Source organism: Candidatus Tisiphia endosymbiont of Ceraclea dissimilis, assembly GCF_964030735.1.
Taxonomy (GTDB): domain Bacteria; phylum Pseudomonadota; class Alphaproteobacteria; order Rickettsiales; family Rickettsiaceae; genus Tisiphia.
In genome coordinates this window covers 1,153,430-1,211,100 of record NZ_OZ034917.1, presented here as the reverse complement: position 1 = coordinate 1,211,100, position 57,671 = coordinate 1,153,430, and the positions used below count along the sequence as shown (strand labels likewise).

At 33.7% G+C, this 57,671-nt stretch carries 49 protein-coding genes and 2 tRNA genes (2 of these 51 running past the window's edge); 23 read left to right on the top strand and 28 right to left on the bottom strand.

Annotation, left to right across the window (positions count from 1 at the left end; genetic code table 11):
• Positions 1 to 306: the 5' portion of an Rne/Rng family ribonuclease gene (locus ACQH1V_RS05755; RefSeq protein WP_425360143.1), read on the bottom strand. The gene continues 1,854 nt to the left of window position 1, outside the view; the window shows 306 of its 2,160 coding nt (coding positions 1-306); the start codon lies at positions 304 to 306; the stop codon falls past the left edge of the window.
• A gap of 330 nt (positions 307 to 636) precedes the next feature.
• Between ACQH1V_RS05755 and ACQH1V_RS05750 the strand changes: the two genes are divergently transcribed.
• A complete protein-coding gene (locus ACQH1V_RS05750; protein ID WP_094649229.1) occupies positions 637 to 1,794 on the top strand; it encodes a hypothetical protein in 1,158 nt (385 codons plus the stop codon).
• On the opposite strand, the gene ACQH1V_RS05745 is transcribed toward ACQH1V_RS05750, so the two are convergent.
• Positions 1,774 to 2,508, bottom strand: coding sequence for an RlmE family RNA methyltransferase (locus tag ACQH1V_RS05745; protein ID WP_341749054.1), 735 nt, complete (start codon positions 2,506 to 2,508; stop codon positions 1,774 to 1,776). The two genes, ACQH1V_RS05750 and ACQH1V_RS05745, sit on opposite strands and share 21 nt — an antisense overlap.
• Positions 2,498 to 3,019 carry a transcription antitermination factor NusB gene (nusB, locus tag ACQH1V_RS05740; RefSeq protein WP_341749055.1) on the bottom strand — a complete coding sequence of 174 codons (522 nt, stop codon included), beginning with the start codon at positions 3,017 to 3,019 and terminating at the stop codon, positions 2,498 to 2,500. Before nusB ends, ACQH1V_RS05745 begins: the two co-directional genes overlap by 11 nt.
• 92 nt (positions 3,020 to 3,111) lie before the next feature.
• Here nusB and rseP point away from each other — a divergent pair, with 92 nt between their 5' ends.
• The 3 genes from rseP (at position 3,112) to ACQH1V_RS05725 (ending at position 8,271) form a co-directional block, all read left to right on the top strand.
• Complete coding sequence (gene rseP / locus ACQH1V_RS05735) at positions 3,112 to 4,206, top strand: RIP metalloprotease RseP (RefSeq protein ID WP_425360142.1); 1,095 nt, start codon at positions 3,112 to 3,114, stop codon at positions 4,204 to 4,206.
• 63 nt (positions 4,207 to 4,269) lie between these two features.
• The gene (bamA, locus tag ACQH1V_RS05730; protein ID WP_425360891.1) at positions 4,270 to 6,579 is read left to right on the top strand and encodes an outer membrane protein assembly factor BamA; all 2,310 of its coding nucleotides are present in this window, start codon (positions 4,270 to 4,272) and stop codon (positions 6,577 to 6,579) included.
• A gap of 519 nt (positions 6,580 to 7,098) precedes the next feature.
• Positions 7,099 to 8,271, top strand: a complete 1,173-nt coding sequence (locus ACQH1V_RS05725; RefSeq protein WP_425360141.1) for a hypothetical protein — start codon at positions 7,099 to 7,101, stop codon at positions 8,269 to 8,271.
• Between the two features lie 255 nt (positions 8,272 to 8,526).
• On the opposite strand, the gene ACQH1V_RS05720 is transcribed toward ACQH1V_RS05725, so the two are convergent.
• Positions 8,527 to 10,344 (bottom strand): AAA family ATPase, encoded by a 1,818-nt coding sequence (locus ACQH1V_RS05720; protein ID WP_425360140.1) that lies wholly within the window; start codon positions 10,342 to 10,344, stop codon positions 8,527 to 8,529.
• A gap of 309 nt (positions 10,345 to 10,653) precedes the next feature.
• Between ACQH1V_RS05720 and ACQH1V_RS05715 the strand changes: the two genes are divergently transcribed.
• From ACQH1V_RS05715 to ACQH1V_RS05695, 5 genes are all read left to right on the top strand, one after another.
• Complete coding sequence (locus ACQH1V_RS05715; protein WP_341748510.1) at positions 10,654 to 11,157, top strand: helix-turn-helix domain-containing protein; 504 nt, start codon at positions 10,654 to 10,656, stop codon at positions 11,155 to 11,157.
• On the top strand, positions 11,151 to 11,693 hold the full coding sequence (locus ACQH1V_RS05710; protein WP_425360139.1) for an IS630 family transposase: 543 nt from the start codon (positions 11,151 to 11,153) through the stop codon (positions 11,691 to 11,693). The genes ACQH1V_RS05715 and ACQH1V_RS05710 overlap by 7 nt, the downstream gene beginning before the upstream one ends.
• A gap of 228 nt (positions 11,694 to 11,921) precedes the next feature.
• The gene (gene pheS / locus ACQH1V_RS05705) at positions 11,922 to 12,971 is read left to right on the top strand and encodes a phenylalanine--tRNA ligase subunit alpha (RefSeq protein WP_425360138.1); all 1,050 of its coding nucleotides are present in this window, start codon (positions 11,922 to 11,924) and stop codon (positions 12,969 to 12,971) included.
• Positions 12,968 to 15,349: a phenylalanine--tRNA ligase subunit beta gene (pheT, locus tag ACQH1V_RS05700; RefSeq protein WP_425360137.1), complete on the top strand. Its 2,382-nt coding sequence runs from the start codon at positions 12,968 to 12,970 to the stop codon at positions 15,347 to 15,349. Before pheS ends, pheT begins: the two co-directional genes overlap by 4 nt.
• Before the next feature lie 112 nt (positions 15,350 to 15,461).
• Positions 15,462 to 16,832: a hypothetical protein gene (locus tag ACQH1V_RS05695; protein WP_425360136.1), complete on the top strand. Its 1,371-nt coding sequence runs from the start codon at positions 15,462 to 15,464 to the stop codon at positions 16,830 to 16,832.
• Between the two features lie 488 nt (positions 16,833 to 17,320).
• Here ACQH1V_RS05695 and ACQH1V_RS05690 read toward each other — a convergent pair whose 3' ends face one another.
• Genes ACQH1V_RS05690 through ACQH1V_RS05680 form a run of 3 tightly spaced genes read right to left on the bottom strand, consistent with a single transcriptional unit; the run spans position 17,321 to position 22,820 of the window.
• A complete protein-coding gene (locus ACQH1V_RS05690; RefSeq protein ID WP_425360021.1) occupies positions 17,321 to 17,839 on the bottom strand; it encodes an IS630 family transposase in 519 nt (172 codons plus the stop codon).
• The gene (locus ACQH1V_RS05685) at positions 17,824 to 18,174 is read right to left on the bottom strand and encodes an IS630 transposase-related protein (protein ID WP_425360020.1); all 351 of its coding nucleotides are present in this window, start codon (positions 18,172 to 18,174) and stop codon (positions 17,824 to 17,826) included. The genes ACQH1V_RS05690 and ACQH1V_RS05685 overlap by 16 nt, the downstream gene beginning before the upstream one ends.
• An 8-nt stretch (positions 18,175 to 18,182) precedes the next feature.
• Complete coding sequence (locus ACQH1V_RS05680; RefSeq protein WP_425360135.1) at positions 18,183 to 22,820, bottom strand: autotransporter domain-containing protein; 4,638 nt, start codon at positions 22,818 to 22,820, stop codon at positions 18,183 to 18,185.
• A gap of 359 nt (positions 22,821 to 23,179) precedes the next feature.
• Between ACQH1V_RS05680 and rplU the strand changes: the two genes are divergently transcribed.
• From rplU to ACQH1V_RS05655, 5 genes are all read left to right on the top strand, one after another.
• A complete protein-coding gene (gene rplU / locus ACQH1V_RS05675; RefSeq protein WP_094649747.1) occupies positions 23,180 to 23,497 on the top strand; it encodes a 50S ribosomal protein L21 in 318 nt (105 codons plus the stop codon).
• Between the two features lie 22 nt (positions 23,498 to 23,519).
• Positions 23,520 to 23,774 carry a 50S ribosomal protein L27 gene (gene rpmA, locus ACQH1V_RS05670; RefSeq protein WP_341748681.1) on the top strand — a complete coding sequence of 85 codons (255 nt, stop codon included), beginning with the start codon at positions 23,520 to 23,522 and terminating at the stop codon, positions 23,772 to 23,774.
• A 102-nt stretch (positions 23,775 to 23,876) separates the two neighbouring features.
• Positions 23,877 to 24,044, top strand: coding sequence for a hypothetical protein (locus ACQH1V_RS05665; protein WP_341748680.1), 168 nt, complete (start codon positions 23,877 to 23,879; stop codon positions 24,042 to 24,044).
• 50 nt (positions 24,045 to 24,094) lie between these two features.
• Positions 24,095 to 24,247: a palindromic element RPE2 domain-containing protein gene (locus ACQH1V_RS05660; RefSeq protein ID WP_341748679.1), complete on the top strand. Its 153-nt coding sequence runs from the start codon at positions 24,095 to 24,097 to the stop codon at positions 24,245 to 24,247.
• Positions 24,238 to 24,312, top strand: a tRNA-Thr gene (locus ACQH1V_RS05655). The genes ACQH1V_RS05660 and ACQH1V_RS05655 overlap by 10 nt, the downstream gene beginning before the upstream one ends.
• A 100-nt stretch (positions 24,313 to 24,412) precedes the next feature.
• Here the strand turns inward: ACQH1V_RS05655 and ACQH1V_RS05650 are convergent.
• Complete coding sequence (locus ACQH1V_RS05650; RefSeq protein ID WP_094649744.1) at positions 24,413 to 24,811, bottom strand: hypothetical protein; 399 nt, start codon at positions 24,809 to 24,811, stop codon at positions 24,413 to 24,415.
• A 229-nt stretch (positions 24,812 to 25,040) separates the two neighbouring features.
• On the opposite strand from ACQH1V_RS05650, the gene ACQH1V_RS05645 reads away from it, so the two are divergent.
• Entirely contained in the window at positions 25,041 to 26,840 is a 1,800-nt protein-coding gene (locus ACQH1V_RS05645) for an AAA family ATPase (protein WP_425360134.1), read from the top strand.
• Between the two features lie 173 nt (positions 26,841 to 27,013).
• Here ACQH1V_RS05645 and ACQH1V_RS05640 read toward each other — a convergent pair whose 3' ends face one another.
• The gene (locus tag ACQH1V_RS05640; protein ID WP_425360133.1) at positions 27,014 to 28,831 is read right to left on the bottom strand and encodes an AAA family ATPase; all 1,818 of its coding nucleotides are present in this window, start codon (positions 28,829 to 28,831) and stop codon (positions 27,014 to 27,016) included.
• A 406-nt stretch (positions 28,832 to 29,237) separates the two neighbouring features.
• Here ACQH1V_RS05640 and ACQH1V_RS05635 point away from each other — a divergent pair, with 406 nt between their 5' ends.
• Positions 29,238 to 29,873 (top strand): hypothetical protein, encoded by a 636-nt coding sequence (locus ACQH1V_RS05635; RefSeq protein ID WP_425360132.1) that lies wholly within the window; start codon positions 29,238 to 29,240, stop codon positions 29,871 to 29,873.
• Positions 29,874 to 29,884: 11 nt separating this feature from the next.
• Here ACQH1V_RS05635 and ACQH1V_RS05630 read toward each other — a convergent pair whose 3' ends face one another.
• The 6 genes from ACQH1V_RS05630 to ACQH1V_RS05605 all read right to left on the bottom strand — a co-directional run bounded on the left by ACQH1V_RS05630 (position 29,885) and on the right by ACQH1V_RS05605 (position 38,241).
• Complete coding sequence (locus ACQH1V_RS05630; RefSeq protein ID WP_425360131.1) at positions 29,885 to 32,725, bottom strand: DEAD/DEAH box helicase; 2,841 nt, start codon at positions 32,723 to 32,725, stop codon at positions 29,885 to 29,887.
• Between the two features lie 54 nt (positions 32,726 to 32,779).
• Complete coding sequence (locus tag ACQH1V_RS05625) at positions 32,780 to 32,929, bottom strand: hypothetical protein (RefSeq protein ID WP_425360130.1); 150 nt, start codon at positions 32,927 to 32,929, stop codon at positions 32,780 to 32,782.
• Positions 32,930 to 33,160: 231 nt separating this feature from the next.
• Complete coding sequence (locus tag ACQH1V_RS05620; protein ID WP_425360129.1) at positions 33,161 to 34,081, bottom strand: HaeIII family restriction endonuclease; 921 nt, start codon at positions 34,079 to 34,081, stop codon at positions 33,161 to 33,163.
• On the bottom strand, positions 34,081 to 35,100 hold the full coding sequence (locus ACQH1V_RS05615) for a DNA cytosine methyltransferase (protein ID WP_341759483.1): 1,020 nt from the start codon (positions 35,098 to 35,100) through the stop codon (positions 34,081 to 34,083). Before ACQH1V_RS05615 ends, ACQH1V_RS05620 begins: the two co-directional genes overlap by 1 nt.
• A 28-nt stretch (positions 35,101 to 35,128) precedes the next feature.
• Positions 35,129 to 37,672: a leucine--tRNA ligase gene (gene leuS, locus ACQH1V_RS05610; protein WP_425360128.1), complete on the bottom strand. Its 2,544-nt coding sequence runs from the start codon at positions 37,670 to 37,672 to the stop codon at positions 35,129 to 35,131.
• A gap of 47 nt (positions 37,673 to 37,719) precedes the next feature.
• Positions 37,720 to 38,241, bottom strand: a complete 522-nt coding sequence (locus ACQH1V_RS05605; protein WP_425360127.1) for a DUF3576 domain-containing protein — start codon at positions 38,239 to 38,241, stop codon at positions 37,720 to 37,722.
• Between the two features lie 22 nt (positions 38,242 to 38,263).
• Here ACQH1V_RS05605 and ACQH1V_RS05600 point away from each other — a divergent pair, with 22 nt between their 5' ends.
• Positions 38,264 to 38,473: a palindromic element RPE2 domain-containing protein gene (locus ACQH1V_RS05600; protein ID WP_094649277.1), complete on the top strand. Its 210-nt coding sequence runs from the start codon at positions 38,264 to 38,266 to the stop codon at positions 38,471 to 38,473.
• An 84-nt stretch (positions 38,474 to 38,557) separates the two neighbouring features.
• On the opposite strand, the gene ACQH1V_RS05595 is transcribed toward ACQH1V_RS05600, so the two are convergent.
• Together ACQH1V_RS05595 and ACQH1V_RS05590 are read right to left on the bottom strand one after the other, a co-directional pair.
• Positions 38,558 to 38,893, bottom strand: a complete 336-nt coding sequence (locus ACQH1V_RS05595; RefSeq protein WP_094649278.1) for a type II toxin-antitoxin system PemK/MazF family toxin — start codon at positions 38,891 to 38,893, stop codon at positions 38,558 to 38,560.
• Entirely contained in the window at positions 38,883 to 39,107 is a 225-nt protein-coding gene (locus ACQH1V_RS05590) for an AbrB/MazE/SpoVT family DNA-binding domain-containing protein (protein ID WP_094649279.1), read from the bottom strand. The genes ACQH1V_RS05595 and ACQH1V_RS05590 overlap by 11 nt, the downstream gene beginning before the upstream one ends.
• Before the next feature lie 1,098 nt (positions 39,108 to 40,205).
• Between ACQH1V_RS05590 and ACQH1V_RS05585 the strand changes: the two genes are divergently transcribed.
• The 5 genes from ACQH1V_RS05585 (at position 40,206) to ACQH1V_RS05565 (ending at position 44,032) form a co-directional block, all read left to right on the top strand.
• A tRNA-Ile gene (locus tag ACQH1V_RS05585) sits at positions 40,206 to 40,282 on the top strand.
• A 30-nt stretch (positions 40,283 to 40,312) separates the two neighbouring features.
• Positions 40,313 to 41,401 carry an LptF/LptG family permease gene (locus ACQH1V_RS05580; RefSeq protein ID WP_094649280.1) on the top strand — a complete coding sequence of 363 codons (1,089 nt, stop codon included), beginning with the start codon at positions 40,313 to 40,315 and terminating at the stop codon, positions 41,399 to 41,401.
• Positions 41,402 to 41,472: 71 nt separating this feature from the next.
• Positions 41,473 to 42,513: a rod shape-determining protein gene (locus ACQH1V_RS05575; protein ID WP_094649281.1), complete on the top strand. Its 1,041-nt coding sequence runs from the start codon at positions 41,473 to 41,475 to the stop codon at positions 42,511 to 42,513.
• Between the two features lie 3 nt (positions 42,514 to 42,516).
• Positions 42,517 to 43,353: a rod shape-determining protein MreC gene (gene mreC / locus ACQH1V_RS05570; RefSeq protein ID WP_341748699.1), complete on the top strand. Its 837-nt coding sequence runs from the start codon at positions 42,517 to 42,519 to the stop codon at positions 43,351 to 43,353.
• A 19-nt stretch (positions 43,354 to 43,372) separates the two neighbouring features.
• Complete coding sequence (locus ACQH1V_RS05565; RefSeq protein ID WP_425360126.1) at positions 43,373 to 44,032, top strand: 7-carboxy-7-deazaguanine synthase QueE; 660 nt, start codon at positions 43,373 to 43,375, stop codon at positions 44,030 to 44,032.
• 519 nt (positions 44,033 to 44,551) lie between these two features.
• Here the strand turns inward: ACQH1V_RS05565 and ACQH1V_RS05560 are convergent.
• From ACQH1V_RS05560 to ACQH1V_RS05510, 11 genes are all read right to left on the bottom strand, one after another.
• Positions 44,552 to 44,854: a hypothetical protein gene (locus tag ACQH1V_RS05560; protein ID WP_425360125.1), complete on the bottom strand. Its 303-nt coding sequence runs from the start codon at positions 44,852 to 44,854 to the stop codon at positions 44,552 to 44,554.
• 327 nt (positions 44,855 to 45,181) lie between these two features.
• The gene (locus ACQH1V_RS05555; RefSeq protein WP_425360124.1) at positions 45,182 to 45,520 is read right to left on the bottom strand and encodes a hypothetical protein; all 339 of its coding nucleotides are present in this window, start codon (positions 45,518 to 45,520) and stop codon (positions 45,182 to 45,184) included.
• 15 nt (positions 45,521 to 45,535) lie between these two features.
• Positions 45,536 to 46,510 (bottom strand): DNA cytosine methyltransferase, encoded by a 975-nt coding sequence (locus ACQH1V_RS05550; protein ID WP_425360123.1) that lies wholly within the window; start codon positions 46,508 to 46,510, stop codon positions 45,536 to 45,538.
• A 97-nt stretch (positions 46,511 to 46,607) separates the two neighbouring features.
• Positions 46,608 to 48,380, bottom strand: coding sequence for an ABC transporter ATP-binding protein (locus ACQH1V_RS05545; RefSeq protein ID WP_341748694.1), 1,773 nt, complete (start codon positions 48,378 to 48,380; stop codon positions 46,608 to 46,610).
• A 406-nt stretch (positions 48,381 to 48,786) separates the two neighbouring features.
• Positions 48,787 to 49,602 (bottom strand): exodeoxyribonuclease III, encoded by an 816-nt coding sequence (gene xth / locus ACQH1V_RS05540; protein WP_425360122.1) that lies wholly within the window; start codon positions 49,600 to 49,602, stop codon positions 48,787 to 48,789.
• A 49-nt stretch (positions 49,603 to 49,651) separates the two neighbouring features.
• Positions 49,652 to 50,647 carry a GTPase ObgE gene (gene obgE, locus ACQH1V_RS05535; RefSeq protein ID WP_094649319.1) on the bottom strand — a complete coding sequence of 332 codons (996 nt, stop codon included), beginning with the start codon at positions 50,645 to 50,647 and terminating at the stop codon, positions 49,652 to 49,654.
• A 230-nt stretch (positions 50,648 to 50,877) separates the two neighbouring features.
• On the bottom strand, positions 50,878 to 51,018 hold the full coding sequence (locus ACQH1V_RS05530) for a hypothetical protein (protein WP_425360121.1): 141 nt from the start codon (positions 51,016 to 51,018) through the stop codon (positions 50,878 to 50,880).
• Positions 51,019 to 51,033: 15 nt separating this feature from the next.
• Positions 51,034 to 52,512, bottom strand: a complete 1,479-nt coding sequence (locus tag ACQH1V_RS05525; protein ID WP_425360120.1) for an AAA family ATPase — start codon at positions 52,510 to 52,512, stop codon at positions 51,034 to 51,036.
• A gap of 41 nt (positions 52,513 to 52,553) precedes the next feature.
• Positions 52,554 to 52,883: an AAA family ATPase gene (locus ACQH1V_RS05520; RefSeq protein WP_425360119.1), complete on the bottom strand. Its 330-nt coding sequence runs from the start codon at positions 52,881 to 52,883 to the stop codon at positions 52,554 to 52,556.
• An 88-nt stretch (positions 52,884 to 52,971) separates the two neighbouring features.
• Complete coding sequence (locus ACQH1V_RS05515) at positions 52,972 to 53,682, bottom strand: class II aldolase/adducin family protein (RefSeq protein ID WP_425360118.1); 711 nt, start codon at positions 53,680 to 53,682, stop codon at positions 52,972 to 52,974.
• Between the two features lie 14 nt (positions 53,683 to 53,696).
• On the bottom strand, positions 53,697 to 54,866 hold the full coding sequence (locus tag ACQH1V_RS05510; protein ID WP_239832673.1) for a mechanosensitive ion channel family protein: 1,170 nt from the start codon (positions 54,864 to 54,866) through the stop codon (positions 53,697 to 53,699).
• Between the two features lie 892 nt (positions 54,867 to 55,758).
• On the opposite strand from ACQH1V_RS05510, the gene ACQH1V_RS05505 reads away from it, so the two are divergent.
• Positions 55,759 to 57,671, top strand: partial view of an autotransporter domain-containing protein gene (locus ACQH1V_RS05505; RefSeq protein ID WP_425360117.1) — the start only. It continues 4,315 nt past the right edge of the window; the window shows 1,913 of its 6,228 coding nt (coding positions 1-1,913); it begins with the start codon at positions 55,759 to 55,761; the stop codon falls past the right edge of the window.

The window sequence follows — 57,671 nt, the reverse complement described above, 5'->3', positions numbered from 1 at the left end:
TGAAAGAGAGATTTCTTGTAATTTGTTTATAGAAGGCAAAGATTTAAGATCGGATGCTGGTATATTATAATAATATGGGCTAATTTCAGTAAAAGGTAAGAATCCACTCTTATCAGGACCATAATCTATAAAGGCAGCCTGCAAGGCTGGTTCAACTCTTATAACTTTTGCAAGATATATATTACCCTTGTTTTGCTGTTTTATCGCAGTTTCATATTCAATATCTTCAATATTATTATTATGATTTAGTAATACTACCCTTGTTTCATTAGGAAAGTTAGCATCAACTATAATTTTCTTACTCATTAATTTTTTACTCGTAAATTTCTAGGTACATCTCTAATATTTTGCAAACCTAGCAACATTAAACAATATCTATTTATTATGACAAATTTAAAAAACATTCATATCGTTTTAAGTACACTAACCTAATAAATAACTACCATTAGAAATTTCTTAGCCATCTTACGCAAATTCGCTGTTCTATAAACCTAAATTTTATTCATGGTCATAATAAAATTAATTAGACAAATTTTAATGAATAAGCTAATGTACTTTTGATTACACAAACTTCTTAAACGCCTCTCTATTAAGAAATTTATATACGATGTAATCTAGTTTAGCAAACAATTATTTATGACCCAAGATAATCATTTAAAAACAGCTTTGCTATTATTTATTAGTGTATTTCTTTTCGCATGTATTACTTACATCAATGCACTAGTAATACCAGATTTTTTAATAAGTAAAGGCCTATCTGGAGATCAGCTAGATCATATCGAATCAATCGAAATGTTAGGTTATATAATAGCTGGTTTATTCTTAACCCCATTAATTAATAAAATCAGTGACAACAAAACTACCATTATTAGTTTAATCTTACTGATAATAGGTATATTAAACCTAATTATGATCAAGGATTACACCATCCTTAAAATCAATTTTATTATAATGGCATCCGCCTACTACACTTACATAACCACTACTATCATCAAAATAGTGGAATTAACCAATAACTATAAATACTATAAATATTTTGCTCTTATTATCTTTTCTTTGCTATGGATAGCTGGACAATTTACCGTTGATTTACTAGCCGAATTTCTAGAATCAGCGACAAATGGGTTATTATTATGCGTATCACTTTATAGTTTTATTATTATAACTTGCTTACAAAGAGATAATATTAACAAAAATACAATTTTAGTTTCTAGATTTTCATTTTTAATTGAGAACATAGAATTACAGGTTCTAACAGGCTTTATGGTATCTTATATTACTTTCGATATATTGTGGTATTATGAGGAATTTGCTTTAGAAAAACACTTTCCTGTATCAAAGATAGACACTATTTCCCATTATACTCTTATGAGTATATTTTTCTTGATATCACCTGTTATTTTATCATTAAAAATAATCAATAAATATCTTGCTAACTTAATACTGATGATTATCCTCTTAGCCAGCTTTATTCTTTTACCCCACTATGGGGTCACTTTAATAGGCAACATCTATCTCCTTTCTACAATTGGTGTATGTTTATGTGCTATTTTTATTTGTAATATATTAATATTATCCGGTAAATTTGAAGCCCAAGATTTGAGAACCGCACTAGCAATATATTTCACTATGTGTGCTATTGGTATTTATTCTGGAGCTTTATCTTCTTATATAGCACATGGACTTTATGATGGACAAGGTTTTCTATTTTCTACATATACTGTTGTTGGGACTTTTGTACTTTATTATTCTTGGTACTTTTTTAAACGAAAATTATACAGATTTCCTACTTAGAGCGATTAAATAGATCTCTACTGACTCTTTACGGCTAGAAGATGGTTTAAAATGCTTAACCTTATGAAAATTAAGTTTAATTCTGTTCAAGGCACTATTTTCTGTACCACCTCGAAAAATTTTAGCAATAAAATGCCCTCCCGGCTTTAAAACTTTTAAGGCAAAATCAAGGGCATGTTCACATAAGTCAAGAGTTCGAATATGATCTGTTGTTGCATGACCTGTTGTGTTCGCAGCCATATCACTCATTACAATATCAGCCTTACCATCTAGCATTTTTATAATAGTCTCTTCAGTATCTTCGGCATAAAAGTCTTTTTGCAAACAATCTACACCAACAATTGGCTCAATCTCAAGCAAATCAACAGCAATTATCATATTAGTGGGCGTTGCTCCATCACTCCTGCTACCCAATTTTCCTGAATTAACTATACCAGAATCATTAGATTTAATAATTTTGGCAGCAACCTGGCTCCACCCTCCTGGGGCAGCCCCTAAATCAACTAATTTCATCCCTGGTTTTAACAAATTAAACTTCTCATGAATTTCCAGCAATTTATAAGCTGACCTGGATCTGTAACCATCAAGCTTGGCTTTAGCAACGTAAGGATCATTTAATTGGCGTGCAAGCCACTCTTTTGATGAAGTTTTTCGCCTTTTTGCAGTTTTAACGGCAACAAATTTACCTCTAAAACCTGATATGTTAGATGTCATGATCGGCAATCTCTTCAAAGTTTTCGCTAGATATTTTAGCAATTCTATCCAATACAGAATTAACAAAACCAACCTCGCCCTCGCTCAACATATCATTTGTAATGTCGGTGAATTCATTAATTACCACTTTATTCGGTACATTTGGAAAAAATTGTAATTCACAAATTGCCACACGCAGAAGAGCAAGAAGCAGAATAGGTAAGCTAGTAATTTGCCATTCAGCTGTTAAATGCCTTGATATCATCTTATCAATTTGAGGTAGATTTACAACTACAGACTTTACTAACAATTCAAAATGGCTTATACTTAATTTTACTTTTATTGGTTTATTTAAACTAGCTGTTAGATTGGTTGTTAAACTATTAGCCGCTCTCTCATCTTGATAGAATTGAATAATTTGCTGTATGATTTTTTCTATGTTGCACTTAGGATCTTCCGGTTTATACTGATAAATTGCTTGTACCGCAGCAATGCGTGCTATCGTTTTGGTGTTAATTTTGGCTGAGGTCATAAAATTTTTCAACAGTATTGTAACATATTTAATCTATTACCTATAGCAAAAAAGTATAACTTAGTAAACCTCTTAAAAAAATAATGAGTTGTATGTTATCAATATTCGGATTTATTCTGACCATCAGCCTATTAGTATTTGTTCATGAGTTTGGTCATTATTACGTAGCTAAAATGTTTGGAGTAAAAGTCGAGGAATTCTCGATAGGTTTTGGCAAGGAACTATTCTCTAAAATAGACAAAGATGGCGTAAAATGGAAAATTTGTGCCATACCCTTCGGTGGTTACGTTAAAATTTATGGATTTGACCCTGCAACATTGGAAAAACCCAAATCTTGGGAATCCGGTTCTTTAGAGCATCCGAATCCGTCACATTACGCCTTTCTTAGCAAGCCTCTCTATGCCCAATTCTTAATTGTAGCCGCTGGACCTATAGCTAATTACTTGTTAGCCATTGTAATATTCACAACTATTTATTTTTCTCACGGTCAAATAGAGATACCACCAATAATTGGTGAAGTGGTAGCTAATTCCCCTGCAGAACTAGCTGGACTTACAAAAAACGATAAAATTATTATAGTGAATAATAATAAAATTAACAGTATCGCCGATTTACAAAACAACCTATTAACCAATGGAATCAAGCCTCTCCATCTTTTAGTTGACAGAAATGGTGAGGTTATAGACATTTCTATAATTCCGGTAGAGAAAAAACTAGATAATCATCCTAATCTAAAAAGACCTTATATAGGAATTATTGCTAAAAATGAGCCTATTTATATTAAAATGAATATTTTTCAAAGTATCTATCAAGGATCCGTAGACGTTATTTATATCTCAAATTTAATTTTAGGACATTTTGGACAAATGTTAATGGGGACAAGATCATTAAATGAAATTGGTGGACCAATTACCATTGCCCAAGAATCAGGAAAATCTTTAGAACAAGGAGTAGCAAGCTTTGCCCTATTTGTTGCTATGATATCAATTAATCTAGGTTTACTTAATTTGCTACCAATTCCAGTTCTGGATGGTGGACATTTAGTATTTATAATATATCAAATAATTTTTGGTAAAACACTTAGTGGGGCAATAAAAAATGTTATACTAAGATTAGGTATAGGGATAATTATTTTTCTTATTGTAATTTCTCTGTCAAATGATATAAAAAACTTAGTTTTTAAATAATTAAGTTAACCATATCCGTTACTCTAAAATTAAAATATTAAAGAAAAGAAGGTTCTTGTGAAAATAAAAGTCAAACCAACTATTAAAATAGCTATTTTGGCAACAACTATTTTATATAATATCTCCGCTTTATCAGCTGAGTATGTTAAAGAAATAACTATTCAAGGTAACAAAAGGATTGAAACCTCAACTATTGAAAATTATTTAAAGCTTCAAGTTGGAGAAGAATATAATTCGTCAAGAGCAGATGAAGCAATCAAAAATCTTTACGCAACATCTTTATTTGAGAATATAACTATTAGACTAGTAAGTGGTGGCAATTTGATAGTTACTGTTTCAGAAACTCCTTTTATTGCTAAGGTAATATTCAAAGGTAATTCTAAAATCAAAACCTCTGTATTATCGAAGGAAATGCTTACTATGACCGGTGAGTCAATGAGTCGGGCTAAAATCCAACTGGATGTCGAGAAGATTAAGGAGATGTACAAACGTTCCGGTCGTTATTCGACAACTGTCACCCCACAAATCGAAAAGCTTGAGAATGATCGAGTAAGAGTTACTTTTGATATTGCAGAAGGACCTAAAACAACAGTTAAACAAATTTATTTCCAAGGAAATAATAATTATCGTACTAATGAACTGCAATCTGTTATCCTAACCAAACAATCGAAATGGTTTAGTTTTTTAGAAACTAATGATACCTATGATCCAGATCGTTTGGCGTATGATAAAGAATTACTAAAGGAATTTTATCAATCAGTAGGATTTGCCGATTTCCGCGTTATTTCTGCTACAGCAGAGCTAAATCCAACCAAGGAATATTTTACCATCACTTATTCTATTGATGAAGGAGCAAAATATAAATTGGGCAACATTACTATTGACAATAAACTGCCTAATATTGATCTAAATGAAATTAACAAATATATTAATGTTACTTCCGGTGAAACATTCAATATTAATCGTTTAAATAAAATAACTAATAAACTTACTGCATATTTTGCCAGTCAAGGTTATCCAGGAATTAGTGTTTATCCCGATGTAAGTGGTAAAAATCCAGATCATACTGTCGATGTTAAATTTGTGATAGATAAGGCAGATAAAGTATATATTAATCAAATTAATATTACTAATAATCTAAAAACTGAAGATAAAGTTATTAGGCGAGAATTTAAAATTTCTGAAGGAGATATATTTAATCGTTCTTATATTGAGAAAGGTGATCGAAATTTACGTAATTTAGATTATTTTGAAAAAGTACTTATTAGCGTCACGCCCACAGAACGAAAAGATAAATATGATATTAATATTGATGTTGAGGAAAAATCAACGTCATCAATTAGTTTTGATGCTGGCTATAATACAGCAGGCGGACCATTTGGACGTATATCATTCTTAGAACGCAATTTAATTGGTACCGGAAAATTGTTAAATGCTGGAGTGCAAGTAGGGAAAAAAAGTATTAGCTACTATGGCGGCATAACCGAGCCTCATTTTCTTGATAAAGACTTATCGCTAGGTTTCAATGCTTTCAATAATTATAGCGGTCGTGGTACTTCATTCCTTTCACAAGGAGATCAAAATTATACGTTAAAATCTATAGGACTCAAAACCTCTCTTGGTTATGATATTGCCGAAGATTTAAGTCATGAAATTGACCATACTATTAAAAGAGAAGTATTAAGCTCTCCAGGCAATCCGGGTTCTATATTCTTAAATGAACAAATGGGAAAATTCGTAACATCTGCCATTGGGCATACTATCACTTATGATCAACTTGATAGTAGGATTGTTCCTAAAAATGGTTACGTTATAAGTGGTACCCAGGAATTTGCTGGTGTTGGAGGTAATAATAAATATCTAAAACATGAACTAGACGGTAAGTATTTTAAATCTTTTATCAATAATAAATTTACTTTGAAAATTGCTAGTAGTGTCGGTAATATAATGGGTGTTGGAGGTAAAACTGTTAGAATTTCTGATCGCTTTAATTTGGGTGATTATAGTCTTAGAGGATTTGCTGCCAGTGGAATAGGCCCGAGAGAGAAAAGAACAAATGAAGGTCTTGGTGGAGAAAAATATTATACAGTTTCAACAGAACTTAATTTTCCGACTGGTTTACCAGAAGACTTTAATTTGACTGGTGCTGTTTTTATAGATGCTGGTAGTCTGTGGGGGGTAAGATTAAATTCTAAAAGTACCTATAAAGCTGATAGTTTTTATAATGATAAGTCGCTTCGGGCTTCTGTTGGAGTTGGCTTTATCTGGGTCACTCGCTTTGCCCCTATCAGAATGGACTGGGCTTGGCCAATTAAGAAGCGACCTTATGATGAGAAGCAAACTTTCCATCTAAAGTTCTCTACACATTTTTAACATGAAAGGTGTAAAGAACCGGGCTAACATTACACGCAAGGATGTCATTTATGCTCAACTTAGTGTCATTCCTGCTCGACTTAGTGTCACCCCCACAACTGTTGAAAGTTAGAAGAGGAAGCGGTTTTAGACCGGATAGTTTAAAAATCGTATGTGGTCAACGTCATTGCGAGGAGTGCTAAAGCACGACGAAGCAATCTAATGAATGTGGATTGCCACGCTCACATACGTTCGCTCGCAATGACGAGCATTTTTACCAAAACGTCATTACGATGATGACGGGTTGTAGGTTTATACGTCATTGCGAGGAGGCATAAGCCGACGAAGCAATCTAATGAATGTGGATTGCCACGGACCTACTTGCGTGGTCTCGCTAATAGCGGAAAACCTATCTAAAACCCGCTTTACCTTCTAACTTTCAACAGTTGTGGTGTCACCCCTGCGTAAGCAGGGGGCTAGATTCTCGCCATTACTAAGAATGACAACGAGAAGCGGGGAAATCTATTAAGCGGAGATTAAATGCTGAGCAAACTATATAACGATCTTCTTTTACAGATTAAATCCAATAAATATGATTTCTTAAGGTTTGACCTGATTAAGCAAGATCAAATAAAGAATCTTGCCGTTCAGCTTACTGCAAAATATGATACTGTGATTATTATAGGTTTTGGTGCATCTTGCCTAAATATTAGGGCATTGCTAAGTATGAAGGCAGTAGCCACTAAAAGGCTAATATATCTTGATAATTTAGATCAGTTAGCAATTGATAAAAAATTGGCAGTAGTTAACTTAGATAAGGCAGTGTTTTTTTCATTGAGTAGGTCTGGAAATACCAATGAAACCTATTTATTAACTAAGTATGTTTTAGAAGTTTTGCACGTTCCTTCTCAAAATGTTTATGTAACAGTACCGTTTAGTAATAATTTGTTATATAATTTAGCAAAGTCTTTTGGTGCAAATTGTTTAGAGCATGATAATGTAAGCAGTGGAAGATTTGGTATAATTTCTAACGCCTCTTTACTACCAGCAGCAATTGCAGGAGTTGATGTAGGCAAAGTTGTTGCAGCTGCTTCCCAGAAAATATCAGATATTATCCTTGATGGCTCTATAGTCAATTCAGGAGAAGTAGATAGCAGGAGCGATGGAGCGACACCTATAAATAATAGGCGAGCATTGAGCGACGACGTCACCAACTTCTCATCAATTGACTATAATATTTGTGAGATAGCTGCGTATTACCTCAATCAATATTCTTTAAATAGACATATGTTAGTTATGTTTAATTATAGTTACCAATTAGATGGTTTATATAGATGGCAACAACAAATTATAGCTGAATCACTTGGTAAGAATGGCTTTGGTATAACCCCTATAATTGCCAAAGGGACATTCGATCAGCATAGTCAGTTGCAACTTTATTTAGAAGGTCCGGATGATAAATTTTATAAAATTATTACTAACAATAAAGAGAACTCAGAGATTGCGAGGAGTTTAGCTGCTCATGCTAACAATATATATAATGCATTAGTGCAAGTCAAGCGACCAGCGATGCTAGAGAATTTTGTACATATCGATGAGTATGCAATTATAGATCAAATTATCCATACAATGTTGAGTACTATGCTAATTGCTAATTACCTAAAAATCGATCCATTTAACCAGCCATCTGTTGACCAATACAAGAAGATATAATATCGGTATGGATGGAGGAAGAGTTGACTATTTGTTGCATAATCCCTCCAGCTGAACAGCAATACTAAAGAGGGATTGAGGGCAAATATACTCTTTATTTTCCAATTCGTAAGGAGCATATATGGAGCATATGAATTGCTTTATAAAATTACAAAATCCCTGGAAGGGTAATAAGTAACTGGCGGGGCGTAGTGAACAATTTCCGAACCCAGTCAGATACCAAATTGCTTATTATACAAGTGCTTACGCTCATCATTAGAGCTTCGTTATTTCATATTCTAACTCCATATTTTTTCCACAAAATGCCATCGAAATTTTTAATATTTGTTTTACATGTGAATGCTCTTTTATTTTACTATCATATTTTCTATTAATAATTTGTTGTAAGCCAGATTTAGCTATAGAGCCTAAGTCTTCCGAAGATTTAGCGATTTTATACTCGATAATCATCGCTTTATCACCTTTGCCAATTTTTGGAATCATCACAACGTCAGCTCTGCCATCCCCTGATTCTTGTTCACTTGATATTATATAATTAGGAGCTAACATATTAATAAAGCCGAGCATAAAGCCACTATAAAATAATTCGGCTTTTTTCTCTCCTGTTTGGTGAAAACTAGTAGAATTAAGTAACAATTCCTGCAGACGCTCCTTAAACTCCTCTATTCTACCATCTGGTAATAAAGTAACGAAAGAATAATAGCCAGAATTATCAATATCTAATTGTTTACTAACCCACTGCACCATTCTTTTTTGGTAGATATATTTTACCTCATAATTAGGGATAGATAGTTCGTAAATATCTTGTTCTGACATCTTGGCTGCAGGATTTAGATAACCACTAAATAATAATAAGCTAAATAACCCTTCTGGTTTGTTAATATCAGCAAAATTTATATGTTTAGTAATAGAAGAAGTAATCGTTTTTCCTGCAACTAAAGCCTGGATATTTTGTTGCATCTCATCTGAGAGCAGTATATGATCAATCCAATCAGTCCCACCACTATCAATCCAATAGTGATCAAGCTTGCCTTTACTTGCCAAACATTGCATAATTGACCATGGATTATAAATGACTTCTCCACCAAAATTATAGCCATTATACCAATTTTTAATCTCTTCTGGCTTTGTAGTGGTTGGTACTTTAGTTAATAGTTCATCAACTTCTGCTTGAGTAAATCCGTAACTGCTAGAAAATCTTTCATCTAGTAAACTACATTCAGTTAAATTATTCAAATCTGAAAACAAATTAGCCTTAGCAACACGCAATATGCCGGTAATAACACCTTTTTGTAATGAATCATTGGTTTTAAGACTATTACCAAATATTGCCCGGAATAGAGATAGTACTTCCTCAAACTCTTCTAGATTACTGCCAAACTTCATATAGGCACTATTAATTGGCGTATCATACTCGTCAATTAGTATGTAAACTTTTTGATTAAAATGTTTATAAAGTAAGTCGCTTAGAAATTTCAAACTATTCTCAAGTTCTACTTTGTTAAATTCTCCAGAAAAATATCGAGTTAATTGTTTCTTTTGTGCATCATTTAATAAATTTTCCTTATCTGTTAAATAAGTCTCCAAATAACGATAATTACTAAATAACTGTATTACTTGATAATTGATTTTACTTTCAATCTCCTGATAACTACTTCCCCTAACGCCCTTGAAACTTATAATAATAACTGGGAATTGACCTTGACGTTTCATAGAGTTTGCTACATTAGCAATTTTTAATGGCTTTAGTTCTTTAGTCTCATCAAAACCTAAATCTACCTCTCCTCCACTAAACAGCTTATAATTAACTCTTTGTTCTTGCGGCAATTGTATCCCATACTCATCCACTTCTATTTCTAGAAATCTTCGCACCATATCCATATTCAAGCTCTTCCCCCACCGCCTTGGGCGAGTAATGAGTGTAACTGCTCCACTATCTTCTAATAATTCTTTGATCATTAGACTCTTATCAACAAATACATCGCTATTTAGCAATAATGTCTTGAAGTCATCGGTACCAACAAACATTCTTGGCTGATAATTAATATTATCTTTATCTTTTTCTTCTATCATTGTTTTCACCTGTTCCTTCCAACTATAATACCCATTATACTACTTTTTTATTCTCCACTAATAGCTAATTAGTAAAATTTTGCTATAAAAATTTCTTTTTTATAATTTGTACTAAAAACATGATAACTAGTTGGTTAAATACCTTTGTTAACAGTGCCTAGCTTAACCATATAATACCAATTGAAATAATTGACACGGTATATTAATCCTTTAGTACCTTACATAAATTTATACTCTGGTATTATACCAATTGAAATAGTTAAGGAGGTATATTATAATATGGGAATATAAACTTGAGCAGGTACTAAAATGGCAAGAACATTAATATTACCAAAAGGTTTTCATGAGCATGATTTCATATGCCTAATGAAAAACGAGTCGCACGGAAGAAATCGCATACGCTTATTAGCAATGCATCACCTGCAATCAGGCAAGTCATTGAAAACTGTATCGATAATAGTTGGATCGCACTGGAAAACAGTACAATCTTGGCTTAGAAGATTTAGAAACTCTAGCTTTGATGGATTATTTGAATCGCATAGGAGTGGTGCGTTTAGAAAATTCAATAGCTTACAAGAATCTTTTTTGTCTGATAAAATAAATATGTTGAGTGAAAGTAAGACAGGTGGTTATATAACAGGAAAGGAATTACATAATATGTTATTTGAAACATATGGTATTAAATGTAGTTTAAAAACAGTTTATAACACTATACATCGACTTGGTTTTAGCTGGATTACTTCTCGTTCAGTACACCCAAAATCTAATCAAGCAACTCAAAATACATATAAAAAAACTTCGCCAATATGCTAAAAGTATTATTACCAAAAGATATTGATTGGAGTAAGGTTGACATTTGGTCACAGGATGAAACTCGAATTGGGCAGCAAGGTAGTTTAAGTCGCATATGGGCTAAACGTGGGAGCAGACCTAGGAAAGTAAGGCAACAACAATTTATCTCAACATACATCTATGGAGCTGCTTGCCATGATACGGGCGAATCTTTTGCGTTAATTTTACCATATACCAATACTGATTCAATGAATAAGTTCTTAGATGAATTTTCTTTAACTATTGATTCTGGTAGGCATGTTGCATTATTAACAGATAATGCCGGGTGGCATGCAGCGAAAAAATTAATTATTCCAAGTAACATTACCTTGGTACCGCTTCCGCCATACGCACCGGAATTAAATGCGATGGAACAAATTTGGCAGTGGATCAAAAATCACTTCCTATCTAATCAATGTTACGGTGTATACGAAGATATCGTTGCTAATGCTTGCTATGCCTGGAATCAACTTAGTAAAAATGTAACTTTAGTAAAATTAATTATGTATAGAGAGTAGATTAATATACCGCGTTAATTGTTTCAATTGGTATAATTGGCAACTCGTGTTATTTTGCAACAATTTCGTGGGGATACATCAGCTCGCAATGACTTTGGAGAATTGCGAGATGTTAGTCGGGTTAGCAATCCGAAACAACAATAATAATTTATTTAATCTAGACATCTGATGAAACTTAGTCTAATCTCCTTTAATTTACTTGATATTATTACTTAAATTAACTTAATTATGGATAATCTAAACCAAATATTAGAATCTGCTCAAAGCAGTATCGAGGCAACTCAAACTTTATCAGGGTTACAACAAATTAGGGTAGAGTTTCTTGGCAAAAAAAGTTTACTCACTCAAGAAATGAAAAAACTGGGCGATCTTGAACCAAATGATCGCAAAAAGTTAGGTGAGATAGTTAATCTGCTTAAAGAGCAGATTAGTAATTTGCTACAAGCAAAACAAACTATTTTGGAAGAATTTGAATTAAATAAGCAATTTGCTGAAGAAAAGACAGATTTAACCATTCCAGCTAGACAGTACAAGAAGGGGAGCATTCACCCAATTACCCAAGCTACCGAAGAATTAATTCAAATATTTGCAAAATTTGGGCTAACCATTAAGGATGGTCCAAATATCGAAAATGACTGGTATAATTTCACTGCCCTCAATTTTTATGAAGACCACCCTGCCAGGCAGATGCATGACACTTTTTACCTAAAAGCAAAAGAAGGAGCCGATCCTCTGTTACTACGTACTCACACTTCAACAATACAAATTAGAACCATGCAAAATGATAAACCGCCTTTTAGGTTTATTGCTCCTGGTAGAACTTATAGATCAGATTCCGATATGACACATACACCAATGTTCCATCAGATTGAAGGTCTAGTACTCGATGAAAATATTAATATGGGGCATTTAAAATACCTTATCACGGAATTTATCAAAGACTTTTTTGAACAAACAAATATTGAAATACGTTTTAGACCAAGTTTCTTCCCATTTACTGAACCATCTGCCGAAGTGGATATTAAGATGCCCGATAGCAATAAATGGCTTGAGGTACTTGGTTGCGGTATGGTTCATCCAAACGTTCTGAAAAATGTTAATGTAGATAGTGATCATTATCAAGGGTTTGCTTTTGGGCTAGGTGTTGAACGTTTTGCTATGTTAAAATACGGGATCAAAGATCTTAGGCAATTTTTTGAAGGAGATATAAGATGGTTAAAACACTATAATTTCTCTGCTTTTGATATACCAACTCTAGCTGGGGGGTTAACAAGATGAAATTTACTCTATCATGGTTAAAAAAATTCTTAGATACAGATGTTTCTGTTACAGATATTGCTGAACGCTTGACTATGCTAGGTCTAGAAGTAGAAGAAATCGTAGATAGAAGGGCGGAGCTAAAAGATTTTGAAGTAGCTCACATACTAGCTACTAAACCCCATCCTTCGGCAGATAAACTTAAGATATGTCAAGTCCAAACTAATGAAGGAATTTTACAGATAGTTTGCGGAGCAAGCAATGCTAGGGAGAATATTAAAGTAGTATTGGCAAAAATTGGTTGTGAAATTCCAAATGGTAAATTTAAAATTAAAGAATCAGTAATTCGTGGAGAAAAAAGTTGTGGTATGCTATGTTCGGAAGAGGAATTATTACTTGGTACTAATTCAGAAGGTATCATAGAACTACCGCAAGAGGCTAAAGTAGGCGAGTCACTTATACAATATTATGGGTATAACGATCCTGTCTTTGATATTAATGTTACCCCCAATCGTGGCGATGCTCTTGGCGTCTATGGTATAGCTAGAGATCTTGCTGCTAGTGGTATTGGTACACTTAAAGAACTAGAGACAGCGGAAATTGCCGGAGAATTTAAATCTAGCTTGAGTTTACAAGTAGAAAATAAAGAGGCGTGTCCTTTATTCGGATTTCGAGAAATAAGAAATTTACAAAATAGGCTAAGCCCTGATTGGTTAAAACAATTATTGCAAAATATTGGCGTAAAACCAGTTTCGGCTATAGTGGACGTTACTAACTACATATCATATAGCTTCGGGCAACCAATGCATGCCTATGATAGAAGTAAATTATCAGATAATATCCAAGTTGCAACTCTTAAAGAAAAAACTAAATTTGCAGCTTTAAATGGCAAAGAATATGATTTAGATGCAGGAGATTTGGTAGTGCAAGATGACGGACAAGTACTTGCTCTTGCTGGTATTATAGGAGGAGATAGTAGTAGCTGTGGGCTTGAAACACAAAATATTCTGCTAGAAGCGGCATGTTTTTCTGCTAAATATATTACTAAAACTGGTAGGCATCTGCAGATTGATACTGATTCGCGTTATCGTTTTGAACGTAATATTGATCAAAAATTTACCTTAAAAGCCTTAAATATTGCAAGTAAAATGATTTTAGCTATTTGTGGAGGTGAAATTTCTGATATAGTGTATAATGGGGAACTCACCCTTGAGCAAAAATCCCTGGTCTTCCCTATCAATTGCCTAGCTAAAATAACCGGTCTAAACCTAAGCCAAACCGAGATTTGTGATATTCTAAAGAAGCTTGGTTTTATTGTAGTAGATATAGGTGATAGTCTCAAACTTACCATACCCTCCTGGCGACATGACATCACAATTAAAGAAGATATTGTTGAAGAGATTGTTCGTATTTACGGTTATGACAAGTTACAGCCGGTTAAATTACCAGAGATACAACTAGCAAGGATTGTACCTAAAGAACAACGAAGAGTTTCTGATATTAAAAGAATTTTAGCCAGTTGCGGGTATGATGAGGTAGTAACAAACTCATTCATGGATAGTGAAATAGCAAAATTATTTGCTCCAATAAAAGAGGAGCTATTTTTGCTAAATCCTATTAATGTTGATAATAATTATATGCGACCTAGCATCATTGCCAAATTACTTAAATTAGTGCAAAAGAATCTAACAAGATCCATCAAAGATATTGCTTTGATGGAATTGGGACCAATCTTTAACTCTTGCACATCCGATGGCGAATTGATTTTTGCTTCGGCGATAAGATGTGGGCTATATAACGAAAAAGATTGCCATTCTACAGCCCGCCCCGTAGATGTTTTTGACATTAAATCTGACTTAGAAAATGTTTTAAATTATACAGGTTTACCTATTGATAAGTGCCAATTTGCTCCTGTTGATTTACCTTATTACCATCCGACAAACTCAAACATTATAAAACTTGGTAAGAATGTCATAGCATATTTTGGACAAATTCATCCCTCTATATTAAAATATTTTGATATTGACTGCCAGATATTTGCCTTTGAGATAAATATTGCCAATATACCATTTGCTAAAGCAAAATTTGCTAAAAGAGACGAGTTTATTGTTTCCGACTTCCAACCAACCTTTAGAGACTATGCTTTTGTAGTTGATCTAGAACAACCGGTTGGCAAGATAATTGCTTATATCAAAAATTCTAATAAAAAACTGATAAAATCAGTTGATCTATTTGATGTTTATTCAGGAGATAAACTGCCTTCCGGTAAAAAATCGGTGGCAATTAAAGTGCAATTTCAAGCAGATGATCGGACGTTAAATGAAGCAGACTTAAATTTATTAAACCAGGAAGTTATTGCAACTGCTTACGAGAAATTCCAAGGTAAATTAAGAGAATAAATAAAATTTCTGGTAAAGTAACTTTTTTTAGCCGAATACTTGACTTAGTTGGATTAATAAGGTTATATTGTATAATTGGGTATAAGAGTATAAATTAATTTATGAGCATTGTATGAAAAGTGGTAATGAAGATAATAACGAAGGCTTCGCTGTTGCCAATGAAGCTGTGGATAAGGTGGCTGAAGTTGTAATTGCAGTAAATAATGATTTATCAGCTCTTTCTCCTGCGAAACAAGATTTAGAGCATATAGCTGGGGTTCTAGTTGAGGTGGTGAATGTTTTGGAAAAAAGAAACTCACTGCAAAATATAACAGCTAACGATATAAAGGGGTTAGAGGAAAAAGCTGAGAACATTAAAAGCCGTTCATCAATTGGAGCTCAGATAAAGGCATGGTTTGACTCATGGCTTACTCCTCTCATTAACTTTTTAAAATCTCCATTTAGTAAAAAACATCAAGAAAAATTACAGCAAGCAACAGAAGAGTTTGTTAAAGGAGCTGAGGTTATACAAGAACAAGTTGCCAAGGAGCAAGTTGTGGAAAAGCAAATAGCCACAACTATTGCAGCACAAGAAGCACCGGAACAACCGTCTGTGAAACCAATTCCTAAACCTAGAACTATAACAGCCCCGTTAGCAGTACCAGAAGTAACTCACTCTATACAAGATGTTGTGCCAGTACAAGCTGTAGTGAGTAATGCTCCAGCTATGCCGCCAACACAGGTAACAACTAGTACTCCGACAGTTATGCCACCACCAGTGCAGGTAACAGTTAATAATGTTCCAGATATTCCACCGCCCCCTCCGCCACCGCCACCACCACCGCCTAATCTTAATACAAAAGTGACACCGGTAGCAAATGTCGATATGGCAAATCATTTGGCAGCCATAAGAGAAGGGATTAAGTTAAAGAGTGTAGCAGATCGACCATTAGGGGAAATAGCTGTAGGTTCAACAAACGATGGTTTGATGGGTGAATTGGGAAAAAGGCTTGCAGCACGGAGAGGAGCTGGTGAAGTTCAAGGTGGCAAAGAACTACCTAAAGCATGGCTTGCAGACCAAGCTAGATTTGAAGAGGCTAGAAAAGAAGAAGCAGCACGCCAGGCTAAACAAGATGCAATAGATACTCCAAGAATAGCAGCGGCACTAAAAGCCGAAGCAGAAAAGCAAGCAGCAAGTGCAAAACCTACCCCTCCTAAAGTTGAGTTTAATGATGCTGGAGTTCCAATACCACCACCTCCTCCCCCTCCACCTGGACTCTCTGGTATTCAGCCGCCTAAACCAAAATCCCCAACCGCAGAACCAAAGAAACAGGCAAAGCCTGCTCAACTTGCTGTTTGTAAGGATGACATCATGAAAGCGGGAGAAGGGTTGAGGAAAGTTACAATTAAGGAAGATTCTACCCCTAAAAAACCAATAGAAACCCCTATAGTAAATTTTAAAGCAAACCTTAAACCAAGAGGACCCAGCGGCGGTAGGGGGTAAATAGCATAATTGTTGAAAGTTTAAAATAGAGCCAAATTACAACTAAAGATTGTGTATAAATATACACTTAGGGTAATTACCATACAAACCCGTCATTGCCAGGAGGTCGCCAGACCGATGAAGCAATCCATTTCTATTCACTTTTTCTTGGATTGCTTTGTCGACCTTACGATCTCCTCGCAATGACGTTTTTATCCTGTCATTCCCACATCTAATTTGTCATTCCCGCGTAAGCGGGAATCTAGCCCCCTACCTACGCAGGGGTGACACAAAAATGGATTGCCACGACCTACTTGCGTGGTCTCGCAATGACGAAAAAGCTATCTAAAATCCGCTCCACCTTCTAACTTTCAACAGTTGTGGCAACCTCCTCGCAATGACATCTTATACTTTAACCTTTTTTCCGTGAACACTCACATTCAATCTACAACTGTAGTATTAAGCTAAAAATTCATTTTAACCTTCAAACTATAGTTAAACCCATAAAATTAGGTGACAAAGAACATAGTAATAATTTCAAATAATTTGCTGGTTTCTGTTACCTTATTTTTAATCCATCGTTTCATATTAGCCCAAAACTTCTCTATGGGATTTAAGTCTGGTGAATATGGCGGTAAAAAAATAAGCTTGCAACCAACTGATTCTATTAATTCCTTTGTTTTCTTTGATTTATGGAAACTAGCATTATCCATCACTACAACTTGTCCTGCTTTTAACTCTTTAATTAAAAACTTCTCAACCCAATTATTAAATAACTCTGTATTGCACGTTCCATTAAAAACAAAAGGAGCTATTGATTGATTGTTTACCAAGCCAGCTATGATATTAGTTCTTTGATAGTGTTTCCCACTCTTCTTTCCAATCAGTAATTCTCCTGTTTTACTCCAGCCTCTATCTTGGCAAATACCTGTATCTATACCGCTTTCATCAATATGCACTATTTGCCCTTTATCATATTTATTGATCTCTTCTAAATATTCAGCTCGTCTGTCTACACTTGACTCCATGTAGGTAAAGGTTTTTTTTTATAACTAAAACCTAGCTGTTTTAATATCCTTCCAGTTTGAGACCTCGCAATTCCAAACTCTTTACCAATATCTTGTAATCTCATATTTGGATTATTTCTTACAAAATTTGCTAACTTTTGCTTATCAACTTTACTTTTAAAACCTACTCTAGCTTTTGCTAATATCGTTCCTTCCTTTCTCTTCCTTACGTTCCAGCGACTAATTGTATTTTTATGTATATCGAATATCTTGGCAGCCGCTCTTTGACTATTACCTTTTTCTATATAACTTATTACTTTTTTTCTTAAATCTTTACTATATGGGCTTGTTGACATTTTTTCTCTTATTTATACCATATAATGTCATCTAATTCAACGGGTTTAACTATACCTTGATGACCAATATATTTGCTAGCAATGTGAGCATTATAGATAATGCCATACTCCATCATATGGTATTTCGCAGTTAAACCAGTACCAAAAGTAAAAGATAATTTGTCAGGTTTAACTGACTTGATTGGTAATGGTTTATCTATTCCATCTAACCGTACATCAATTATTGGCGATTTTCCTTTGAAGTCATAATTAACGTAACCATGCAATTCTGGTATTAATAGTAATTGGTCAAGTTGGATGTTTGCCGAGGTTCTTAGACCCAAAATACCTTCAAATTTATTGTATGATCGCTTTTTAACAACTAAGCTTTGACAGGCTGCCCCAGTTTTTGTATAACCAGAATCCGTAAATTGTGAGTATCTAAACCCAATAGTTGGGGTAATAGTTAAATTTTCAGAAGCCTGGTAACTATATCCGGTAAGTAGCTGACCACTATAAGAAATAGATTTATATTTAGCGGTGACTGTGCCTAGAGTAGTAACATTTCTTACATTAGTTGGGAGTATCCGTCTTTCTGAGCTTTTAATATCAGTTATGCCATATGATGCTACACCTTCAGCAAACCAATTAGTTGAGAATTTATATAAGCCGTATACCGAGAAGACATTAGTTTTGCCGTTAGTTTTATCGCCATTTTTCTGATTCTTATGAGACATGTTTGTATCAATTAAGCTATAAGCTGCACCAATTAGCAAGTCATCATTTATTAAACCGTCAAAACCAACTATTCCACCAGCCGATTTCATGTTGTAACCACTAACTCCTTTTTGCATTTTTTGGTTAGCAGTACTATAAAATGGACTACCCCATACTCCGTACATTATCTTATCATCATCACCCGATGGTATAGGAACCTGCAGTATATTCACAGACCTTGAAGTAATTTGGCTAGTAACTTGAGAAATTGCTTCGCTTATTATAGATACCAAATCTTTTAGAGCAACTTCTACTGCAGTCAAATTTTCATTACTAGACAGCAGCCTTTCAATCTCCAAGTGGGCGTTATCTTTATTCATAAAACCAAGTTTATTTTTGTAGCTAGCAGCCTCACTCTTTGTATCAGTTACCTCAATCAATTGTTTAATAAATATTGCTTCTTCTGATAAGATAGCATCAGATTTTTTTGCTTCCTCTAATTCTTCCCTTGATTCTTCCCATGGTTCTCCCGATAATTCCTGCAATTCTCTCGCTAAAACTTCCTTAGAAATATCCTTGGCAGATAGGGTCAGAGTGTTAAGATCAACGATCCAGCTAACAAAGCGGTTTTGTTCCTCTGACACAAGGTTAACTTTGTTTTTATCAATTACAGTAAGACCATCTTTATCAACTGACGAAACCAGAACATATTTGGTATCTTCAGAAATTTTGTTAATATCAGATCGAGCTATTACTTTTATATTCAGCTTGTCTAGTTCTGATAAATCTAATTTACTATCCCTCTGAATTTCTATATTACCACCTGCCATTTTTGAGGTATCATAGAAAGTGTTCAGCTGTAGCGTTCCTGTCAGCTTGGCATTACCAACATATTTTAACTGATTAGTCCCTATATCTATTGTTAAATCTTTAGCGACTAAATCACCAGTGATAGTTTGATTTCCAGACAAGCTAATTATCTTAGCTTGATTTGCTTCAATACCAGCAAACTTAATGTCTTTTTCTAATAGCACATACTTATTAGCAAAACTTACAGGGGCTGTTGAATCTACTTTTTCTTTAAACCAAACATTATCTGCTAATATTATCTTTTCACTATTAATTGAAGCTTTAACCAAGGCGGCATTATCAAATCTTATCTTGGACGATCCCTTAGCATTTACCTCTTCTGAATCAATTACCGTGGAATAGGTAAACTCTTTTAATAGCCTTGGTAATTCAGCTCTATCTACATTTACTCCTGGGACAGCTATAGTTCTGTTTTCAATACCAGCAAAAGTTACAGTTTTATCAGCATTAATTGTTATTTTCTTAGAATAAATATCAGCTTTTACCGTTGAATTGCTATCAAAAATTACATCAGACAATCTCAATTTATCCGCCCCTAGATTACCATAAGCAACGCTATCGTCCGACTTGAATATTACTTTACCGCTATTATTCTTTTCGGTCGATACATTGGAATAGAAATTTTTACTATTGACAGCGATTGTGTAATCACCTAGTAATTTAATCTCTTCTAATCTGTTCTCAGATGATCCAACATCACCTGCAATGGTAAGATTTGCATTTAATGCTAAACTATGCAATTTATTGCCAGTTGTGGTAATGTTACTTATAGTACTATCTTCTTTTAAGGTTAAAATTGCATATTGAGTACTAATAAAACTAACTTTACTATTAATCTTCCCCAGGTTTACCATAGCGGCATTTAATTCTATTTCCACAGTATTAAGAGTAGGCTTAATATCAAAGCTACCAGCTCCAGAGAAAATTATCTTTTTTAGTTTATTATCAGCAGTACCTAAAATTTTATCTACTCCGTCAATCGTCAATGTTGTATCTTCCTCAACAGAATCAAACTCAACTATACCTGTATCATTAGTACCTGGGTCTAGATTATTGTCTAAAGTTATCATTCTGTTTTGATCGCTACTATTCCGTAATGTTAATCTAGCCTCTGGATGTATGAAATTAATTGCATTACGACTACCGCCACCTCTGTTGGATAAAATATTAATAGGACCATGTTTAGCATCTAGTACGTAAGTTGCTGAACCGGTGTCGGTAGAAGGGTCTATAGTAAAACCAGCAGCATGTTTAGATTGTCCAATATCGATTTGAGCAATCGAGGCTGAAGTACCACTTTCATCAACAAATTTTGTTCCCTCCTTTCTTGGGTTATAAACAATGCTCAACTTCTTAGTATTACTGATATCAAGTTTATTAATACCATCTCCTGTGATAATCACATTACCATAAGCTGCAATGTGCTTTAGACTTCTAGCAGCTGTACCAAGAGCTTTGTCACCATTAGCTTTTACAGTTAAAGTAGCACCGTCAATACCAACCATTGCTACTCTCCCTCCATTACCAATTTTTCCTGGTAAATTATTCTCAAAGATTATGGAGTGACTGTTTCCAATTCCTAAAGTAATCAATCCCAATTCTGAATCTTCATGCAAGAAGTTGATTTCCGCTCCATTAGCAGCAAGGAGATGAACGTCATTATTTGAAGCATTTATTACTAGAGTATTAGCAGTAGGAGCATCAAGAGGAGGAGGAAGAATAGCAGGAGTACCAATATTTATAGTCTTAATATTGCCAATCTCTGCATTGGTAGCTATGAGGGTAACCTGAACATTTAAAGTGCCATGCTCACCACCGGCTATTGTTGAATTGAATGTTGCAGGCTTCTCAGGAACAACAGGCTTATTAAAGGTTAACGTTCCTCCCTTACCAAAATCAACTCCACCCGTAAAATCACCACCAATTGTTACAGTTTTATCGACATTAGTGAAGTTAAGTTTTTCAGTAAAAACATCTCCTTCTAAATTGACATTACCATCAACAATATTAATCTCGGCTAAAGCAGCACCATTAGCACCGATATTTTTAGTTACCCTACCAAATCCCAGGAAGGTTAATGTACCCTGATTATCTGTACCGCTAGTATTATATATAGCGCCAGTGATTCTTTTACCAGCTTTTAGCTTAAGTATAGAATTTTTATGGGTAAGATTAGTATTAGTAGCAAAAACATGATCTTCTAAATTAACTTCTCCAGCCCCTATATCTACTGTAGCTAAAACAGCAGTACCAGTCCCTATTGCTCCAGCCTTGCCAATTTCTGCAAAGCTTAATGTTCCCTTACCATTAATATCTGTAGTGATAGCCCCATTGATTGTTACATTATTCCCAATCTTAAGTACAGAATTTTCATGGGTAAGATTAGTCTGATTAGTAAAAACATTCCCATATAAAGAAACTGTTCCATTACCTATTTCTATCTTTTTTAAAGCCTTTTTATCAGCACCAATCGTTCCAGTTACCTCGCCATTTCCTTCAAAGATTAACGTTCCTTCTTTATGTGTATTCGTAGTGATAGGACCAGAGAGTTTTATATTCCTAGCAGTATCATCAGCCTTTTTAGCAGATTTAATTATAAGGGTTGAGCCTTCACCATTAAATCTTATTGAGCCTAATTTATCATAGGTATTTATTCCAACATCACCATAAGCGTTTCCATCTAATATTAATGTCTTATTGCTATTAATTCTAGCCGTTATAGAGCTAGCAGCACCACCAGATATAGATCCTATAGTAATGTTATTATTTATTATAAGACTATCACCCCGAGGCCAAGGCCAAGGCCAACCATCATGACCTGGATTAGCTTGCACTTTTATCCCACCTATTCTTTCAGGAGCGTGTTCATCAACTATAATTATATCATTTTCCTTATTAAGAATCATCCAATCATTATTACCATTCTTGGCATCTATCTTCTCACTAAGTTTACTACTACCATCAGTATTAACTCCACGACCTGCAAAAGCAACGCTGCTCCATCCCATACTTGCTAAAACAGAGGCAACTGACACGCTGGTCAGCAAATTTTTTAAGAATTTTTGTTTTTTTTTAGACATATTTACCATTTTTCATTTTAAAAAATAACTCACCACAACAGATTTTTACTTAATACCCACTAGTGTATGGATAAAATATTAATACAAATTTTTGAGTATATTAACTTGATTAAGCAACATCTGGTGTATCATAGTGATTAACCTATGTCAACAAGAGGTATAAAAATTATTTAATTAAGATTAAAATCTTAAGAAGGATTAATTAATATTATTACAATAACATTAATATAATCTAATTTAGGGGGTTATCGATTTTATTTGCGATTTCCCATTGACTAAAATAGATGGTGGTAATATAATGCCGACTTAGTTTTGTTTAAGGACTTAGTTTGTTTAAATTTTAGTTTAGGATATTTCTCATGTTCGCAATCGTCAAAGCAGGCGGAAAACAGTATAAAGTCGGCAAAAACAGTGTCATCAAAATAGAAAGAATTGACGGTGATAGAGGGGCAAAAGTTCAACTTGATCAGGTATTGATGATTGGTGAAGATTCAAAACCATCTTTTATCGGTACGCCAATAGTTCAAGGGGCTCTTGTTACAGCTGAAATTACTAACCAGTTTAAAGATAATAAGATTATTGTCTTTAAGAAAAAACGTCGCCAGAATTATCGTCGAAAGAATGGTCATAGGCAGGAATTAACCGAACTGAAAATATTAGACATTACTAAATTATAACTGGATTTATAAGGATATATAGATGGCAACTAAAAAAGCTGGTGGTAGTTCCAGGAATGGGAGAGACTCAGCCGGTCGTAGATTAGGTACTAAAAAATCTGATGGACAATATGTCATATCAGGTAATATAATTGTTAGGCAACGGGGTACTAAAATTTACCCAGGTGAAAATGTTGGGATTGGAAGAGATCATACGTTATTTGCCTTGGTTAAAGGTAAAGTAAAATTCTCTAGTAAGGGCGGGCATAAAATAGTTAATGTTGTGTTGGTGGCATAATTATAATCCTGTATAATGCCCAGCCATGCAACTAGACCTCTTGCATAACCTGTATATCATAAGTGATAAATTCTTGTTGAGGATCGTAGTTAATTGTTAGGAGTGGTAAGAGAAAGTGAGGAATATTTCACAAATAAATTGGCTATGCTAAATGTTGAGGAATATGATAAATCTCAATTGGAAACCATTAGAAATCAAATTAGCAATAACGAAAATCCTACCACTATAGTTTCAGTTGATTATTATGGTATAGAATCAATAATCAACTGAAAATCAAACACTGAATTGACAAAAAAGATTATAGCTGCACATAAATATAAATGATTATCTCCGGCAGCCTCCTAGAACTTCTTTCTATAGTTAATTCAGGAGAATTTGGGGCTAGGAACGATGGAGCGACGCCTATAAGTAATAGGCGAACGACGAGTGACGACGCCCCCAACTTCTCATCAATTGACTATAGGCCGCTATAGCTCAGAGGTAGAGCACATCATTGGTAATGATGAGGTCGCAGGTTCAATTCCTGCTAGCGGCACCATATACATATTATCATTTGTTAAATTGAAACTATAAAATTCAATACAAAGTTTTATGAGTGCTATTTAGTTTATAATCGAACTCAAGAGAGTAAAAGCACTTTAGACTTTGTCATGTAGTTGTATAATGCGAGAATCGTTATTTGTTGTTTTGGGCTTACTAGAAAAGAAACATGAAGGTACAAATTTTTTGGTGTAAAGTAGCCTTTCTAGAAATGATGACTCCACTGGCATTTCTGCAGTACTTGTATTAATAAAATGAACTGCTCTTAGCAAAATATATTTTTCTCTTTCATTTACAAGAAAAGCAGCCTTTTCTTCGATATAATTTTTGTTAAGCTTTTCTGGATTTAGCATATACCATTTTTGATCTCGCTCAGATTCTTCCAATCTTTGATAATCTTTAGGCTGGAGAGCAAAAAAATCTGATTCCAATATTTCTGCTTTTACGTATTCATAGAGTACTTGGATTCCTCTACCTACTTCTAAAACACCAAACATAACACTTACATTTTTAATTATTTTAAGGACGTAAAAAACAACATCAATTTTATCATAACTAATATGAAACTACTTTTTTAAGAGTTTTGCAAGCATAAAATATACACCCTTATTTAAATTCAAAAAGATAATTGCTAGTGCTGGTAGCTTATTTATGGTACAATTTCTGTAATGAAATAATAAGATTATTAAGCTTTTTAATTATAACACAACCAATCAAGATATTTATATGGAAAATAATAAACCACCAAGAATGATGGTAGGTACCGATGAATTCTATGACCTGCTAGTTAATAGTGATGTCTTTGTTGATAAAAGTCTAATGATAAAGGAATTGCTAGAAGATAGTGGTAAAGTTATCCTAATTACTAGACCAAGGCGGTGGGGTAAGAGCTTGAATATGAATATGCTCCAGAAATTTTTTGAGATAGAGGTGGATAAGAGAGGTACGCCTTTACCTGAAGAAGATAGAGTTAATCGCATTCTCTTTACCGGTGGGGAAATCAATTTAGGTATTAAAGGAAAAAGGACTTTAGAGCCTTTAAAGATTAACGGCAATGAATATGCCATGACTCAACAAGGTCAATTTCCGGTGATTTTGCTCAATCTTAAAGATGTAAAAGGTAGTAGTTATCAAGAAATAGAACTAGGTATTAAGGATCAAATTATAGAATTATTTGCAAGTCATCATTACTTAAATCATCATGTAACAGAAGATACAGGACTATTAAATAATGCCCAAAAAGAAAAACTAAGGAGATATTTTGATGGGAAACTTGAGAGAAATGACTTAAAAGATAGTTTACGGGTTTTGAGCGAAGTGCTGTACAAACATTTTGGTCAAAAAGTTTACATATTAATCGATGAATATGATACGCCGATCAATAGTTCATACATTAAGTTTGGTAACAAGCCAGAAGAGTTTGAACAGGTACTTGAAATGTTTCGCGGGATGTTTGGCAGTAGTTTAAAAACTAATCCTTATTTAGAAAAAGGCGTAATAACCGGCATATTACGGGTTGCTAAAGCTAATTTATTTTCGGATTTGAATAATGTTAGTGAGTATAGCTTGCTTGATGAAAAATATTCTAAGTTTTATGGTTTTACTCAAGCAGAAGTTGATGAATTGTTAGCAAAAGTACCAACAGCAACTAATCCTGAAAAAATTAAAGCTTGGTATAATGGTTATAATTTTGGCGGAGAAATCATCTATAATCCATGGTCGATTATGCAATGTTTAGCTCATAAAGGCAAACTTGATCATTATTGGCTTGATAGTGGGGGGACGGCTCTTGTTGATAAAGCATTATTGTCAGATGGAATGCAGGAAGATTTACAGAGCTTAGCTGCCGGCAAGAGTATTATCTCACCGATTGTCAAACAAATTAGTTTTGCTGATATCAACAAACCAGTAGGATTATTTAGCTTGTTGTTATTTAGCGGTTATTTAAACCCTGTTGCTAAAAAACCAGAAGAAGATATTTACGAATTGTCGGTACCAAATAAAGAGGTACGATATATATATAATGCCAGAATGCTCCAATGGGTTACTGATCAGTTACAAATTGATCACTCTCGATATTATTCTTTTGCTACTTTGCTGCCGGCAGGTAAAATAGAACAGTTTAAAGAAAGGTTGCAAGAATTATTGTTAAATGCTACTAGTTTTTATCAAACTGGTGAGAAAAAAGCCGAGCTATTTTATAGTGGTTTTATGCTAGGTTTGATTAATACCTTAGCTTCTGACTACATAATAGACAGTGAAAGAGAAACCGGTAGCGGTAGGGCGGATATTGTGCTACTACCCAAGATAGGTAAAAGTGATAATGCTATTATTATTGAATATAAAATATGTAAATCTCCTGATATTTTAGAATCTGTTGCCAAAGATGGGCTAGAGCAAATAGCAAAAAAACGATATGATGCTAAAATAAAAGAATACTCCCATGTTCAAAAAATCATCAAAATATCTATGGCTTTTTGCGGTAAGGAAGTGGCACTAGAATATCAGATTGTTGTAATTTCTTAATTCGTATTTCAGAACCTGAAACTTAGAGGCAAAAAACTTGAGACCTCTCTACGTTTTCTGTTCGATATTTTTGAAAAAACGACAACTCGTACAAAAATGGCGGGGCGTAGTGAACAATTTCCGAACCCAGTCAGATACCAAATTGCTTATTATACAAGTGCTTACGCTCATCATTAGAGCTTCGTTACCTCATATTGCAACTCCATATTTTTTCCACAAAATGCCATCGAAATTTTTAATATTTGTTTTACATGTGAATGCTCTTTTATTTTACTATCATATTTTTTATTAATAATTTGTTGTAAACCAGATTTAGCTATATCTGCTAGCTCTTCTGAGGATTTAGCGATTTTATACTCGATAATCATCGCTTTATCACCTTTGCCAATTTTTGGAATCATCATAACGTCGGCTCTGCCATCCCCTGATTCTTGTTCACTTGATATTATATAATTAGGAGCTAACATATTAACAAAGCCGAGCATAAAGCCACTATAAAATAATTCGGCTTTTTTCTCTCCTGTTTGGTGAAAACTAGTAGAATTAAGTAACAATTCCTGCAGACGCTCTTTAAACGCCTCTATTTTACCATCTGGTAATAGAGTAACAAAAGAATAATAGCCAGAATTATCAATTTTTATTTGTTTAGTAACCCATTGTAGCATTCTTTTTTCATAAATATATTTCACCTCGTAGTTAGGAGCAGATAAATCATAAATATCTCTTTCTGGCATCTTGGTAGTTGTATTTAGGTAGCCACTAAATAATAATAAGCTAAACAACCCTTCTGGTTGGTTGATATCAGCAAAATTTATATGTTTAGTGATAGAAGAAGTAATCGTTTTACCTGCAACTAAAGCCTGGATATTTTGTTGCATCTCGTCTGAGAGCAGTACATGATCAATCCAATCAGTCCCACCACTATCAATCCAATAATGATCAAGCTTGCCTTTACTTGCCAAACATTGCATAATCGACCATGGATTATAAATGATTTCTCCGCCAAAATTATAGCCATTATACCAATTTTTAATTTCTTCTGGCTTTGTAGTGGTTGGTACTTTAGTTAATAATTCATCAACTTCTGCTTGAGTAAACCCGTAACTGTTAGAAAATCTTTCATCTAGTAAACTACATTCAGTTAAATTATTCAAATCTGAAAACAAATTAGCCTTAGCAACACGCAATATACCGGTAATGATGCCTTTTTGTAATGAATCATTGGTTTTAAGGCTATTGCCAAATATTGCCCGGAATAGAGCTAATACTTCCTCAAACTCTTCTAGATTATTGCCAAATTTCATATAGGCACTATTAATTGGCGTATCATATTCGTCAATTAGTATGTAGACTTTTTGATTAAAATGTTTATAAAGTAAATCGCTTAGAAATTTCAAACTATTCTCAAGTTCTACTTTGTTAAATTCTCCAGAAAAATATCTAGTTAATTGTTTCTTTTGTGCATCATTTAATAAATTTTCCTTATCTGTTAAATAAGTCTCCAAATAACGATAATTACTAAATAACTGTATTACTTGATAATTGATTTTACTTTCAATTTCCTCATAACTACTACCCCTAATCCCCTTAAAACTTATAATAATAACTGGAAATTGACCTTGATAGTCTAGAAGAATATCTGGATACTTAGATATTTTAAGTGGTTTAAGCAACTTTTTTCTACCACTTGCTAATCCCAAATCCACCTCTCCACCAGCAAATAGTTTATAGTTCACTCTTTGTTCTTGTGGTATAGGATTGCCATGTTGATCTACCTCTATCTCAAAAAATCTCCGCACCATATCCATATTCAAGCTCTTCCCCCATCGCCTTGGACGGGTGATTAAGGTGACTTTACCACTATCTTCTAACAACTCCTTGATCATTAGACTCTTATCAACAAATATGTCGCTATTAATCAACAAATCGTAGAAGTCATCGGTACCAACAAACATTCTTGGCTGATAATTATTGTGGGTTTGTTCTTTCATACTTTACTCAATCAACTAAAATTCACTCTTATGTCTAAATAATTTATGACAACTCATGAACATGTTATTTAATCATAACTTGCTTATATATTTCATTATAACATAATAATAACTTGCACTAACTATTTATCAGTAAAAAATTATAAATTTTTTAACTTCTTATCCAAAATTCGCGTAATAAAGTATTTTAGGGATTTTTTTGTCTAAGGAGTCGTAAGAAAATAATGTGTATAAATTAAATTCTACCTACAACTAAAATTATATAATCATTGTATAATTGCCACTAAACTAAATATTTCACTAATTTTTTATAAAATACACTTTACATACCAAAATATATTGTATACCTTATAAAATATATGGGTTTTTAGAAATAATATAGCAACCACAAATTAGGTTTTTGATATTGTTATTTCGTAATATTCAATATAATCTCACTAGTAAGCAAAATAATCTTGCAACATTGCAAAGCAAACTTAATGAACAACAGGCTTTAGTAAGCAAAATATACGAATATTTAAGCGATTTTCAGGATAATCCTACATCTAATACAAGAATGGTGGAAAATGATCAACTAGCTGCCAAGTTGGTTGGTGAACTAACACAATTAAATTTGAATGAAGTTGAAAATACTGAATTTTGGCGACCGTGGCAAGATAGACATTTTGATGTTCCAGGACAGATGGCATATGATATGTATGGTTTTGGAAGTTATACAGATATGCTTTCATCTCTTTCTACAGAAGGTCAATCACATCTTTTGCTTACAATACACGACACACCTGAAGTTATTGCCAATCTAAAACAAGTAGTAATTGCATCTTACTCAAATATTTCTGCAAAACAGATAGGAGATAACATAGGCATAAGTTATCCAAGTGGAACCTTTCATATTAGAGACACAGAAGTTTATAATGTGTACAGAATACATTACAATTACCAAGAGCCTGCACCAGAAGTTGCGGATAGTATTTTAAACGAAATAGCCCTAATACTTGAAATAATTTCGGAGATTAGTTCATATCAATTCCCCAAAAATTGACTACAATAGACTTAATTAATTCTACTGTCTAGCTCACGGAATACTCCAACTTCTTTCCATAAGTCCCTATTTCCTATAACATAAATAACTTCTTTAGCACGGGTAACTGCTACATTTAAGATGTTAGGAAATTTGCCTACCCATACTCGACTGCCATCTTGGTCTGATCCTTGTGCCCCTAATACTAAAATTACCGCTTCAGCTTCTCGACCTTGGACAGTATGTATTGTTCCAACTCGCTCATTAAGCCAAGAATAGATATCTGTAGTTATCCAAGATTTTAAAATATGACTATCTTTTATAATTTTGCGTAAATTATTCGCAACAACTCTAAAAGGTGTCACAATATACAGATTTGGCTGTATTCCAGCACTCTTTAATGTACCTAATAGTTCAAGTACCTTTTGCCCTTCTTCTGGACACCACTTATCTGACGCTTCTCCTTTAACATCAAACCATTTAGAAGAACCAAGACACTTATGTATTGCAGAGCTGCTATCAGAACTCTTGGCGTGAACCATAGATTCTCCATAAGCAATTATATTAGAAATATCAAACATAGGATTTCCACAACGTCTATGTACTAGTAAAGGCACACCAACCAAACGACTTCCGTGCTTAGTATCAAATTCATAAATATATGAATTTGCAAAATCTGATAGGGTCTGCACTGATGCTTCTGGGGCATTGAAACGTTTTGGATCTACTGAAAATTGTTTACATATACTTTTTGTTAAATTGTCAGGTAAATCAACCACTGGTTCTATTTGTAGAGGATCCCCTGTCACTATAACACGTTTTGTTCTCATTATAGCCCCTACAGCAGCTTGCGGTAAAGCCTGCCCAGCTTCATCAATAATAAGCCATCCAAGAGAATTGGCAGGGATATCCTTTAACATTTTCTCTACAGATGCAAAAGTTGTTGATACACTAGGAACTACAAGGAAGAAAGATGCCCATAAGTCTAGTAAAAAATCAGTGGTGCTTTTATCTATTACGTTAAAAGAATCCCTAAAAATTTTCATCATAGCTCCAAGGTTATGATGTAAAGGTTTGGCTGCTGCATCTATAAATGCTTTATGTAGTTTTATAGCGGAAATAAATACCTCATCGCGTAATAATTGTGTCTGTTCGTTACACCATGGGGACACTAGGTGCATTTCTTCAGAGGATTTTGTAAATAAACTACTATCAATCAAATGATTTTCAAATTCTTTAGAGGATGTTACAATCTTTTTCTTTTTATAATTAAGACGAACAATCTTTTGCCTTTTTTCTCTCCAGGCAAGAAATGAAGGAGTGTTTAGAATACACCAAATAATATGTGGTTTTAATTTATCATGTTTTAATAAAAAATCTTCTGGATCCTCTACCTTTCCTAACTCTTTTTCTAAATTTTCTAACTCTTCAACTAAATTTCTTGTTTCTTGTAATTTAGAGAGTTCATCTCGACTTGCTTTTAATGTTTTTTCAAAATTTTCTTTAGCTTCTTTCCAACGTTCTAAAGCTTCACTATGACTAGACGGTGGGTTATTTTCTTCAATAATTTTAGGGTATATAGTTTCAATGATTTCATGACTATCTGGATCTTTAATCTCGAATTTCTGCGGTTTTCCATTTATTTTTGCTAAATATGTTGAAAAGCTAAAATCCTTATCCCACCAAAATTTTTCATTAAAATTCTTACAATTAGTCATATTGCCAAGTACTGCTGCAATCAACCCCCAACTTCCACCTCCAAGTAATGAATCAGATAGAGCTTTAAAATAACGCAGATCATTTGCATTATCGGCAATGGCTTTTAAACTAGGTAATTCAGTGCTAATATTTTCAACAGCCTTATTGTTAGATGAGGCGATTAATATTTCAAAACCTTTTAGTCTTTCATCTAATTTGTAAATCTTGAACCACCCCTTTCCGGCTTGTATTTTTTCCCCTGAATCAATAAAAGCTTGTTCAGGATCAACAAAATTCAGTAATGCTTCTGCTCTTTCTGCAACTAATTTTGCCACAATATCACGTAATAAAGTTGTTTTTCCTGTTCCTGGTGGTCCATTAATTGCAAGAATTCCACTGTCTTTTAGTTCAGTCATAGATAAATTAACTGCAGCCTGTTGAAGTAATACTAAAGGATGTCGTCCTAATCCAGGCCATCTTGCTGAAGGAATGTTTTTAGGGGAAAGAATATTTTGTAAAACAGTCTTATCTAGGATATTTTGACGTTTTAGGTCATTCACACCTAAATATTGTAAGAGGTTTTTTGAAGCACTTGAAGCACTTGAAGTATCTTGGTTTTGAGCTAAAGTATTAGCAATTAAAGTACTAGCTTTTGCTAAATCATTTAGGTAAAAGCTGTTAAGTAATACAGTCTTAGTAGGACCATCTTTTTCACTTGATTCAGGGTCATCTTTTTTACTTGATTCAGGATCACCTTTTTTTCTTAATTCGTAAGTTCGGAGAGCAAATTTTTTATTTATTAGCATTTCTGCTGATATACCATAAATATTATTAGTAAGGTAAGTATAAGCCTCATCTATCATTATTTTATTCAAGGGAAGCTCTTTACCATTTTCATCTTTTTTACGTAAGATTCCATCAAAAGCTATTTCCATTTTTTGTTTAACTAATGCCCAGTCCCTTAAGTTTTCAAGACTATTTTTTAACGCTTTAGGAGCACCCCATGCAAAACTTGATAAATTAACAGATATATCATTTTTAAGAAGACAACCATGCTGATCTACAGTAATTACCCCTGTAATGGCTTCTCCTGATACTTGTTTTGATTCGACACTTGTATCACCATATTTTTTAACTAAAGCAGAAAATACACTCTGAAGACTAATCGAACCCATTATTATTTGATAGAATAATTTTTTCTCAGGAGGTACTTCTTCGCCACCATTCTCCTATGGTAGTCCATTATCTAATAAAGCAACTAAACTTTTTTCTCCTCCTACTAGGTCTTCTGCTTTACAAAATGTTCGAGGCGACAATACTTCCAAAACAGTCCAAGCTGATAAGACGTTACTTGCTTCTTGCATAGTTAATGGTTTCATTTTGTTAGTAATTTAATGTTCTAAGAAATCTGCCCAGCTTATTTAAGCATGTATGCATTTTAGAAAATATATCGCCAACTCGTGTAAAATAATAATAATTTAAAAGTTTGGTTGTAAAACTTTTGATTATTCCTTATATTTGTAACTTAATAGTCTCACACCACGATATTTACTATTTTCAAGGGTATTATGATAATCTTTCTTTTTTGCCAAAATTCTCCTGTAATATAATTATAAATCAAAGGTTTGCTGATAAATCTCATTTGCTGGCAAACCAATAGCAGTTATATCAAATTTAAGAGATGGAATTACTTTGCTTTCTGCATTGTGGATTCTAAAGTTAATGCTATAACCACGGTTAAATACAATGGTTTTTGAATATTGACCACCATTCTTATTGTTTATTGTATTAATACATGTTGGATGCTTTGTACGCTTGGTAGATAAGGTATTATTCAAATTAAACCCTTGCACAATAATCCGTTTTTTTCCTTCTCTAATAATTTTGTAAAAATCAAAACGTCCCATGATAAAAGATATAATTGTCTTACAAAGTTCAATTTCTTTTGTCTCGCTGATGGCACACACCCTACTTATTTCATTGCTCCATGCATCCAATATTGGCCAATAAAAGCGAGATGGTTTATCAATAACATCCCTCCATAACGCAGTTCCATTAGAATCATTTTTAATTTTAGTTAACTCATCAAAGATTGCTGTGGCAGTGATCCAATATTCATCACTACAACCTGAATCATCAATACCCCATTCTTTAATAAAGTTAGCTGTTCTTGATAATCTTGGGTGTTTTAAGGCTTTGTGATTATTTTTACAAGATATGCCGAATGTTTTGCCATTTATTGTTATCAATACATCACGTACATCCCCCTGCTTACCTGCAATATCACTATTAAATGAAATTAATCCATCGTTACCAGATTCAAAGAAGGTCTTTTCTTTCAACAGAATATGCTCAATGGCAATAGTAGCTGCATTTAGCAAATTAGATTTTTCCTTATCTGCTATTTTATAGAATGCTTTTTCATTAATTTCTGAGTAGACATTTTCTTCAATTGACATATTTGTTTGTAATTTAAGTACTAAGCCTACCGCCCACTCGAAAGCTCTGCCATTGTTTGTTTGTGTAGCCATTAGCCCTCCAAATCTTCTCTAATTGTTTTGGCTACCCAGTACGCCAAATTTACTGGTACAGCATTGCCAATCATTTTATAGCCGTTTCTGATATTGGTATAAATGAACTCATAATCATCTGGAAATGCTTGAATTCTGGCACATTCTCGAACGGTTAATCTTCGATATTTATTTTCATGACCAGGAGCGAATTTTCTTAATTCTTGTCCATCAATTTTTATCATTTTAGGAGCTTGTGGGTGAAATGGAATATGCCTATCTGTTGCCAAAATAGTAAATGATTGTTCATCCCAACCTCGTACTCGATTTCTTGACATAAAAATTGGAGAATAGCCCGAATCAATTAGCTCATGATTCTTAACTTTTTTGGTTGTTCCAACTTTTAGATTAGCTAAATCACCTATCACCTGTTTTAAAGTAATTTTGGTTCCCAAAGGTTTAGGAAACTCAAATTTTTTGTTCAAAGATTTGTGATAGCCAACTATAAAAACACGTTCACGATCTTGGGCTACGCCATAATCACTTGCTTTTAACAACTTCCAACTAACCTCATAGTCTTCTTTTTTGAACATATCTATGATATTCATAAAGGATTCAATATTTCTTGAATGAATTATTCCATGAACATTTTCTGCAACACAAAATTTTGGCTGCACATGTCTAATAACCCGGATATATTCGTGAAATAATTGCCCCCTTAAATCGTCAAACCCACGCCTAGCCCCAGCTTCTGACCACGATTGACATGGCGGACCACCAATAACACCTATTGCATCGACTGGAATATCTTCATCTGGAATATCCAAAATAGAACGCCCGTCAAACTTTGATTCAGGAAAGTAGTTTTGATAAGAAGGAGCAATTGTTTTATCATATTCGTTTGCCCAAATTGTCTTAAACCCAGCTTTTTCAAAACCAATATCTATACCACCTGCACCAGCAAATAATGAAACAAGAGTAATATTTGACGCATATTTTTTTTGCTTTGCTGTTTTAACTGTAGCATCTTTTATTGACATTGTCTTTCATTCAATAGTTATTTTTTATTCACACCACGATATTTACTATTTTCGAGGGTATTATGATAATTTTCTTAGGCTCTTTATCGCTTAAATGTTTTTGTATCTCGGGTAATTGCATTACCATATTCTGAATCTCAATATTGCTCGTTACGTTGGCAAATTCTTGTGTAGCTCTCAGTTTGCCATTAACTTGGATAGCCATGGTATAAGATTCTAGCTCCAGCAATGATTCATCGAAAGAAGGCCAGGAAGTTTGATATAATCTTTCCTTACTACCTAATTTTTGCCAAATTTCCTCTGTAATATGTGGAATAAATGGGTTAAGTAACATAATCAAGACTCTAAACCCCTCTTTAACACTATAGTCAATTGATGAATTGACTATATTAACATTACCTTCTCTGCCCTTAGATACTTCATCTGACAAAGCATTAAATAGTTCCCGCATTCTTGCTATGGCTTTATTTAGCTTAAAATCCTTTAATTCTTCGGTAACATGTTTAATAGTATAATGGGTAAGCTTTGTTAATTTATTTGATTTATTACTAGAACCTTCCGTTATTTCACTATTAATTAGTATTTCTGCCATATTTTCTAGTTTACTAATAAAACGAGAACAGCCTTCAAGACCATTTGACGACCATTCAAAATCTTTCTCTGGCGGACTATCGGAGAGGACAAATAGCCTAATAGCGTCAGCACTATGGTTGGTCAATATTGATTCTAAATCCACAAGATTCTTTTTGGATTTACTCATTTTTTCTATTCGTCCTTGAACTACTTCTTCTCCAGTATTTTTATTAATCCACTTATCAGACTGTTTTATTACCTCATCTGGGTAAAGCCAATTATTATTAGCATCTTTATAAGTAGCATGTAGAACCATACCCTGAGTTAGCAAATTATTAAAAGGTTCACGAATACTAAGATAACCTTGTTCGTTCATTACTTTGGTAAAAAACCTGGCATAAAGAAGATGCATTACTGCATGTTCAATTCCACCAATATACTGATCAACAGGTAACCAATAATCACATACTTGCTTGTCGGTTATATCTTTTGCTGCCACGTTACAATAACGGATGAAATACCAAGAAGACTCAAAGAATGTATCTAACGTATCAGTCTCTCGAATAGCTTGTTTTTGACATTTTGGGCAATTAGTATCTTTCCAAGTAGGGTGAGAATCAAGAGGGTTGCCATTTCCATAAAATATAACATCGCTTGGTAGAGTTATTGGTAAGTCTTTTTCAGCTACCGGCACAGTTCCGCAAACTGAGCAATATATTATTGGGATAGGACAGCCCCAATATCTTTGTCTAGACACTCCCCAATCCTTCAGACGGTAGTTAATAGTACGTTTTCCTAAACCACGTTTTTCAAATTCTTCTATAGATTTTTGTTTAGCATCCTGAACAGTAAGATCATTCAAAAAGTCTGAGTTGATCATCATACCATCACCCGTGTAAGGTTCCGAGTATACGTCCATTTGAACATCTTGGTTAATTAGTACCTGCTTTATTGGCAAGCCCATTTTCTTTGCTAATGCATGATCTCTTTCATCATGAGCTGGACATCCAAAAACCGCCCCAGTACCATAATCCATTAGTACAAAATTTGTTATTATGACAGGAATAATAATTGTCGAATCAAATGGGTGAATGGCAAAAAGGTTAGTATACACCCCTTCTTTTTCAGCTTTATCTACTGCAGCATTAGTGTGTAATTGTGAACATTTTTCAATAAACAACACCATATCGTTATTTTTATCCACTAATTGCCCAACTATTGGGTGATTATAGGCTATTGCAACAAAACTTGCTCCAAAAATAGTTTCTGGTCGAGTAGAGAACACTTCTATATTAGTTTGATGATCTTTAATTTTAAAAGTAAAATTTGCTCCTTCCGATTTACCTATCCATTTTTCCTGCATAGATTTAACAGAATCAGGCCAAAATTCCAGTTTTGAAATTTCATTTAATAGCTCTTCAGCGTAATTAGTAATTTTTAAAAACCATTGTTTTAAATATTTTTTTTCAACTAAAGCACCTGAACGCCATCCACGACCATCTACTACTTGTTCATTAGCTAAAACAGTCTTATCAACAGGATCCCAATTTACTAAAGATTCTTTTTGATAGGCTAAACCTCTATTATAAAGTTCTAAAAAGAATTTTTGTTCATGCTTATAATAATCTGGATTACAAGTTGTTATTTCTCTCGACCAATCATATGAAAAGCCAATTGATTTTAGCTGATCTCGCATAGTTGCAATATTTGAATAAGTCCAATCTTTAGGATTAGAGTTATTATTAATGGCAGCATTTTCTGCTGGCAAACCGAAAGCATCCCAACCCATGGGATGCAATACGTTATAACCTCGTGATTTCATAAAACGAGCGATGCAATCTCCAATAGAATAGTTACGTAAATGTCCAACATGAATTTTCCCAGAAGGATAAGGTAACATTTCAAGTACGTAATATTTAGGCTTATCGCTGTTGTCTTTTGCAGCAAAAGCTTTTTCTTCAAGCCAAATTCTTTGCCATTTTTTCTCAATATTTTTCATAATTTACACGTTAGTTATTAGTATTTTTTAGTAAGTATACTATAACATTATTTTTTCCCTGCACTAATATATATTTCCCTAGCTTTTCGTAAAATTTTATCTTCTATGTTATTAGCTAGCTCTGAAGTAGTATGACTATCTAGCCATTGACCATTTTTAAGTGTTTGTTCAAATATTCTTACTTGAATTGCATCCGGACTAATAACGTTATCCTTTATAAAAATATTTATTTTAAATCGAAAATCTGCTTTTCCTTTTGGACTATACCATTCAGTAATAATAACTCCGCCGATTGAATCGCTTGAAGCAAGAGGGACAAAATTTAAGGTTTCTATAGAAGCTTGCCATAAATATTTATTGATATTACCTATCTCTGTTTTGGTAGATTCATTTTTGATTCTACCTGGTCTAAATATCAAACCTTCTCCTCCAACTACCGAGCCCATTTCTTCCATTTTTCTTTCTTGTTCGCTTTTTGGGTATTTTGAATCTCTAGCAATTGTCAAAGTTGGAAAAAATAATAAACTTGACATTACACCAATCATGGTTCTTTTAAAATGTTCTTTCATAAATACTATATTTTTATAACTATTGTTGTTTGTTTTAGATAGCTTACTGATAGTCAATTCAGGAGAATTTGGGGCTAGGAGCGATGGAGCGACGCCTATAAGTAATAGGCGAGCATTGAGCGACAACGTCACCAACTTCTCATCAATTGACTATATCACTTTCCATCCTAAACTCAATCTAATATTAGGTTGTAACTCCAAGAGATATTTACTCTTTAATTGTGACTTTTAAATTGCCCTGTGATTTGAACCAGGACATTTTCAACATCAATTAAATTTCAGTAGCTAACCAGTTTGTTCAATGGCAAATATAGTATTAATAACTCAAGTACTTTTTTATCTTAATAAAAACCGATTCTCTATCTTCATCTGCCAAATAACCTAATTTTCCTGTTATAAGATCGCAATCCAAAGAGAAAATTTTAATTCTAACTTTTGATGGTGAAGGGAGACCTGCGATTTGAAGATTTGTAATTATTATATCATCTTGCCAACTTGTTTGTTTAGCACTTGTGATCATAGCTAGTATACAATGATTGTAATTTATTTGATATTCACTTGATGATATTACTAAAGCTGGTCTCTTTTTAATCGCTGCTTTATCAGTGAAAGGAAAAGAAACTTTAATTACATCAAATTTATTATAAATCATGATATGCTTCATCATCTTCTGGCGATAACCATTCAGGGAGTGATTTAGATAAAGAATCTAGATACTCATAATCAGTATAAGGTAATTTCTGTACCATGACCTTACCTCCTTCAATTTTAAACTTTACTCTATCACCTTTCTCTAAATGTAGGAAATTCCGTATCTCGTAAGGAATAGTAGCTTGATATTTTTCAGTAACTTTTGATGCCAACATAAATTTATAAAAATAAGTATACTACATACGTAATACTAACACTCCTAGATAATTTATACAAATAATAATTTAAAATTTAGGTTATTTAGTTTTTCTATATTAATCAATTCATTTGCAAAGTTATTAGGGTTACAGAGGAAAGATATAGTTAATTCAGGAGGAGTTGGAGCCACAACTGTTGAAAGTTAGAAGAGGAAGCGGTTTTAGACCGGATAGTTTAAAAGTCGTATGTGGTCAACGTCATTGCGAGAAAGACCGTAGGTCGACGAAGCAATCCATAAAAGTAACCAAAGATGGATTGCCACGACCACTACGTGGTCTCGCAATGACAGAAAACCTATCTAAAACCCGCTTTACCTTCTAACTTTCAACAGTTGTGGAGTTGGGGCTAGGAGCGATGGAGCGACGCCTATAAGTAATAGACAGAGCATTGAGCGACAACGTCACCAAATTCTCCTGAATTAATGACTATACCATATCATTGTCCAAATTACCAACAGAAGTAGAACTCGGCAAAAGGTCTAATTTAGAAAAAGATTCGCAATAAAACGAACAATTACCTTGTTACAAAACGCGGACATTTTAGAATGTTATTGACACTATGAAATATTTTACTAGACTTAGAACGCTAATAATTATATAAAGCTTAAATAATCATTATATAGTCAATTCAAGAGAAGTTGATGCTAGGAGGCTGCCTGCAATAACTAAAGTAATTCTATATTTGGCTCTTTTTGACTGCGAATAAACATGATTTTTTTGAAATAGGTACACTATTCCTTCATAAATCATATCTATTCTCGCCGAAAAATAGCTCAAAATATAATTAATCAGTTATCGTAGGTAGCCTCCTAGGAGCGATTCCTATAAGTAATAGGCGAGTGACAACGCATAAGCGTTAGTTTAAGAAAATAATAATTGAAAAACCGTCATTGCGAGGAGACCGTAAGGTCGACGAAGCAATTCAAAAAAGTGATTAAAAATGGATTGCCACGCCACCTACAGTGGCTCGATAATAGACAATTTTTCTACTTTATTTTCTTAAACTGACGCCTATGAGTGACGACGTCACCAACTTCTTACTAATTGACCATAAAGGGGCCTGTAGTTCAGTTGGTTAGAACCCACCGCTCATAACGGTGTTGTCGCAGGTTCAAGTCCTGCCGGGCCCACCAAAAATCAATAGGTGAACGGTTTATTTTAAAATGATTAATTTTAAAACACTTTCAATTTACCTGTTCAGACTATATTGTAGCTATTTCATTGTTATATTAGTTCTGCTTATTGGGGTTTTTACTCTTTCAAATATCTTTGATCTTTTACAGCAATCTAAAGCTGTATATATCCCAACGCATTCTTTTTGGAAACTTGTATTATATAAAATACCTTACTTGGTTAATGAAGCGGCTTCTCTGCTCAGCTTTATTGCGATGTTACTTTTTCTAAGAAGATTAACTAAACATAACGAATTAATAACCATTTTATGCAATGGTATCCATATTTGGCGGGTTATTGCTGTTCCATTTTTTGCTGCGATCATTCTTGGTATAATACTAATAACTATATGCAACCCTATTGGTACATTCGGTCTACAAAAATATGAATCTTTAAAAGCCAAGCTGTTTAAAAATACATCGACTAACCTTATAATATCAAAATCTGGTCTATTATTTTTTGAGAATTATCAGGGCAAAAAAAGAATCGTTCAGGCTGGGTCTATTGATATAGTGAATAATAAGTTAAATAAGGTTATTATATTATTCTTGGATAATGAAAATAGCTTCTTAAAAAGAATTGATGCTCAATATGCTATTTTAATTGATAATAATTTTGAATTAACTTCTGTAAAACTTTCGGATGCTAATAACTTCAAGCAATATGAGAATTTTGCCATTCCAACAAATTTGTCAATAAATAACTTACTAAATAGTTTTATAACCCCTGAAATGATTGCTATTTGGGATTTACCAGATATAATTCAGCAATTAGTAAAATTTGGCTTACCCATAACTAATTATCAGATTTATTTCTATAAACAGTTATTTAAACCTATAATTATGGCTACTACCGTAATTTTAGCAGCATGCTTTTTTAGCCTCAGGCAACGTGATAATTCTCAGGAAAAAATTTTAGTAATTGGTTTATTTTTAGGTTTTATTATTTATTCTTTATTAGAGGTGTTGTTTAAAATACTTGCATATAATGCAACTCCTCCTTTCTTAGCTATTTTATTACCAAATATATGTATATTATTTTTCAGTAATTTTGTTATTATGCATTCTAAGAAAATTTGATATATTCAAATGTATTTAATCTTGAGGATTGATATAAGATGGTTAGAACTTAAGACTTTGGAGAAATAAAAATGCTAACAAAATTTTTCAGTAGATTTGCAAGTGATATGGCAATAGATCTTGGTACTGCTAATACTTTAGTGTATGTCAAAGGCAAAGGAATCGTATTAAACGAACCTTCTGTAGTTGCATTGATTAAAGTGGATGGAGCATTTAAACCATATGCATTTGGTCATGAAGCAAAAAATATGTTAGGACGCACCCCAGCCGATATTGAAGCTAAGAGACCACTAAAAGATGGGGTTATAGCTGATTTTAAGGGGGCTGAGGAGATGATAAAGCATTTTATCAGAACAGTACATAGTCGCCGCTCATTTACTGGTCCAATGATTATAATTTGTGTACCCTCAGGTTCTACACCCGTTGAACGTAGAGCCATCCAAGAAGCAGCGGAGAGTGCAGGTGGTAGAGATGTGTATCTTATAGAGGAACCTATGGCAGCAGCAATCGGTGCTGGCTTACCAGTAACAGAAGCAACTGGTTCAATGATTGTTGATGTAGGTGGTGGAACAACAGAAGTAGCCGTCCTATCATTAGGCGGTATTGTATATGCTAGATCAGTGCGGGTTGGTGGTGATAAAATGGATGAGTCTATTATTTCTTACATTAGAAGGCATTATAATTTGCTAATCGGTGAAGCTACAGCAGAAAAAATTAAAAAGCAGATTGGTGCTGCTTATGTAGACGATAGTTTAGAACCAAGAGTAATGGAAATTAAAGGGCGGGATTTAATTCATGGCATCCCTAAAGAAATGCTACTAAACGAAAAACAAATTGCTGATAGTCTAATTGAACCAGTCAGCCAAATTGTCGACGCAGTAAAAGTAGCGTTGGAATGCACCCCTCCTGAACTTTCATCGGATATTGTAGATAAGGGGATTGTTATGACTGGTGGTGGGGCATTACTTCGAAACCTAGATCATGTTCTAAAAGAAGCAACTAAATTACCGGTAATTGTTGCTGAACAGGCTTTATCATGCGTAGCTCTTGGCACAGGAAAAGTATTAGAAGATTTTCAAAAATTAAAGCATGTGTTATTTAAACAAGATTAACAAATGGCATTACTAGCAAATAGAATAAAGAATCCTAGTAGAATAGCAGGGTTAGCTAAATTTATACTTGTCACCGCAAAACGTGGTTTGATTTTATTTTTTACCATAGCTTCGCTTTACTTATTTATTGCTACTCCAAAAAGACTCTCTTCTATGTCTCTTGAAATCGTTGGACATGTTATGTTTAGTGGCTTGCTAATTCATGAAAATGTATTTAAACAAATTAACCTAATAACCCAAAATTTTATTTATTTACGGGACTTAGCAAGAGAAAATATTGAATTACAATTAGAGGTGGCAAGATTAAGAAGCTTGCAGAGTGATATATATTTAATCCAATCTGAAAATAGAGAGCTAAAACAACTATTATCAGTTATAGAAGAAGAGCAATATAGCTATGTTAGTGCTAAATTGTTAAGCGTCTCATTAAATCCCTTCAGTAAAACTGCTTTACTGTCAGCTGGGGCAAAACATGGTGTGGCAATTGATCAAATAGTTACCAACAGTGAAGGATTAGTTGGACGAGTAATACAGGTAAGCAACAATTATTCTAAGATAATTTTAGTTAATGACGTGAATTCTAGAATTCCGATCACTACAACCTCTTCAAAAGAGAAAGGTATAATGAGTGGCTATGGTAACGGTAGTAAAATACTCTATTTACCAAAAAACCACTTAGTGCAAAAAGGTGAGAAAGTTATAACCTCTGGTTATGGAAATATTTATCCTTATGGCATAACAGTTGGTTACGTAAACAAAGCAAATTCAGAAAATGTTCTTGTAAAACCTATAGTTGACTTATCTAAAACTAAGTTTGTCAGCATATTACTTCCACAATGAATCTTTTATACTATATTTTATGTTTGGACAAAATCCCAAAAGGGCAGCAATATTTAATGACGGGACTAGCCTAGAGATTAAAAGTATCTTTAAGACTATTCAGGGAGAAGGTCCTTTTGTTGGTATGCCTGCTGTCTTTATTAGGCTTGGTGGATGCAATCTAGCTTGTAATTTTTGCGATACCGACTTTGAAGATTTTAATATATTGACTATTAATAATATTATCGAAGAAGTCCAAAGATTTACGATTAATGTCAAATTAGTGGTTATAACTGGAGGTGAGCCTTTTCGTCAACCTATAGAATTATTGTGTCATAAATTAATAAATTTGGATTATATAGTGCAAATAGAAACTAATGGCACGTTATATCGTGAGATTCCAGATAAAGTACATATAGTTTGCTCACCCAAAGCTGCAAAAAATGGTTATTCCTTATTGCGAAATGATTTACTATCTCGCATTAATGCCATAAAATTCTTAGTAGCTAAAAATATACCAGAATATTCTAACATACCTGAAGTCGGGCAAAGTAAATATAATATACCAGTATTTATTCAGCCTATGGATCAAAACAACCCATTGCTAAATAAAGAGAATGAACAACTAGCTATTGATTTGGCACTTAAGTACGGTTATCGCCTTTCTATACAAGTCCATAAGATTTTGAGTATTGATTAGGTTACTAAATAAAGCTACCAATATAGTTGTCAAAGTTTTTTATTTTTATACTTATAGTAATACTGAATTATAGAAAAAATAAACCAAAAAAATAGTGAGTAAAGGGTATCGTATAATACATCCTTGCTAAAGAAAAGTTCATAAAAACCTATATTATGCTCAATTAGATATTGTATCGTTTGAAACAAGATAGTCATATATAACGTCATCCTGATTGTATATAACAGACATTGATCCCACTTAAACATAATTAACCTCAGCATTAAACATAAGCAATAAACCAGTTATGCTTGCATAGCTAACCCGAATACATTACTACGCCTCCTTGCATAAGCGTCAGTTTAAAAAAACAATAATTGAGAAACCGTCATTGCGAGAAGACCGTAAGGTCACGAAGCAATCCAAAAAAGTGATTAGAAATGGATTGCCACGCCACCTAAGGTGGCTCGCAACGACGATTTTTCTACTTTATTTTCTTAAACTAATGCCTATGCACCTTCTCGCAATGATGTTTAGTTATTAATGGAAATCTAAATGATCAAATATCTTCCCATGGTGACCTATTATTAGCATACTATCTTCATAGATTACCATAGCTACCGGATATTTTAGTGCAGTAGTTTCAGCAACATTAGTTAAATATCCTTTTGCAGGGATTTTAACGTTAAGATTAGTAAGGGCTAATGGCGAATCTACAACATTGTCGTCTATATCAAAACAATTAATTTTCTTAGGCTCTGGCTTTTTAGGTTGCCTTGCCTTAGCTTTCTCTATACCTTGTACAGTTTTTTTTACCTTTTCCATAATTCTCTTAACAGACATAATTAAACCTCCAAATTGTATAAATTGATGAGCTTTGTAAAAAATTCTTTATATAGTCAATTCAGGAAAATTTGGGGCTAGGAGCGACGACGCCCCCAACTTCTCATCAATTGACTATAACAATCAATATATCAAAAATTCTCTTATATAACAAGAATATTTTTCTATAAAACAAAACTTTTTATTTACTATATATAACAATCTAAAATTTTATTTATTTACAGGAGTTAGCAAGAGAAAATATTGAACTACAATTAGAGGTGGTAAGATTAAGAATTAATAAAAAAGCTTCGGCGACTTCTTTTGGTGATATTTTTCCCTTGTAGTCTAATATATATGGATAAGTTGTTCAAGAGAACGAGTTAGCCAACCACTTTCAGACATTGATGGAAATTCATATTTTCTTAAAAATGGAGTAACATATTTTGTATCAAAGCTTCTACCAGAATATCCATTTTGCATATTTGATTGATGGTACCTAACATCTTGAGAAGGATGAAAATACTTGTATACTACACTTGTAATGAGAACTGTTAGCACCCCCTTACTACGCTCTGAATTATCTAATATAATATCCAATCTACTTTTAATACTATCTTCTATAAAGAAGTCAGACTCAACTGAAACTTTTTCCAAGAAAGTAGCTAATTCTTTTCCATATTCCATAATAAACTCAATAAATCACAGTAATTGTTCAACTATAGCTTCTCCTATAATTCTTACCTTTGGAATACATACAGAATTTCCAACTTGTTTATATAACTCAGATATTGAAGATTTTAGTTTATAGTCTTCAGGAAATCCCATAATTTTAAAACACTCATTTATTGTTAGTTTTCTTACACGTCCATTATTAAGTAATATCCAATAACGCCCCGAAGTTTCTTGCGATGATAATGTTGGGTGCGTACCTTCAATTGAATATATTCTGTTTGGTTGTTTGTGAACTCTAGATAAATGCTCAGTTCCCTCCCTAACTCCTTTATTTCTTATCTTTTTATTCCTATATCCACAAAATATTAAACCACTTTGTTGTCTAGTTGGATTCTCTATAATTTTATATTCATCTGATTCTAGAAATTCAAAATCCCCTTCTTGATCCAAAATATCATGAATTTTTATAGTTTTTTGTTTTTTAAGCTTAGAAAAATCAAACTTACCATTTAAACTTGCAATAATAATTAATCTTTCTCTATTTTGTGGAACTCCAAAATTTTTTGCATTTAGTATATTGTAAGAAATATTATAGCCTATCTTATTAAGGTTTGATACGATGTGTTGCAACGTTTCACCATTGTTATGATGTAATAAATGCTTCACATTTTCTAGCATCACAACTTTAGGCTTTGAATGATTTACAATATTAAATATCGATTCAATTACACTTGCACGTTCATCTTTTAATCCCATTTTTTTACCTGAAATACTAAAGGGTTGGCAAGGAAATCCTGCACATAAAACATCACACTCCGGTATATCATTTGGATATATTGTTTTGATATCTCCAGCTGGAATTTCACCAAAATTTTCTTGATACATTTTTTGGCAATGTTCATTTATTTCGCATGAAAAAAGACACTTTCCACCTATTGACTGCAACGCAATCCTAAATCCTCCGATCCCAGCAAATAAATCAATGAAAGAAAATTTGTACATTTGTAAATCAGTTTTTATAAACTTTATATTAAACAACTTAACCACAATCTCAATCTTAAAATCATAGTAGTATATTTATTTTTCTATATTAACCTTATCACTTCTCGGCCTCTCCTAATTCTTTATGATATAATTTATAATATTCGGCTTTATTTTCTATAAGCTGTGAGTGAGTTCCTTGCTCAAATATCATACCAGATTTCATAACAACTATGTGATCAACATCCTTAATACTCGATAAACGATGGGTGACAATTAAGGTAGTCTTACCTTTACGAAGATTTACTAAAGAATTTAAAATTAATCGCTCAGAATTTTGGTCTAACGAACTTGTTGCCTCATCCCAAACTAAAATTGCTGCTGGCTTCAAAAAGGCTCTAGCTATCGCTAAACGTTGACGCTGCCCACCTGAAAGCGTTGAACCTTGATTACCAATCATCGTATCATAACCGAATGGGAGCTGTGAAATAAATTCATCAGCATCAGCATATTTTGCCGCAGTAATAATTTCACTGCGGGTGGCATCTGGGTTACCATAAGCAATATTTTCTGCAACGCTAGTGTCAAATAATGTAGTATCTTGCGTTACTAAAGAGATTTGCCGTCTTAAAGAGTCAATTTTTATATCTTTAATATCGTAATCATCAATTAAAATTTGCCCGCTAGTTGGGTTATAAAATCTTACTAATAAATTAGCTAATGAAGTTTTGCCGCTACCAGAACGTCCTATAACAGCTGTAGTCTTTCCTTGCATTAATTGTAAATTCAGATGCTTTAAAGCTACTTTATTATTAAATTTTAGCTCTACATTGTTAAAAACTACTGATGGATTAACTAACGGAACAGTTAGAGCATTTACACTATCTTTAATAACAGGCTCAGTATCTAGAATATTAAATATTCTTCTTGTCGCAGCAATTCCCTCTTGTAGGTTGATATTTAAAGACACCAAACTCTTAAAAGGTCTATACGCTGTGATAAAGGCTGTAATAAAAGCAAAAAGTGCTCCTGGAGTAGTCTCTCCTTCTATGACTAACAATCCACCATACCAAATAAGCCCACCAACTGTTATACCACTTAATATTTCCATAAGCGGTGAGATCAGTGCATCCAATTTGGCAGTTTTTTTTAGAAAACGTAAAATATTGCTGGAAATCAATAAAGCTCGATTGCTTTCAATTTTCTCTCCTAAGAAAGACTTAACAATTTTAATTGACCCAAAAGTCTCATCTAACCTTGAAGTATAATTAGCTAATTCCTCTTGAGCTTGACCGGATATTTTGCGAATTTTCCGTCCTAATTGTTGTGTTGGATAAATTGCTGCTGGAAATGCCATAAATACAATACAAGATAGCTTAGGTTCTAACCTAAACATCACTATGATCAGACCTAGTACTGTTAAAAAATGTTTGGCACAACATACCAGTATATTCGATACTGCACCACGCATCATCGAAATATCGTTAGTAAAACGTGATATTAAACGCCCCGATGATTGAGACTGAATAAATAGAATATCAGCAAATAATAAATGTTCATACATTTTAATTTGCAAATCAGTTAAAATTCTCTGACCAACAAATTTAATTAAATAACTTGAATAATATTCAGCAATACCTTTAATAGTAAATGTTAGTACTACCATTAACGGTAAAAATAATAACATTTGACGATGATGTGTTAAAAATATTTGGTCAATGGTTGGTTGGACTAATTCAACAATATAAGCATTACAGCAAGCGTTAACTACCATAAACAATACTGCTATCCCAATCTGTTTTAGATATGGTCTTATATGGTCAACTATTAGCCTTCTTACAGTGCTATAGGCATTATAGTCATAATTTATTAGGTTATGTTTTTTTGGCAAAATTCTCTCCTTCTGTTTGGTAATTTGTTATATAGTTAAGCCAAATAGTATTTGCCCATTTGTTCCAACAGAAAAGTTGTTATTCCCGCGTAGGCGGGAATCTGGATACCTGCTTACGCAGGTATGACAGTAAGTTAACTAAATTCTGCAAAAAAATTTGATTATCGCCTATTACTTATAGGCGTCGCTCCATCGCTCCTAGTACTACAGTTGTAGTTTAGATGTGAGCATTCACGATTTTTTTGTGATGAATAAAAAAACCTGATCACCAAGCGTCATTGCGAGGAGACCGTAAGGTCAACGAAGCAATCCATTTCTAATCACTTTCCTGGATTGCTTCGTCGGTCTGGCAACCTCCTCGCAATGACATCTTATACTTTAATCTTTTTTCCGTGAACACTCACATTCAATCTACAACTGTAGTACTAGCCCCAAATTCTCCTGAATTGACGATAGCAACAACGGGTATATGATCAGAAGGTTTAACTTTAGCTCGTAAATTATAATACATGTAGCAATTATCTAAATAATCGGCAACATTGCTCGAGGCAAGTATCATATCAATACGCATACCTTTATTTTGCTCAAAACAACCTGCTCTATAATCCCACCAAGAAAATTCTTGTTTAGTAGGGTTTGATAATCTATATAAATCTTCAAACCCAGAATTTAGAATAATTCTCAATCGTTGTTTTTCTTCATTAGTAAAACAAGTAGTATTTTGTAACTCCTTTGCTGAGTATACATCAATATCAAAAGGAGCAATGTTAAAATCTCCTCCAATTATTATCTTAGTATCAAGAGATTTCTTGGCTTGTAAATAATTAGTTAAATCGTCATAAAATCTTAATTTCATTTCAAATTTATCACTACCTACCAATGAACCGTTAGGGGCATATAATGAAGTAATGCTACAAAAACCTATTGGGGTTTGTACAGTGATTTCTATCAGTCGTGCTTGATCTAGACAATTAATGGTAGGGAAGTCTTTTATTACTTCATCAGCTGGAAATTTTGATAAAATAGCAACGCCATTATAGGATTTTTGACCATGTACATATAAGTTATACGCCAAATCCGATAGCTCATCAAAAGGAAATTTCTCAGTCTCACACTTTATTTCTTGTAGTAAAACAATGTCGGGATCTACTTCTGTTAAAAAGTCACGTAAATGTTGTAGTCTCATTCTTATCGAATTAATATTCCAAGTCGCTATTTTCATTGAAGATTCTTCATTTAGATTTTGTTCACAATGTCTAACAAGATTAATTTTATAGTCTGGTACTTTTTATGTTTTCAAGAGCTTTTTTTATTATCATATTCAATCCACTTCTTGTATAGGCAGAAACTACAAAAATTTCTTCACTAGTAATTTTTTGTAACTCGGTAATTTTTTCCTGAACTTCTTCCTCTGACAAAACATCGCACTTATTTAAACAGATTATTTCTGTCTTATTTTTTAATAAGTTTGAATATGATTCAAGCTCATTCCTAATAGTTTGATAATCAGCCAATAAATTATCACTTGTTGCTGATATCAGATGAATCAATAAATTACACCTCTCAATATGTTTTAGGAACTTATCACCAAGCCCATGTCCCAAATGGGCTCCTTCTATTAAGCCTGGGATGTCAGCTATCACAAATTCTTCATCATCCACATAAACAACCCCAAGATTTGGGCTTAGTGTAGTAAATGGATAATCAGCAATTTTAGGCTTGGCTGATGTCGTTGCTGCAAGAAAAGTGGATTTTCCTGCATTAGGTAAACCTATAAGACCAACATCTGAAAGTAGTTTGAGCTGTAAATTTACCCACATTTCTTCTCCTACGATACCTTCAGTTCTACGTCGCGGAGCTTGATTAATGGATGACTTAAAATGGCTATTACCAAGTCCCCCTTTTCCCCCCTTAATTATTTCAAAAATTTGTTCATCTGCAGTAAAATCATATAGTAAAATATCATTATGTTCAGTAAATATTTGTGTTCCAACTGGTACTTGTAAGAGTAAAGCGGGTTTAGATTTACCAGTTCGGTTTGACCCTTTACCATTTTCACCATTATCTGCTTTAAAATGTAGTTTATACCTAAAATTTACTAAAGTATTAAGGTGAGAATTGCTCTTGAAAATAATGCTACCACCACGACCACCATCTCCACCGTCAGGTCCTCCCATATCAATATATTTCTCTCGATGGAAACTAACTGCTCCATCACCACCATTACCCGCTTTTAAATATATTTTAGCTTCATCAATAAAATTCATAATTTATTATTTTACGTTATTAAGAGTTGAGTATCATACTCTACATTTTCAAGATATAAGGTCTAATTTACTATGTGGAAAAATAATAGCATTTCTGGAAGACGATACTATGTAATGTCAAGCCACCAAGGTTAGAAGATAGTTTCGCTCTAACCTCAGGAGCTTTCCGAAAAACAAAAAACAGACTCTAACTTTATGCCTTCCTTGATTAAAAATCAATAAAAAACTACTTAATATACAATAAAAAATACCAATAACACCATTATAGTCAATTGATGAGAAGTTGGTGACGTTGTCGCTCTCCTATTACATATAGGCGTCGCTCCATCGCTCCTGCTACCCAATTCCCCTGAATTGACTATATCTACCAACTTCTTCTCAATTAACTATATTTGGTATTCTAGTGCCACTTCCTTACCGCAAAAAGCCATAGATATTTTGATGATTTTTTGAACATGGGAGTGTTCTTTTATTTTAGCCTCATATTTTTTTTTCACGATTTGATCTAACCCTTCTTTGGCAACAGATTCTAAAATATCAGGAGATTTACATATTTTATATTCAATAATAATAGCATTGTCACTTTTACCTATCTTGGGTAGTAGCACAATATCCGCCCTACCGCTACCAGTCTCTCTTTCACTGTCTATTATGTAGTCGGAAGCTAAGGTATTAATCAAACCTAGCATAAAACCACTATAAAATAGCTCGGCTTTTTTCTCACCAGTTTGATAAAAACTAGTAGCGTTTAGTAATAATTCTTGCAACCTTTCTTTAAACTGTTCTATTTTACCTGCCGGCAGCAAAGTAGCAAAAGAATAATATCGAGAGTGATCGATTTGTAACTGATCAGTTACCCATTGGAGCATTCTGGCATTATATATATATCGTACCTCTTTATTTGGTACCGACAATTCGTAAATATCTTCTTCTGGTTTTTTAGCAACAGGGTTTAAATAACCGCTAAATAACAACAAGCTAAATAATCCTACTGGCTTGTTGATATCAGCAAAACTAATTTGTTTGACAATCGGTGAGATAATAGCCTTGCCGGCAGCTAAGCTCTGTAAATCTTCCTGCATTCCATCTGACAATAATGCTTTATCAACAAGAGACGTCCCCCCACTATCAAGCCAATAATGATCAAGTTTGCCTCTAGTATCTAAGCATAACATAATTGACCATGGATTATAAATTACCTCACCACCAAAACTATAGCCATTATACCAAGCTTTAATTTTTTCAGGACTTGTGTCAAGTGGTACTTTGGTTAATAACTCATCAACTTCTGCTTGAGTAAAGCCATAAAACTCAGCAAATTTTTCATCTAGCAGAGTATATTCACGAACATTATTCAAATCCGAAAATAAATTAGCTTTAGCAACTCGTAATATACCAGTAATTACCCCTTTTTCTAAATAAGGATTAGTTTTTAAACTACTGCCAAACATCCCGCGAAACATTTCAAGTACCTGTTCAAACTCTTCTGGTTTGTTACCAAACTTAATGTATGAACTATTGATCGGCGTATCGTATTCATCGATTAATATGTAAACTTTTTGACCAAAATGTTTGTACAATACTTCACTCAAAACCCGTAAACTATCTTTTAAGTCTTCCTTATCAAGCTTTCCTGTAAAATATCGATTTAACTTTTCCTTTTGTGCCTCATCTAGTAATTTTTCATCTGTTGTTATATAACGCTTTAAATATCGATGGTTTGTAAACAAATTAGTTACTTGATTTTTTATTCCATTCTCAGTTTCTTGGTAGTTACTGCCTTTAACATCCTTAAAATTTATGGAAATCACCGGAAATTGACCTTGATGCTCAGATATTACATCTGAGTACTGAGCTATTTTCAACTTCTTAAGTAACTTCTTTCTACCTGTTACTAGTCCTAAATCTACTTCCCCCCCCCGATAAATAGCTTACTATTTACTCTATCCTCTTCAGGTAAAGGCTTACCTCTCTCATCCACCTCTATTTCAAAAAATTTATGGAGCATGTTCATATTCAAGCTCTTACCCCAACGCCTTGGTCTAGTGATCAGGATAACCTTACCACTATCTTCTAGCAATTCTTTTACCATTAGGCTTTTATCAACAAAGACATCACTATTAATTAGTAGGTCATAGAATTCATCAGTACCTACCCTCATTCTCGGTGGTTTATTGTTATCTTTAACAATATTAGTTTTTTTGGTTGATATATTATCAAAAAGTTCTACTGTCATATTAATTTCACTATATTATAAAATATATTCATCCTCAGTTAAACTGGCTATTTAATTTTAAGAGTGTCGCTTTCTCACCATAAACCTGTTAAAAATTTTTCCTAGCCTTCTTGAGCAAATTAAGCCAAGCTATCCAGTCACGTTTGCCTAAATCTTCCTCAAATGACAATAAATCTTGCACTGATTTCTTGCAAGTTTCTGGAGATGGTATGATTAACTCTTGATTTGTTGAACATGCTAAACATTGGGTTTTACATGCTTGCTCTAAATGATAAGTATAAAACATCGCTTCATGTATTGTCCTGCCACAGGCTAATATTCCGTGATTACGTAGAAACATAACATAATTCTGCCCAAGATCGTCTAGTATTTTACTAGTTTGATTGGAGGTCAGTATAAGAGAGTTATACTCATGATAAGATAGTTTTTGATAAAAATGTAGTGCCCACTGACTTATTGGCATCAATCCTACTCGCATAGATGATACAGCAACAATTGCTGGAGTATGCAGATGAAAGATAGATAAAATATCCGACCTTTCTTTGTATATATTACCGTGAGTAACGTAGCCGGTTTTACTATAATTATATTCATTGCCCTTTATAATTGTTCCATCTAAACTAACTTGCAGTAAATTATCGCTAGTTACTTCCTCAAACCTTAACCCAAAAGGATAAATATAGTAATAGTCAGCTCCTTTAGGTCTTGCAGATAGATGGGTATATGTATGATCATCGAAGCCCAGAATTGCAAGAATTTGGTAGGCAGAAGCTAAATTAAATTTGGTTTCTAAAGTCATTATTATATCCAGTTTTAATTATTACTATTTTGAAATATTTTTAATTTGAGATCAGGTAGCACCGCCATCAAATGATCAAAAATATCTGATTGGATATCTTCAAATAGCCCCTTTCTCGTTTCATGGGTAAAGACACATAACTCTATTGGCAGACCATTAGGGGTTGGAGTCAACTGACGCACCAGAAAGGTAAAATTTTGTTGATAGATCATCGGGTGATTTTTCAAATATTCTTTTATATATAGCCTAAATATCTTGATATTTGTTACATAATCATCTAGCTGTTTCAAATCCACTTTATCCATTACTTCCTTTAGCAAATATGGTGATTTTTTTAACTCTTGTATAAATGCTATAGTCGAAACCGACAAAATACTGTTTATGTCAATACAGATTGCTCCCTGAATCCTTTTTGCCATTGAGTCAGTTATACCACGTGAGTTCACTACATTAGTCGTTAAAAGACTAGATGTCGGTATTGTTGAAATAGTCTGATCATTATTCCTAATTTTAACTAATGTAATAGTAATTTTCTCTACGGTACCTTCAACATTATACTGACTAATACTAACAAAATCACCAATTCGTATTATATCTTGCGAAATTAGTTGTAAGCTTGCTAGCAAAGCCACAACCGTATCCTTAAATAGAAAGGTTAACAACGCTGCTGCTGCTCCCAAGCTAGTAAAAAATGCACTAAGAGAAACATTCAAAATGCTGGAAATAATGATAATGGTAGCAACCGAGATAATAAGTATCTTTAATATTTGAGTGTATAAACTTAAATATGATTGGATGGAAATTGTCAGTCTGCTTCGATAAATATCCGCAAAAGCATCGATAAGAGATAGGATTAGCATTGTAACAAAGCTACCTGTATAGAGTATTATCGCAACATTCTTGATGCTAATCATCCAAGATAAAGTAGGAAATGTCTGTAAGATATTATCCCAAAATATAAGGTATAAAGCTAGTAATGTATGTAATAAATATGTGTATATAGAATATTTTTTAAATATTTTCTGATAATCAGGATGCCATTGATTAATATAGTTTTTGAGCATTGAAAATATTATTGTCTTAATAAAAATAATCAATGGAATGATTGAAACTATCATAATTATTAACATTAAAATTTCTTGATTGCCTTTATGATAAAGATCCAATAAATATTGTACTAGCATATAAACTAACCTTTCTGATGGCTATTACGTTAACGATAAATAACATTAATTCGGGACAAGAATAATTGTTTTTATCTACCCAATTTGTATAATATACACCAATTATAATGTACACTAAGTATTATTGTGAATATTTTATAAAAAATATTCACACCCTTCTCGTAATGACCTATGAGGCTTACAACATCCCCCACGTCATTGTGCATAAGCGTTAGTTTAAGAAAACAATAATTGAAAAACCGTCATTGCGAGGAGTGCTAAAGCACGACGAAGCAATCTAATGAATGTGGATTGCTTCGACCATGTAATGGTCTCGCTAATAGCGTTTTGTACTTTTCTGCAACTTTTTAAATTGCCATGGTTATATAAATAAATTAATAATTTAATTATCTTAAAATAATCTACGTACCTATATATTGACATAAGATAGTAACTATGATACATATAATACAATTAAAAATATTGTATTAATATTATATATAGTATTTTAAACTTGATATATAACATCTCAATGCTATGCCACGGCTTCGTTGTCATTGCCGCGGTTTTTTTGTCATTCCCGCGTAGGCGGGAATCTGGTTTAGACCCCGCACCGAAGCAGGGGTGACATTAAGAGTTAGCAGGGGTGGCATATTATAAATAACTCACCTTACGCATGGCATTTAAAAGTCATATAGAAAATAGCTTGGCGTCATTGCGAGAAAGACCGTAGGTCGACGAAGCAATCCAGAAAAGTAACCAAAGATGGATTGCCACGACCTACTTGCGTGGTCTCGCAATGACAGAAAACCTATCTGAAACCCGCTTTACCTTCTAACTTTCAACAGTTGTGGGGTTTATGCGTAAGGTGAGTAAATAACAAATTATTTTTTTAATAAGAATAGGTTAAATTATGGTTAAAAAACAAAAATTCTTAAAAAATTTGCTGACCAGCGTGTCAGTCGCCTCTGTTGTAGCAAGCATAGGGGGAAGCAGCGTGGCTTTGGGTGATTTTGACATTGATCCTACTAATGCTGGTAATATGAATGTCATTCTTACTGGCGTTTTGGCTAATGCTGGTGGCTCGGCAATTTTTAATGCGAATAATCTTATCCTTACAATTGATGGAGCATCCCCTGCTGAAATAGAGGGTATAATAGTTACAAATGTTGGTGCTAGCACTGTAATAGGTAATAATATTACTATAGGGACTATAGCAGCTAACGGAAATGTTATGACTGCCACAATTAATGCCGGTAATACATTAACATTAGGTGGAAACGGTCATACAGGATTAGGGATTACAACTCTTGAAGGAATTGGCTCTACACTCAAGCTAAAAGGTGGTGCCACTATCAATAATGCTATCACTACGCTTATTGATACGAAGGGTGCGTTAATCTTTGAAGGAGCTGGTGAAGTAACTGGAAATATCGGTGAGATTGGTAAGGCTTTAGCAAGTGTTGATTTTACTGGAGCTGGTAATGTGAAATTGAAAGGAGCACTTAATAATGCCTTGATTTTCAATATTAACCATGCGGATGCTAATGTTACCGCTGATAATGATTTGACTGGTAGCGTGACTTTTGGTGCTAATGGTGGTACCTTAAAAACACCTAATGTTACAGGTGATGTGACTTTTGGTGATGGTGGTGGTACGTTAAATGGTAACGTAAATGGTGATGCGACTTTTGGTGCTGGTGCTGGTATGGTTGGTAACGTAAATGGTAATGTGATTTTTGGTGCTGGTGCTGGTATGGCTGGTAACGTAGGTGGTAGTGTAACTGTTGGTGCTGGCAATGCTAGTGTTGGTGCGGTTACAGGTAATGTGACTTTTGCTAATGCTGGTCAATTAACTGTTGGTGGTAGGATTGGTGGTGATGTAGATTTTGCTGGTAAGGCAGGTACAATTATTCTGACAGGTGGTCAAACAATCGGTGGTAATGTTGATAATACTGGTGCTGCTAATGGTGTATTATTATTTCTAGGAGCTGGTGAAGTGACAGGGAGGATTGGTGAGAATAATGCTTTAAAGACAGTGCAATTCAATGGACCTGGTGAAGTACACTTACGGCACGTTGGTAATGCAGCCAAAGCCACTACTTTCTCCTTTAATAACACCGCTAATGTTACTGCTCATGGTGGGATTGAAGGTAATGTGGTGTTTATGGCTGATGGCAAGTTGAATTTGGAAAATGACAAAACAATCGGTGGTAATGTTGATAATACTGGTGCTGCTAATGGTGTATTATTATTTCTAGGAGCTGGTGAAGTGACAGGGAGGATTGGTGAGAATAATGCTTTAAAGACAGTGCAATTCAATGGACCTGGTGAAGTACACTTACGGCACGTTGGTAATGCAGCCAAAGCCACTACTTTCTCCTTTAATAACACCGCTAATGTTACTGCTCATGGTGGGATTGAAGGTAATGTGGTGTTTATGGCTGATGGCAAGTTGAATTTGGAAAATGACAAAACAATCGACGGTATTATCACTACGGATGTTGATGGTGCAGGAACATTAACCTTTTTAGGAAATGGTACTGCTAACGGAGCAATAGGTGCTGATATTAAGGCTTTAAAAGAAGTAAATATAAGAGGAACAGTTACGTTAAAGGATCATGTTTTTGCTAAGGAAACTAAACTTATTGATGGTTCTGTAATTAAGTTGGAAGATGGTAAAAACATTACTGGAGCTATCACTACAGCTGCTGATGGTAAAGGAACATTAATCTTTGAAGGAGGTGGTAAAGTAACTGGAAATATTGGTATTGCTGGTGTTGCTTTAGCCGGGATTGATATAGGTGTAGCTAATGGTGCTGGTGG

Coding starts and splice junctions, on each gene's coding strand:
- ACQH1V_RS05750 (WP_094649229.1), top strand. CDS start 637: ATGACCCAAGATAATCATTTAAAAACAGCTTTGCTATTATTTATTAGT.
- ACQH1V_RS05745 (WP_341749054.1), bottom strand. CDS start 2,508: ATGACATCTAACATATCAGGTTTTAGAGGTAAATTTGTTGCCGTTAAA.
- nusB (WP_341749055.1), bottom strand. CDS start 3,019: ATGACCTCAGCCAAAATTAACACCAAAACGATAGCACGCATTGCTGCG.
- rseP (WP_425360142.1), top strand. CDS start 3,112: ATGTTATCAATATTCGGATTTATTCTGACCATCAGCCTATTAGTATTT.
- ACQH1V_RS05725 (WP_425360141.1), top strand. CDS start 7,099: ATGCTGAGCAAACTATATAACGATCTTCTTTTACAGATTAAATCCAAT.
- ACQH1V_RS05720 (WP_425360140.1), bottom strand. CDS start 10,344: ATGATAGAAGAAAAAGATAAAGATAATATTAATTATCAGCCAAGAATG.
- ACQH1V_RS05715 (WP_341748510.1), top strand. CDS start 10,654: ATGGCAAGAACATTAATATTACCAAAAGGTTTTCATGAGCATGATTTC.
- ACQH1V_RS05710 (WP_425360139.1), top strand. CDS start 11,151: ATGCTAAAAGTATTATTACCAAAAGATATTGATTGGAGTAAGGTTGAC.
- pheS (WP_425360138.1), top strand. CDS start 11,922: ATGGATAATCTAAACCAAATATTAGAATCTGCTCAAAGCAGTATCGAG.
- pheT (WP_425360137.1), top strand. CDS start 12,968: ATGAAATTTACTCTATCATGGTTAAAAAAATTCTTAGATACAGATGTT.
- ACQH1V_RS05695 (WP_425360136.1), top strand. CDS start 15,462: ATGAAAAGTGGTAATGAAGATAATAACGAAGGCTTCGCTGTTGCCAAT.
- ACQH1V_RS05690 (WP_425360021.1), bottom strand. CDS start 17,839: ATGGAGTCAAGTGTAGACAGACGAGCTGAATATTTAGAAGAGATCAAT.
- ACQH1V_RS05685 (WP_425360020.1), bottom strand. CDS start 18,174: ATGTCAACAAGCCCATATAGTAAAGATTTAAGAAAAAAAGTAATAAGT.
- ACQH1V_RS05680 (WP_425360135.1), bottom strand. CDS start 22,820: ATGTCTAAAAAAAAACAAAAATTCTTAAAAAATTTGCTGACCAGCGTG.
- rplU (WP_094649747.1), top strand. CDS start 23,180: ATGTTCGCAATCGTCAAAGCAGGCGGAAAACAGTATAAAGTCGGCAAA.
- rpmA (WP_341748681.1), top strand. CDS start 23,520: ATGGCAACTAAAAAAGCTGGTGGTAGTTCCAGGAATGGGAGAGACTCA.
- ACQH1V_RS05660 (WP_341748679.1), top strand. CDS start 24,095: ATGATTATCTCCGGCAGCCTCCTAGAACTTCTTTCTATAGTTAATTCA.
- ACQH1V_RS05650 (WP_094649744.1), bottom strand. CDS start 24,811: ATGTTTGGTGTTTTAGAAGTAGGTAGAGGAATCCAAGTACTCTATGAA.
- ACQH1V_RS05645 (WP_425360134.1), top strand. CDS start 25,041: ATGGAAAATAATAAACCACCAAGAATGATGGTAGGTACCGATGAATTC.
- ACQH1V_RS05640 (WP_425360133.1), bottom strand. CDS start 28,831: ATGAAAGAACAAACCCACAATAATTATCAGCCAAGAATGTTTGTTGGT.
- ACQH1V_RS05630 (WP_425360131.1), bottom strand. CDS start 32,725: ATGGGTTCGATTAGTCTTCAGAGTGTATTTTCTGCTTTAGTTAAAAAA.
- ACQH1V_RS05625 (WP_425360130.1), bottom strand. CDS start 32,929: ATGAAACCATTAACTATGCAAGAAGCAAGTAACGTCTTATCAGCTTGG.
- ACQH1V_RS05620 (WP_425360129.1), bottom strand. CDS start 34,081: ATGGCTACACAAACAAACAATGGCAGAGCTTTCGAGTGGGCGGTAGGC.
- ACQH1V_RS05615 (WP_341759483.1), bottom strand. CDS start 35,100: ATGTCAATAAAAGATGCTACAGTTAAAACAGCAAAGCAAAAAAAATAT.
- leuS (WP_425360128.1), bottom strand. CDS start 37,672: ATGAAAAATATTGAGAAAAAATGGCAAAGAATTTGGCTTGAAGAAAAA.
- ACQH1V_RS05605 (WP_425360127.1), bottom strand. CDS start 38,241: ATGAAAGAACATTTTAAAAGAACCATGATTGGTGTAATGTCAAGTTTA.
- ACQH1V_RS05595 (WP_094649278.1), bottom strand. CDS start 38,893: ATGATTTATAATAAATTTGATGTAATTAAAGTTTCTTTTCCTTTCACT.
- ACQH1V_RS05590 (WP_094649279.1), bottom strand. CDS start 39,107: ATGTTGGCATCAAAAGTTACTGAAAAATATCAAGCTACTATTCCTTAC.
- ACQH1V_RS05580 (WP_094649280.1), top strand. CDS start 40,313: ATGATTAATTTTAAAACACTTTCAATTTACCTGTTCAGACTATATTGT.
- ACQH1V_RS05575 (WP_094649281.1), top strand. CDS start 41,473: ATGCTAACAAAATTTTTCAGTAGATTTGCAAGTGATATGGCAATAGAT.
- mreC (WP_341748699.1), top strand. CDS start 42,517: ATGGCATTACTAGCAAATAGAATAAAGAATCCTAGTAGAATAGCAGGG.
- ACQH1V_RS05565 (WP_425360126.1), top strand. CDS start 43,373: ATGTTTGGACAAAATCCCAAAAGGGCAGCAATATTTAATGACGGGACT.
- ACQH1V_RS05560 (WP_425360125.1), bottom strand. CDS start 44,854: ATGTCTGTTAAGAGAATTATGGAAAAGGTAAAAAAAACTGTACAAGGT.
- ACQH1V_RS05555 (WP_425360124.1), bottom strand. CDS start 45,520: ATGGAATATGGAAAAGAATTAGCTACTTTCTTGGAAAAAGTTTCAGTT.
- ACQH1V_RS05550 (WP_425360123.1), bottom strand. CDS start 46,510: ATGTACAAATTTTCTTTCATTGATTTATTTGCTGGGATCGGAGGATTT.
- xth (WP_425360122.1), bottom strand. CDS start 49,602: ATGAAAATAGCGACTTGGAATATTAATTCGATAAGAATGAGACTACAA.
- obgE (WP_094649319.1), bottom strand. CDS start 50,647: ATGAATTTTATTGATGAAGCTAAAATATATTTAAAAGCGGGTAATGGT.
- ACQH1V_RS05520 (WP_425360119.1), bottom strand. CDS start 52,883: ATGACAGTAGAACTTTTTGATAATATATCAACCAAAAAAACTAATATT.
- ACQH1V_RS05515 (WP_425360118.1), bottom strand. CDS start 53,682: ATGACTTTAGAAACCAAATTTAATTTAGCTTCTGCCTACCAAATTCTT.
- ACQH1V_RS05510 (WP_239832673.1), bottom strand. CDS start 54,866: ATGCTAGTACAATATTTATTGGATCTTTATCATAAAGGCAATCAAGAA.